General features: G+C 61.4%; 60 protein-coding genes, 1 other RNA gene and 1 pseudogene (1 of these 62 cut by a window edge). 25 read left to right on the forward strand and 37 right to left on the reverse strand.

Annotation, left to right across the window (positions count from 1 at the left end; genetic code table 11):
• The first annotated feature begins 60 nt into the window (after window positions 1-60).
• Window positions 61-375, forward strand: coding sequence for a type II toxin-antitoxin system RelE family toxin (locus BP737_RS08680; RefSeq protein WP_292410983.1), 315 nt, complete (start codon window positions 61-63; stop codon window positions 373-375).
• Here the strand turns inward: BP737_RS08680 and BP737_RS08685 are convergent.
• The gene (locus BP737_RS08685; RefSeq protein ID WP_292410984.1) at window positions 370-540 is read right to left on the reverse strand and encodes a hypothetical protein; all 171 of its coding nucleotides are present in this window, start codon (window positions 538-540) and stop codon (window positions 370-372) included. The two genes, BP737_RS08680 and BP737_RS08685, sit on opposite strands and share 6 nt — an antisense overlap.
• A 92-nt stretch (window positions 541-632) precedes the next feature.
• Window positions 633-857, reverse strand: a complete 225-nt coding sequence (locus BP737_RS08690) for a hypothetical protein (protein ID WP_292410985.1) — start codon at window positions 855-857, stop codon at window positions 633-635.
• Window positions 858-1,653: 796 nt separating this feature from the next.
• Between BP737_RS08690 and BP737_RS08695 the strand changes: the two genes are divergently transcribed.
• Window positions 1,654-2,502: a class I SAM-dependent methyltransferase gene (locus BP737_RS08695; RefSeq protein WP_292410986.1), complete on the forward strand. Its 849-nt coding sequence runs from the start codon at window positions 1,654-1,656 to the stop codon at window positions 2,500-2,502.
• A gap of 112 nt (window positions 2,503-2,614) precedes the next feature.
• Here the strand turns inward: BP737_RS08695 and BP737_RS08700 are convergent, their stop codons facing one another.
• Both BP737_RS08700 and BP737_RS08705 read right to left on the reverse strand, forming a co-directional pair.
• A complete protein-coding gene (locus BP737_RS08700; protein WP_292410987.1) occupies window positions 2,615-2,980 on the reverse strand; it encodes a DUF134 domain-containing protein in 366 nt (121 codons plus the stop codon).
• Window positions 2,981-3,044: 64 nt separating this feature from the next.
• Window positions 3,045-3,236, reverse strand: a complete 192-nt coding sequence (locus tag BP737_RS08705; protein ID WP_292410988.1) for a DUF5320 domain-containing protein — start codon at window positions 3,234-3,236, stop codon at window positions 3,045-3,047.
• Window positions 3,237-3,414: 178 nt separating this feature from the next.
• Between BP737_RS08705 and BP737_RS08710 the strand changes: the two genes are divergently transcribed.
• Window positions 3,415-3,618: a hypothetical protein gene (locus tag BP737_RS08710; RefSeq protein ID WP_292410989.1), complete on the forward strand. Its 204-nt coding sequence runs from the start codon at window positions 3,415-3,417 to the stop codon at window positions 3,616-3,618.
• A 34-nt stretch (window positions 3,619-3,652) separates the two neighbouring features.
• Here BP737_RS08710 and BP737_RS08715 read toward each other — a convergent pair whose 3' ends face one another.
• From BP737_RS08715 to BP737_RS08745, 7 genes are all read right to left on the reverse strand, one after another.
• A complete protein-coding gene (locus BP737_RS08715; protein ID WP_292410990.1) occupies window positions 3,653-4,150 on the reverse strand; it encodes a hypothetical protein in 498 nt (165 codons plus the stop codon).
• Window positions 4,107-5,114: a hypothetical protein gene (locus BP737_RS08720; RefSeq protein ID WP_292410991.1), complete on the reverse strand. Its 1,008-nt coding sequence runs from the start codon at window positions 5,112-5,114 to the stop codon at window positions 4,107-4,109. Before BP737_RS08720 ends, BP737_RS08715 begins: the two co-directional genes overlap by 44 nt.
• A 161-nt stretch (window positions 5,115-5,275) precedes the next feature.
• Window positions 5,276-6,481 (reverse strand): hypothetical protein, encoded by a 1,206-nt coding sequence (locus BP737_RS08725; RefSeq protein ID WP_292410992.1) that lies wholly within the window; start codon window positions 6,479-6,481, stop codon window positions 5,276-5,278.
• A 176-nt stretch (window positions 6,482-6,657) separates the two neighbouring features.
• Complete coding sequence (locus BP737_RS08730) at window positions 6,658-7,242, reverse strand: hypothetical protein (protein WP_342686123.1); 585 nt, start codon at window positions 7,240-7,242, stop codon at window positions 6,658-6,660.
• A gap of 3 nt (window positions 7,243-7,245) precedes the next feature.
• Window positions 7,246-8,208, reverse strand: a complete 963-nt coding sequence (locus BP737_RS08735; RefSeq protein WP_342686124.1) for a hypothetical protein — start codon at window positions 8,206-8,208, stop codon at window positions 7,246-7,248.
• 13 nt (window positions 8,209-8,221) lie between these two features.
• Window positions 8,222-13,447 carry a PKD domain-containing protein gene (locus BP737_RS08740; RefSeq protein ID WP_342686125.1) on the reverse strand — a complete coding sequence of 1,742 codons (5,226 nt, stop codon included), beginning with the start codon at window positions 13,445-13,447 and terminating at the stop codon, window positions 8,222-8,224.
• A 421-nt stretch (window positions 13,448-13,868) separates the two neighbouring features.
• Window positions 13,869-14,336, reverse strand: coding sequence for a zeta toxin family protein (locus BP737_RS08745; protein WP_292409563.1), 468 nt, complete (start codon window positions 14,334-14,336; stop codon window positions 13,869-13,871).
• Between the two features lie 525 nt (window positions 14,337-14,861).
• Here BP737_RS08745 and BP737_RS08750 point away from each other — a divergent pair.
• The 5 genes from BP737_RS08750 to BP737_RS08770 all read left to right on the forward strand — a co-directional run bounded on the left by BP737_RS08750 (window position 14,862) and on the right by BP737_RS08770 (window position 18,724).
• Window positions 14,862-15,887: an AI-2E family transporter gene (locus tag BP737_RS08750; RefSeq protein ID WP_292409434.1), complete on the forward strand. Its 1,026-nt coding sequence runs from the start codon at window positions 14,862-14,864 to the stop codon at window positions 15,885-15,887.
• Window positions 15,888-16,105: 218 nt separating this feature from the next.
• Window positions 16,106-16,666 (forward strand): hypothetical protein, encoded by a 561-nt coding sequence (locus BP737_RS08755; protein ID WP_292409436.1) that lies wholly within the window; start codon window positions 16,106-16,108, stop codon window positions 16,664-16,666.
• A gap of 47 nt (window positions 16,667-16,713) precedes the next feature.
• On the forward strand, window positions 16,714-17,328 hold the full coding sequence (locus BP737_RS08760) for a hypothetical protein (RefSeq protein WP_292409438.1): 615 nt from the start codon (window positions 16,714-16,716) through the stop codon (window positions 17,326-17,328).
• A gap of 42 nt (window positions 17,329-17,370) precedes the next feature.
• Window positions 17,371-17,742 (forward strand): STAS/SEC14 domain-containing protein, encoded by a 372-nt coding sequence (locus BP737_RS08765; protein WP_292409440.1) that lies wholly within the window; start codon window positions 17,371-17,373, stop codon window positions 17,740-17,742.
• A gap of 115 nt (window positions 17,743-17,857) precedes the next feature.
• Window positions 17,858-18,724, forward strand: a complete 867-nt coding sequence (locus BP737_RS08770; RefSeq protein WP_292409442.1) for a PHP domain-containing protein — start codon at window positions 17,858-17,860, stop codon at window positions 18,722-18,724.
• A gap of 6 nt (window positions 18,725-18,730) precedes the next feature.
• On the opposite strand, the gene cls is transcribed toward BP737_RS08770, so the two are convergent.
• A complete protein-coding gene (gene cls, locus BP737_RS08775; RefSeq protein ID WP_292409444.1) occupies window positions 18,731-20,164 on the reverse strand; it encodes a cardiolipin synthase in 1,434 nt (477 codons plus the stop codon).
• 78 nt (window positions 20,165-20,242) lie between these two features.
• On the reverse strand, window positions 20,243-20,782 hold the full coding sequence (locus BP737_RS08780) for a hypothetical protein (RefSeq protein ID WP_292409446.1): 540 nt from the start codon (window positions 20,780-20,782) through the stop codon (window positions 20,243-20,245).
• A 107-nt stretch (window positions 20,783-20,889) separates the two neighbouring features.
• On the opposite strand from BP737_RS08780, the gene BP737_RS08785 reads away from it, so the two are divergent.
• The 5 genes from BP737_RS08785 (at window position 20,890) to BP737_RS08805 (ending at window position 24,307) form a co-directional block, all read left to right on the forward strand.
• A complete protein-coding gene (locus BP737_RS08785; RefSeq protein ID WP_342686126.1) occupies window positions 20,890-21,441 on the forward strand; it encodes an HdeD family acid-resistance protein in 552 nt (183 codons plus the stop codon).
• A gap of 122 nt (window positions 21,442-21,563) precedes the next feature.
• Complete coding sequence (locus tag BP737_RS08790; protein ID WP_292409450.1) at window positions 21,564-21,959, forward strand: STAS/SEC14 domain-containing protein; 396 nt, start codon at window positions 21,564-21,566, stop codon at window positions 21,957-21,959.
• 34 nt (window positions 21,960-21,993) lie between these two features.
• Window positions 21,994-23,019 (forward strand): hypothetical protein, encoded by a 1,026-nt coding sequence (locus tag BP737_RS08795; RefSeq protein WP_292409452.1) that lies wholly within the window; start codon window positions 21,994-21,996, stop codon window positions 23,017-23,019.
• Window positions 23,020-23,031: 12 nt separating this feature from the next.
• Window positions 23,032-23,342: signal recognition particle sRNA (gene ffs / locus BP737_RS08800), an RNA gene on the forward strand.
• A gap of 11 nt (window positions 23,343-23,353) precedes the next feature.
• Entirely contained in the window at window positions 23,354-24,307 is a 954-nt protein-coding gene (locus BP737_RS08805; RefSeq protein WP_292409454.1) for a malate dehydrogenase, read from the forward strand.
• 30 nt (window positions 24,308-24,337) lie between these two features.
• On the opposite strand, the gene BP737_RS08810 is transcribed toward BP737_RS08805, so the two are convergent.
• Genes BP737_RS08810 through BP737_RS08820 form a run of 3 tightly spaced genes read right to left on the reverse strand, consistent with a single transcriptional unit; the run spans window position 24,338 to window position 25,409 of the window.
• Entirely contained in the window at window positions 24,338-24,592 is a 255-nt protein-coding gene (locus tag BP737_RS08810) for an elongation factor 1-beta (protein ID WP_292409456.1), read from the reverse strand.
• Between the two features lie 3 nt (window positions 24,593-24,595).
• The gene (locus BP737_RS08815; protein ID WP_292409458.1) at window positions 24,596-24,760 is read right to left on the reverse strand and encodes a zinc finger domain-containing protein; all 165 of its coding nucleotides are present in this window, start codon (window positions 24,758-24,760) and stop codon (window positions 24,596-24,598) included.
• Window positions 24,761-24,806: 46 nt separating this feature from the next.
• Entirely contained in the window at window positions 24,807-25,409 is a 603-nt protein-coding gene (locus BP737_RS08820; RefSeq protein WP_292409460.1) for a uridylate kinase, read from the reverse strand.
• 44 nt (window positions 25,410-25,453) lie between these two features.
• Here BP737_RS08820 and BP737_RS08825 point away from each other — a divergent pair, with 44 nt between their 5' ends.
• The gene (locus tag BP737_RS08825) at window positions 25,454-27,121 is read left to right on the forward strand and encodes a phospholipase D-like domain-containing protein (RefSeq protein ID WP_292409462.1); all 1,668 of its coding nucleotides are present in this window, start codon (window positions 25,454-25,456) and stop codon (window positions 27,119-27,121) included.
• Between the two features lie 6 nt (window positions 27,122-27,127).
• Here BP737_RS08825 and BP737_RS08830 read toward each other — a convergent pair whose 3' ends face one another.
• Both BP737_RS08830 and BP737_RS08835 read right to left on the reverse strand, forming a co-directional pair.
• Window positions 27,128-27,445 carry a transcriptional regulator gene (locus BP737_RS08830; protein ID WP_292409464.1) on the reverse strand — a complete coding sequence of 106 codons (318 nt, stop codon included), beginning with the start codon at window positions 27,443-27,445 and terminating at the stop codon, window positions 27,128-27,130.
• Window positions 27,442-27,675 (reverse strand): winged helix-turn-helix domain-containing protein, encoded by a 234-nt coding sequence (locus tag BP737_RS08835; protein ID WP_292409466.1) that lies wholly within the window; start codon window positions 27,673-27,675, stop codon window positions 27,442-27,444. Before BP737_RS08835 ends, BP737_RS08830 begins: the two co-directional genes overlap by 4 nt.
• Before the next feature lie 70 nt (window positions 27,676-27,745).
• Between BP737_RS08835 and BP737_RS08840 the strand changes: the two genes are divergently transcribed.
• Entirely contained in the window at window positions 27,746-28,111 is a 366-nt protein-coding gene (locus tag BP737_RS08840; RefSeq protein WP_292409468.1) for a hypothetical protein, read from the forward strand.
• Between the two features lies 1 nt (window position 28,112).
• On the opposite strand, the gene BP737_RS08845 is transcribed toward BP737_RS08840, so the two are convergent.
• From BP737_RS08845 to BP737_RS08855, 3 genes are all read right to left on the reverse strand, one after another.
• Window positions 28,113-28,328: a hypothetical protein gene (locus BP737_RS08845; RefSeq protein ID WP_292409470.1), complete on the reverse strand. Its 216-nt coding sequence runs from the start codon at window positions 28,326-28,328 to the stop codon at window positions 28,113-28,115.
• 198 nt (window positions 28,329-28,526) lie between these two features.
• Window positions 28,527-29,039 carry a ferredoxin-thioredoxin reductase catalytic domain-containing protein gene (locus tag BP737_RS08850; RefSeq protein WP_292409472.1) on the reverse strand — a complete coding sequence of 171 codons (513 nt, stop codon included), beginning with the start codon at window positions 29,037-29,039 and terminating at the stop codon, window positions 28,527-28,529.
• Window positions 29,032-29,307, reverse strand: coding sequence for a glutaredoxin family protein (locus BP737_RS08855; protein WP_292409565.1), 276 nt, complete (start codon window positions 29,305-29,307; stop codon window positions 29,032-29,034). Before BP737_RS08855 ends, BP737_RS08850 begins: the two co-directional genes overlap by 8 nt.
• Before the next feature lie 147 nt (window positions 29,308-29,454).
• Between BP737_RS08855 and BP737_RS08860 the strand changes: the two genes are divergently transcribed.
• Window positions 29,455-29,994, forward strand: a complete 540-nt coding sequence (locus BP737_RS08860) for a hypothetical protein (protein WP_292409474.1) — start codon at window positions 29,455-29,457, stop codon at window positions 29,992-29,994.
• Between the two features lie 55 nt (window positions 29,995-30,049).
• Window positions 30,050-31,069: a DUF3821 domain-containing protein gene (locus tag BP737_RS08865; protein WP_292409476.1), complete on the forward strand. Its 1,020-nt coding sequence runs from the start codon at window positions 30,050-30,052 to the stop codon at window positions 31,067-31,069.
• 55 nt (window positions 31,070-31,124) lie between these two features.
• Here BP737_RS08865 and BP737_RS08870 read toward each other — a convergent pair whose 3' ends face one another.
• From BP737_RS08870 to BP737_RS08890, 5 genes are all read right to left on the reverse strand, one after another.
• A complete protein-coding gene (locus tag BP737_RS08870; protein ID WP_342686127.1) occupies window positions 31,125-32,309 on the reverse strand; it encodes a DUF333 domain-containing protein in 1,185 nt (394 codons plus the stop codon).
• Between the two features lie 92 nt (window positions 32,310-32,401).
• Complete coding sequence (locus BP737_RS08875; protein ID WP_292409482.1) at window positions 32,402-34,270, reverse strand: DUF2207 domain-containing protein; 1,869 nt, start codon at window positions 34,268-34,270, stop codon at window positions 32,402-32,404.
• Between the two features lie 12 nt (window positions 34,271-34,282).
• Window positions 34,283-34,861, reverse strand: a complete 579-nt coding sequence (locus BP737_RS08880) for a LemA family protein (protein WP_292409567.1) — start codon at window positions 34,859-34,861, stop codon at window positions 34,283-34,285.
• A 38-nt stretch (window positions 34,862-34,899) separates the two neighbouring features.
• On the reverse strand, window positions 34,900-36,636 hold the full coding sequence (locus tag BP737_RS08885) for a PAS domain S-box protein (protein ID WP_292409484.1): 1,737 nt from the start codon (window positions 36,634-36,636) through the stop codon (window positions 34,900-34,902).
• Window positions 36,637-37,097: 461 nt separating this feature from the next.
• Window positions 37,098-37,985 carry a nucleoside 2-deoxyribosyltransferase gene (locus BP737_RS08890; protein WP_292409486.1) on the reverse strand — a complete coding sequence of 296 codons (888 nt, stop codon included), beginning with the start codon at window positions 37,983-37,985 and terminating at the stop codon, window positions 37,098-37,100.
• A 35-nt stretch (window positions 37,986-38,020) separates the two neighbouring features.
• Here BP737_RS08890 and BP737_RS08895 point away from each other — a divergent pair, with 35 nt between their 5' ends.
• On the forward strand, window positions 38,021-38,512 hold the full coding sequence (locus tag BP737_RS08895) for a DUF367 family protein (protein WP_292409488.1): 492 nt from the start codon (window positions 38,021-38,023) through the stop codon (window positions 38,510-38,512).
• A gap of 768 nt (window positions 38,513-39,280) precedes the next feature.
• Here the strand turns inward: BP737_RS08895 and BP737_RS08900 are convergent.
• Window positions 39,281-40,018 (reverse strand): SAM-dependent methyltransferase, encoded by a 738-nt coding sequence (locus BP737_RS08900; protein ID WP_292409490.1) that lies wholly within the window; start codon window positions 40,016-40,018, stop codon window positions 39,281-39,283.
• A gap of 156 nt (window positions 40,019-40,174) precedes the next feature.
• On the opposite strand from BP737_RS08900, the gene BP737_RS08905 reads away from it, so the two are divergent.
• The gene (locus BP737_RS08905) at window positions 40,175-40,855 is read left to right on the forward strand and encodes a hypothetical protein (protein ID WP_292409492.1); all 681 of its coding nucleotides are present in this window, start codon (window positions 40,175-40,177) and stop codon (window positions 40,853-40,855) included.
• Here the strand turns inward: BP737_RS08905 and BP737_RS08910 are convergent.
• The 5 genes from BP737_RS08910 to BP737_RS08930 all read right to left on the reverse strand — a co-directional run bounded on the left by BP737_RS08910 (window position 40,852) and on the right by BP737_RS08930 (window position 45,923).
• Window positions 40,852-41,454, reverse strand: coding sequence for a hypothetical protein (locus BP737_RS08910; RefSeq protein WP_292409569.1), 603 nt, complete (start codon window positions 41,452-41,454; stop codon window positions 40,852-40,854). The genes BP737_RS08905 and BP737_RS08910 overlap by 4 nt on opposite strands.
• Before the next feature lie 5 nt (window positions 41,455-41,459).
• Window positions 41,460-42,401: a hypothetical protein gene (locus BP737_RS08915; RefSeq protein ID WP_292409494.1), complete on the reverse strand. Its 942-nt coding sequence runs from the start codon at window positions 42,399-42,401 to the stop codon at window positions 41,460-41,462.
• Between the two features lie 109 nt (window positions 42,402-42,510).
• On the reverse strand, window positions 42,511-43,419 hold the full coding sequence (locus tag BP737_RS08920; RefSeq protein ID WP_292409496.1) for a sulfite exporter TauE/SafE family protein: 909 nt from the start codon (window positions 43,417-43,419) through the stop codon (window positions 42,511-42,513).
• A gap of 106 nt (window positions 43,420-43,525) precedes the next feature.
• Window positions 43,526-45,742, reverse strand: a complete 2,217-nt coding sequence (gene glgP, locus BP737_RS08925; RefSeq protein ID WP_292409498.1) for an alpha-glucan family phosphorylase — start codon at window positions 45,740-45,742, stop codon at window positions 43,526-43,528.
• 52 nt (window positions 45,743-45,794) lie between these two features.
• The gene (locus BP737_RS08930) at window positions 45,795-45,923 is read right to left on the reverse strand and encodes a 2TM domain-containing protein (RefSeq protein WP_292409499.1); all 129 of its coding nucleotides are present in this window, start codon (window positions 45,921-45,923) and stop codon (window positions 45,795-45,797) included.
• Between the two features lie 331 nt (window positions 45,924-46,254).
• On the opposite strand from BP737_RS08930, the gene BP737_RS08935 reads away from it, so the two are divergent.
• The 4 genes and pseudogenes from BP737_RS08935 (at window position 46,255) to BP737_RS14800 (ending at window position 50,125) form a co-directional block, all read left to right on the forward strand.
• Window positions 46,255-46,971 carry an ABC transporter ATP-binding protein gene (locus BP737_RS08935; RefSeq protein WP_292409571.1) on the forward strand — a complete coding sequence of 239 codons (717 nt, stop codon included), beginning with the start codon at window positions 46,255-46,257 and terminating at the stop codon, window positions 46,969-46,971.
• A complete protein-coding gene (locus tag BP737_RS08940) occupies window positions 46,964-48,367 on the forward strand; it encodes a hypothetical protein (protein WP_292409501.1) in 1,404 nt (467 codons plus the stop codon). The genes BP737_RS08935 and BP737_RS08940 overlap by 8 nt, the downstream gene beginning before the upstream one ends.
• A gap of 239 nt (window positions 48,368-48,606) precedes the next feature.
• Window positions 48,607-49,716, forward strand: a pseudogene (locus BP737_RS08945) (DUF4062 domain-containing protein); the annotation flags it as partial.
• 220 nt (window positions 49,717-49,936) lie between these two features.
• The gene (locus BP737_RS14800) at window positions 49,937-50,125 is read left to right on the forward strand and encodes a hypothetical protein (protein WP_394339239.1); all 189 of its coding nucleotides are present in this window, start codon (window positions 49,937-49,939) and stop codon (window positions 50,123-50,125) included.
• 43 nt (window positions 50,126-50,168) lie between these two features.
• On the opposite strand, the gene BP737_RS08950 is transcribed toward BP737_RS14800, so the two are convergent.
• The 3 genes from BP737_RS08950 to BP737_RS08960 form a co-directional block, all read right to left on the reverse strand.
• Window positions 50,169-50,678 carry a dual specificity protein phosphatase family protein gene (locus BP737_RS08950; protein WP_292409505.1) on the reverse strand — a complete coding sequence of 170 codons (510 nt, stop codon included), beginning with the start codon at window positions 50,676-50,678 and terminating at the stop codon, window positions 50,169-50,171.
• Window positions 50,675-51,613, reverse strand: coding sequence for an ROK family protein (locus tag BP737_RS08955; protein WP_292409507.1), 939 nt, complete (start codon window positions 51,611-51,613; stop codon window positions 50,675-50,677). Before BP737_RS08955 ends, BP737_RS08950 begins: the two co-directional genes overlap by 4 nt.
• Before the next feature lie 78 nt (window positions 51,614-51,691).
• On the reverse strand, window positions 51,692-51,922 hold the full coding sequence (locus tag BP737_RS08960) for a KTSC domain-containing protein (RefSeq protein ID WP_292409509.1): 231 nt from the start codon (window positions 51,920-51,922) through the stop codon (window positions 51,692-51,694).
• Between the two features lie 133 nt (window positions 51,923-52,055).
• On the opposite strand from BP737_RS08960, the gene BP737_RS08965 reads away from it, so the two are divergent.
• Entirely contained in the window at window positions 52,056-52,331 is a 276-nt protein-coding gene (locus BP737_RS08965) for a DUF5661 family protein (RefSeq protein WP_292409511.1), read from the forward strand.
• A gap of 24 nt (window positions 52,332-52,355) precedes the next feature.
• Here the strand turns inward: BP737_RS08965 and BP737_RS08970 are convergent, their stop codons facing one another.
• Entirely contained in the window at window positions 52,356-52,940 is a 585-nt protein-coding gene (locus BP737_RS08970) for a GNAT family N-acetyltransferase (protein ID WP_292409512.1), read from the reverse strand.
• Between the two features lie 235 nt (window positions 52,941-53,175).
• On the opposite strand from BP737_RS08970, the gene BP737_RS08975 reads away from it, so the two are divergent.
• Entirely contained in the window at window positions 53,176-54,201 is a 1,026-nt protein-coding gene (locus tag BP737_RS08975) for a type II glyceraldehyde-3-phosphate dehydrogenase (protein ID WP_292409515.1), read from the forward strand.
• Between the two features lie 622 nt (window positions 54,202-54,823).
• Here the strand turns inward: BP737_RS08975 and BP737_RS08980 are convergent.
• On the reverse strand, window positions 54,824-55,213 hold the 3' portion of the coding sequence (locus BP737_RS08980; RefSeq protein WP_292409516.1) for a Panacea domain-containing protein. It continues 111 nt past the right edge of the window; the window shows 390 of its 501 coding nt (coding positions 112-501); its start codon lies off the right edge, out of view — the gene reads right to left on this strand; it ends in the stop codon at window positions 54,824-54,826.

Here is a 55,213-nt window from a genome sequence, read left to right on the forward strand (position 1 = left end):
GCAGAGCAGGGTGTGATCGCCGCGCTGCGTGCACGGGGCGTCGAGGTCTGAGGGAGGCGCATGACGAAATACGAGGTCATAATCACAGAGAGCGCAAAGAAAGACCTTAAGGCAATTGAGCGTGTTGACAGCGAGTATGTCCAAAAAATCATCCAGAAAATAGAGTTTTGCCTGGGCGAATACCTCTTCGCCCCGATCAAACAATGCAATAAGAAGAAACTGAAAGGGAGGGTGAACACTCACCGGCTACATGTTCAGAGGAAATACACCGTGTTTTACAAGGTGATGGGGGCAAAAGATAACAGGTTTGCTCAGGTTCATCTGATAGTGGGTTTCGAGGCGGCACACCAGATGTACCCGCACATCGATTTATAGCCCAAATTCCTTTTTTATCTCGGCCAGAGTATATTTCCGACCCTTCCCCGCTCTCTCCATGTCTGCATCCAGTCTATCGATACTGGCCTGGATTTCAGCCTGAGTAAGGGTTTTTTTAGTCTTCGGGGTTGCCTTCTTCCGCTCGACTACCGTCTTCGTCGGCATACATGATGATGTCTGTATCTGGAAAGATATAGTTTTGGGCGAGGATCACGTTCACGCCGCGCGGTTGGGGTACGCTATGTTGGAGACGGGGGTTACGCCTCGCTAAGACTCTGAAATGCCTTGTAGAGGAGGTATATCCCGACCACCACCAGCCCGACCTTGATGATCGCGTCGAGGGGGTCATCGGCAGACTCCGGCTGTTCTTTTCGGATATACGACCGCAGCCGCATCTCTTCCTGAGGGGTCAGGTTTTGCCCGACCTGCGTTTTTCCAAGGAGGAGCTGCATATCGTGGAACTCGTTCGGAGTCAGTTTCATTTACGATCACCTTTGAGCATTTCAACAACGTGTATCGAACCCAATGATTGACATATCTCAATTATAGGGTTTAAATTTTTCATCTGCCCTTCAAGTTCGGTAAGTCGCCGCTCGATCGGTCTGACACACGTTGAATAGACAGTCGCACATCCGAGGATAAAACTTCCGATCCCGACGAACAATGTGACGATTAAAGAGAGATCTTCTGTCGCCATTAGTGAGGAGCTCGATTTTCAGAGATTTATGGGTATCCAAACCGTCTCGCGCCGGAACCACGTAGCAAGGGGCGCTATGCAGACTTGAAATGCAAACATGATATGCAAAACTAATTGAGTTAATACATCTTCACTTTCGCACCACGCGGTTGGGGGTTTAACAGCCTGGAGCGGTGAATATCCTACTGGGATTGCCTATGGTCCCTCGAACGTCAAAACGATGTGCGGACGTGGCCCCGGAACCCGATCATAGGCGCGACAGTGGTTTGGCACAGGAGAGCCATTGGCAGTACTCCAACGCGCGGGGGCACAGAGATGCACAGATAGACTACAACGATCCACTCGTCCGGGCGCTGTTGTCGCCAGCTATTATCGGACGGATAAAAGAAATCCTAAATGACCCTGCCTGATGGCCGGGTCTTACCATCTTACTCACGCATGTATTTTGAGTAATGAGTAATGAGTAAGAGTGAAGTTCAGAAAAAAGATGTATGGGGGTTGTTCGGTTCACACCCTCCACCCCCGCAAGATAAATGTCACATACTTAACGTTTATCCCATCGTTCGGGAAGATACTCTGTCATGATCGGAGAGAGGCGCAACTTAAAATACCGGATCAACTGGAACGAAGCACGGGAAGCGATCCTAGGTGAGAGGTTCAAAGGTCCGAAACTCCGTTTCGACCCCGACATAAAGACAAAAACCGCCTCAGATTTCTCAAAAAGAGTCAAGGAAGGCGAATACGAGTACGGGAGAAAAACCACCGAGATCTTCTCCGGCTTTCTCGATCGGTCCGCAGAGGTGCTTGAGATCGGGCCGGGGCCAGGGACGGTGACCGTCCCCCTCTCGAAACGGGTGAAAATGATCACCGCCGTCGACCTTTCGTTGAAAAATATCGCGCATCTCGAGGAGAACCTGCGCGAAGAGTCATGCGACAACGTCGACGTGATCCACAAAAACTGGCTGCGCACCGACGACGAAGCGTTGAGGGGCAGGTACGACCTTGTATTCTGCTCGCACTTCCTCTGGATGATCCCGGACCTTGAAGAGCATCTGGAGAAGATGGAGAATGCTTCCAAGAAGTACTGCGCGGTCGTGCAGCCTGCCGGGAGAGGCGATCTCGTCAAGGAAGTCTATTCGCAGATTACCGGCAGAGAGTATGCCGGTGAGTTCGAACCCGACGGCGATTATTTCGCCTACGTCATCCTCAGGGAATGGGGCAGGCTGCTGAACGTCACGCACTTCTCGTTCACCAATACAATGACTCTTGAGGAGAAAGTCCGTTCGACGGCGTCCTTCATCGGCCGGTTCGTCGAGGTCGACGAGGACGTGGCGAAACGCATCCGGGACCTGATCCTCCCGCACGCCGATGCAGACGGCACGTTCGTCGAGACAAACAACGTGGTGGTCATGTGGTGGGAGACGGCGTAACCCGGATCTCCTTCTTCGGAAAAAGCCCCTGAAAACAGTGTTCCGGCTCGACCAAAATCAGCGAAGCCGGTACGGGCTGTCAGATATCCGCACGCCGGGGAGGAGAGACCGGTCACGGGGAGGGGCCGCCCTCGTCATCCGGGCACCCCTCCTCCCCCCGGCGGCCGCACCCGACGATCCGGATCGTCTTCCCGTGCACCAGGGCGTCGGCGACCTTCCTCCGCGCCTCGTGGAGGTCGCGCCAGAGGGTCTTACGCGAGATGCCGAGGGCGAGAGCGGCCTCTTCCTGTTCGAGCCCCTGGAGATCGACGAGCCGCAACGCCTCCACCTCCTCGGGAAGGACGATGACGACCTCATCAGGCCTTCCGCAGAGCGGGCCGAAACAGCGAAACGCTCCCGGGTCTCCGATCATCCGGCGGACCCGGGGCCGGCCGCGTCCGCGGCGACCACATCCTCCGCCGGGCTCTCTCTCGTTCATGGTATCATCTCTGGAGAAGAGCTCCGTCCCACATGCAGATAGTGCCTTCGCTCCGGCACGGGGGTCATCCCCGACCGCGTGCCCGACCGCCGCAGAAACCGCAGCCGCATCCCCACGAGATGCCGCCGCGACCGGCGCCACGAAGCACCGGCGCGGAAGACTCGCCTTCCGCCGCCGGAGGGGGAACGCACCGGCCCCGGCGGCCGCCCGTCATGGGGCCGCGACCGGAGGGTCCGGTTCCGTCAAATCCTGGCATGGTGTATCACCTCCATTTTTACACATATGAGTATAAATATATTAAATTATCTAAAGTGGACGATCGGTCTCCGCCATGTCAAGGCGACGCCATAACGCTGGCCGTTTCACGTTTAAGGACTTAAAAACACTGAGAATATTTTTCAAGGGTCTTGCGGGGAGATAGGGGAGGTAGTGATGTGGATAAAATATCAATACCTGAATATATGGCCGATACTGGTGTGGGTAAGAAATTCCTGACATATGCCGCAACGTCGGAAAACAAAAATCGTTCAGGACCTCTGGCTGTCGGCGCAGAGTTTGTAATAAGCGTAGCTTCATTGCTGACGGCAGGGTATTCATACTCTTGCCCGGGCAGCAGAACGGATAAATTTGCACTCTAAATCCGCTACCACGCACTACGCGATGATCAATCAGTTAAATGTTAAGTATTCGCACAGGAAGTTTATTGGATAAGTTGGGAAAACTCTTTTCTCTTCTCCTGGGGAGAAAATAGGAGAAAACAGGGAAAACTCCCTTCTCTTCTCTGAGAGAACGAAGGAGACTACCGTCCAAGTCGGTGTAGCGGACGGCCATGCCGAGGTTGCCGTAGTCGTCCCATGCGAGTTTCGAAGCGATGCGCCAGTCCATCCACCCCGGCATTATCACCGCGTTGTTGTAGTTGCCTCTACAGCTGATCAGGTAGTGGCCCGGCAGGTACGACGCCCCGCCGTTGAACCAATGGGCGCTGTTGGACCGGAGCGGATTGGTGGTGAGACGGAACTCCCACCACCAACCGGTCAGATCCTCTGTCGTGGTGATCCCGCTCTGGGTCTGCTGATCCCGTGAGTCTTGGAACAGCCCCAGAGAAGGGGAGAACAGGAGATCGGACCTATTCGATCCCGCGCAGATCGACACGGCCGTCGATGCGGACACGATCCCCTTCCTGCAACTTTAATTTAAGGAAATACTCGCTATTGGTCTCGACCAGAACCTTGCCGAACCCGAAGTCAACGACGGCCATGTATCCCCGCTCGGCCTCTGCCGGATCGTCGGGGTCGATGAGCGCATCGACACGGCCGTTGATCTCGATCAGCGGCATTGCAGGTTCCGCGTACACCTCTTGATCGGTGACGTTCTGTCTCTCCAGACGGCCCAGCATGCTCAGAACGACGTTCCGAGTCTGCCCGATCATCCCGGGCGTGCAGAGCAGGTCGTCGTCGAGGACGGAGATCCTAGTACCGTTCGTGAATTCAACACGTACGACCTGCGTATACATCTTCCCCTCGTATTCAGCGTCCGGTCGTATGGCCACGACGCGGACAGGAACCTTGAGGCTCTCTCTCAGCGATCCGTCCGGGATGCGGGGCGTCTCGGGATACGCCGTCACGAGATAGCCGGAATCGGCAACGAGCAGGTGCAGCACCCTCCCGGAAACAGGTTCGCGATACCGGTAGATGTTCTTCCCACTCGCGACGCCATCCCGCGCGCCGGTCATAATAAGATCTTTAATCTTTTCCCGGTGCACATGATACAGACCGAACGCGGAATAAAATTGATCGCTCGCCGGGGTATCGACGTAGTTGGCCACGATGTGAGCCCAGCCGCTTCCCCCCCCGCCGTCCAGATCCCACGCACCGACGAAGTCCAGTCGGCTCGGTCCAACCCGGACGTAGTCCCCGACCCGGTAATCGGGAAAGGTGTCGCGTTCCTCGTGGCAGAGACCGACGACGATCGTACCCGGACCAACATCAACGTACAGACTTTTGTATTGTGCGTCGATATAGACGATCTCGCCAAAAAATGGAGGCTCTGACTCGACCCTTTTCACCGGCGAAGGAAGTTTTGCAACATGGGCGGCAAACGCCAGAATACCGACCGTCTTGATCGTGCCCACCATATCATCTTTACTCCGCAGATCAGGGTCGAACAGGTCAATTATCGTATCACCCTGCAGTTCGATAGAGACACTCTGGTCGAACACATGCCCGCTATACTTGTCCACTGAAACCGGAGTGTTTCTCAGGATCTTTGCTTTTATCCCACCTCGAAACATCTGCGTCACCTAGGTATATTGAACATATCCTTAACGTGGGCGGGAAAATCCGGATCTTCGAGAGATCGTGGATGCGCCGTAACGATATATCCGTTACTGCCAACCCCGACCTCCAGGAAGTGATCCGCGTCGACTCTCTTCCAGAACGTCATCGGATTATTTGTGTCCGCCAGCCCCGTCCTTGCGCCATCCATGATCAGGTTCCTTATAGTCTCTTCGCTCTCAAAGTCCTTCCCAAACGCCCCGGCGAATTGGTTTGTAGCGACCTCATCTTTATCCCAGCGGACGATGTGGTTATTCTCGATGTGTATCCACCCGCTTCCACCAACGTCATCTACTGACCCCAGGATCTTCCCGTCCGCCGCTTTCAGCGTACCATCCTCCAGCCAGATCATGGTTCCGTCCGCATGCTTGACCACCCTCTGTATCTCGGTCGGTGAGAGCCTCTTTGACCCATCGCGAACGAGATTGAGCACGTCATCGACAGTAACGCCATCCCCTGTCCTGAAGACCCTCGTCCCCAACCCCAGGAACGCCTCATCAAGCATGCCAATCTTGCCCGCATCGTTCAAACCGCTCCCCCAGATAGCTTTGGCGATAGGCACTCTGTATTCTGGCATCAGAGTAAAGAGACGGTGCGGATCGACGTACTTGGCAGCATTTTTGGCAAACGTCACACCGTCGCCGCCGCCGGGGACCAGCGCGGCGAGGCAGAGAAGCGCCATCGCCTTGTCTCCCCGGGCGATGTACACCCTGGCATCCCGGATGTCGCCGAAGACGAGGATGTCGCTCAGTGACGAGCCGATCAGGTAGTAGACGTTGTCGTGGTTCTCCTCGGCATAGGCACCCAGAGTGAACCCGAGGACCAGTTCGGCCGCTGCGCGCCCGGCGCTGTAGTCGTGCGTGCCGGCATCGGTCGGTTCGCCGTCTTTTCCATCGACCCACCCGTCACCGTCGGTATCGGGGTTGGTGGGGTCGGTCCCGTTCTCAAGTTCATAGGAGTCGGTCAGGCCGTCACGATCCGAGTCGCGCGCCAGAGGGTCGGTACCGTATTCCGTAAGTTCGAGTACGTCACTGACCCCATCCCCGTCTCCATCGACGCTGTTCGGGTCGCTCACGAGGATGAAGCAGATCTTCCCGTCGACCCAGACCATCTGCCCGGCCTCTTCGCCGTTGGTGTCGCTGGTGATGCCCGCATCATGGTTCCACATCCCGATCTTGCCGCCGGCATGCGTGATCTGGAGAACATTGCCTCTTACCGATTTCCAAAGGAGATAGCGACACCACCACCGTGGATACCGCCAAAAACAAGCACGCCACTGAGGGGGGCGTCGCTCCTAGGCCAAGAAAGGCTCCCGGGTCCGGGAAACACAGTCGGGATTGGCAATCAATCCCGTACGTGATTCTTTACGTATTCCTTCGCCGTATCAAGTACTTTCTTGAACTCAAGGACGCCGGGCGCTTCCGGCCCGGTTCCACAGACGAAGGTTCTTGAGGCGATATCAGCATAAAACCGTTCGCCGACATCCAGGATCGCATTGACGAGGTCGATCGTATCGACAGGGGTTCCGGTGGGATAGTTGGGATATTTCTTATTCATCTCCTCATACGTGGTGCGAACGTTCTCACGCAGATCGTAATCATACCGATACGCCGGACCGACATTTCTATAATGGAAATACCGGACATGGGTCCGTCCATCTCTGTGAATAAATTCAAATGCGGAAGGCTCGTCGTAGAGCTCGCTGAGATGTTGGGCATGCAACAGCATTTTCCGACTGGCCCAGAGCCAGTCGGCTAAAAGGGAGTAGATGAAGTCTCCGCGGAATCCCTCGTCACGTTTCGGCGCATCGAACCGCGTGACGACAATACCGTCGACAACGATGCGAACTCCTCCCTGAATATCATCAGGGCTCTGACGGGAAAGGGGAATATTCTCGTAAATCATGAAGTCAATGCGGACGTCAGACATTGGTCACACCTCCCATATCTCTGGTTCCCAGTATTCTACAACATTAGGCCCCTCTTTCGGGTACGATGATTTGAACTCCCCATTAGGTTTCGTAACAGTTCGCATTTCATCAATACCGTATGCATTGGGATGGTGGATGTACACCCACTCACGGCGGCCCCGCATTTTGGTACCATACCGCATGCTTTCGTCGACGAGTTGACCGAGCTCCTCCAGGGTCATGGCGTTCGGCGTGACGATTCCCGGCCTCACCTCATGCCCAAGCGGGAAGAAGGTCACTCTCATCCCCGGCTCCCCACGCTCGGTCCCGAGGACGTGCTTGTTGATGAGCTCCTCCGGGAGATCTACACCCCGGGGGCGTGACCGAACTATCTGATGGTTGACCACGTGATTCTGCACGTACTCCTTTGCCGTGTCGAGTGTTTCTTTGAACTCCGGGACACCGGGCGCTTCCGGCCCGGTTCCACAGACGAAGGTTCTTGAGGCGATATCGGCGTAAAACCGTTCACCGACGTCCAGGATCGCATTGACGAGGTCGACTGTATCGGCAGGGGTTCCGGTGGGGTAGTTGGGATACTTTTTATTCCATTCCTCCTCTGTGGGAGAAACGATGTCATGCAGATCGTCATCAAATCGATAGTTTCTAGGATCCTGGGACGACAGGTGGAAGAACCGGACATACGTCCGTCCATCATCCCGGGGAATAAATTCAAATGCGGAAGGTTCGTCAAGGAAGTCGCTGTGGTGCGGAACGTGGGACAGCATTTTCGGGATGGTGTCGAGCCAGCTGGATAAAAGGGAGTAGATGAAGTCTCCCCGGAACCCCTCATCGCGCTCCGGTGCCTCGGACCGCGTAACGACAATACCGTCGATAACGATACGAATCCCCCCCTCAATGTCATCAGCGCACCCACGGGTAAGGGAGCTATCCTTGTAAATTATGAAGTCAATATGAACTTCAGACATCGATCACACCTCTTTACATCCGCGGTTCCCTATAATCTCTAACATTAGGCCCCTTTGTCGGGTACGATGATTTGAACTCCCCGGTGGTTTTCGTAATAGTTTTCATTTCCTCAATACCGTATGCATTGGGCTGATAAATGTATACCCAGTCGCCACGGTCCAGTTTTTGGATACCGTACCGGATGCTGTCGTCGATGAGTTGATCGAGCTGTTCCCTTGTCATGGCGTTCGGCGTGACTAGCCCGGGCCTCACCTCATACCCAAGTGGGAAGAAGGTAACCTGTGTTCCCGGCCGCCCATGCTCCGTCCCGAGGACATGTTTGTTGATATAATGATTAACCTGTGAATCAGGATAAAGCACCAGCCTATCGCCCCACCTCTTACCGGATTGGATCAGGCGCAGGTCTCCATTCTTTTTGCTTTCAGAAATGATCCCTATGAGGTCGTCCGCCTGGACACCGGCGCCGGTAAGCCTTGTTCCTGAACCGGCATAGATCTCGTCGAGTGCCGCGATCTTTTCAATTTCCGTCGGACAGTTCTTCCGGATAGCTTCGACGGCAACCTCTCTGCACTCTTTTTTAAGGGCCAGTTCCGGGAATTCGGTGAACTGCCGGGCAAGTTTTCCAATATACTTCCCACCGTCACCGCCACCGGGGACCAGCCCGATGAGGCAGACAAGCGCCATCTGCTTGTCTCCCTGGGAGATGTACACCCCGGCGTCCCGGATGTCGCCGAAGACGAGGATGCCGCTCAGAACCGAACCAAACATATAGTAGACGTTGTCGTGGTTCTCCTCGGCGTAAGCGCCATAGACGGCTCCCAGCACAAGTTCTCGTCCGGCACCAAAAACGCCGTACTCGTGGGTACCGGCATCGAGCGGTTCACCCTCCTTCCCGTCGACCCACCCATCGCCGTCGGAATCGGCGTTGAACGGATCGGTTCCGATCTCAAATTCGTAATCGTCGGTCAGACCGTCGCCGTCGGTGTCCCGGGAGAGCGGGTCGGTACCGTACACGTAACATTCGAGGTAATCGGAGATCCCATCCCCGTCCCCGTCGACGCTGTTCGGATCGCTCCTGATGATGAAGAAGATCTTCCCGTCCGCAGTGACGATCATCTCGCCCGCCTCTTCGCCGTCGGAGATACCGTCACCGTCGGTATCGGGGTTGTTCGGATCGGTGGTATGTACGTTCCCAAGACAATCCCACCAGCCGAATTTCTCGAGCCAGTCGGGGATGCCGTCACCGTCGGAATCGTAATCCGAGTAGACCATCAGGGTGTAGGTCACATCGCCGTAGACGTAGTAGGGGTTGGAGTAACGGTCCCACATCGTGATCGGGCCGCCCTCGTGCTTAAGCAGCAGGGTCTGATAGGCGACCATCGGCAGGTGACTGACCGGGGTCTGGTACCCGGAATGACTGACGACCATGCCGCCGGTGGAGCCGTAGCCGTCGCCGTAGTTCTCCCATGCGGGTATCGCACCGGTGCGCCAGAGGCTGGGGACTATATACACGTTGTTGTTGTAGAGACCGACACATTGGATCACGTAGTAGCCCGCCGGGAACGACGCCCCGTCGTCGAACGACTGGTAGCCTGGGTCCTGGAGCTCGGCAGTGGTGAGGTGGACCACCCATTCCTGGCCCACCAGATCCAGCGTCGAGATGATATCATCAAGATCCATGTGGACGAGGGTGCCATCCCAGAGGACCAGCTCGTCAGCCTGGGGGTAGAAGAACAGCCCCTCCCAGATATCGGCGTCGAAGACCGCAACGGTGGCGGGGACGGAGAGGGTCGCCGAGACGGTATGGGCAACCGGATCGACGGTCGTCGCCACCGGCTCGTAGGTGCCGATCGCCGGGTTGAAGATCATGACCGAGATGTTGGTCGAGGCGTTCGCCAGCGCAGGGTCGTACGGCAGGGTCACCAGCGCCGGAGCCACGGTCTCGTTCAACTGTGGATCGGCGAACTGCAGATCGGTGACGGGGCCGACGCGCGCAGGCGTGCCGGTGTAGAGCGGCGAATCGAAGTTGTAGATCATGAGCGAGCGGGCCAGATCGCCGGCCCCGGTCACGGCGACCGTCACGCCGAGCGCGGGGTCTTCTGCGATCGAGGTGTAGACCTCTAAGCCGTCGAGGATGCCGTCCCCGTTGGTATCGGGATTGTTCGGATCGGTCCCGAGGCGGAGCTCGGAGTCGTCCAGTAACCCGTCGTCGTCGGAATCCGCAAGAAGCGGGTTGGTACCGGCCGTGATCTCGACGCTGTCGGAAAGCCCGTCGTTGTCGTTGTCGGTGAAGAGCGGATCGGTCCCGTAGAGCTGTTCCTGCAGGTTGGTGAGGCCGTCGCCGTCGAGATCTTCATCCGGGTCGGGGATACCGTTATCGTCGGTGTCGATCAGGGTGGGATCGGTCAGTAATCCGAGATAGAGGAGTTCAAAGGCGTCGGTGAGACCATCGCCATCGGTATCGGGGTTGAACGGATCGCAGCCGATCCGGTACTTCACGAAGACCGGGAGGTAGCCGTCGAGGAACTCACGGCCGTCGATGGTCCCGTCTCCGGCCAGGTCGTCGGGATACTGCGAGCAGCCGGAGTCGGGGTCGAGCGGATCGAACCCGATCGCCAGTTCAAAGGCGGCGGGCAGCAGGTCGCCGTCGAGAAGGATGGTCTCTGCGTGCGAGAGGCCGCTGGTGTCGGTGGCCGTAACGACGATGGTGTTTGCATCGGAGAGGTACACCGTCGTCGAAAAGGTGCCGTTCTGTACCGGAATAATCGAGACCGCGCCGTTGTGGTTCAATGTGACGTTTGCGATAGCGGGATCGTTGACGAGACCCGCCACCGTGATCTCCTCGTTGGAGACAGTGTCGTCGAGCGGCGATGTGATCGTGAGGAGGTTCAGAGCCGGGTGCACCGCGAAGTTAACCTCAAAGGATTCGTTGATACCATTCCCTCCCGCTACCGTGACGGTGGCGGTGTACGTTCCCTCGTCGAGGCCGTGGTTCGGCGTGACGGCGAAGGTGGCGTTACCGCCCACGCCGATGCTGCTGATCGTGGGTGCGGAAACCGTGAAATTGGCGTTGGAGAGCGTCACGTTCAGCAACCCGGTCGGCTGAACGCCGATGTTGTTCACGGTGACGGTACGGTTCGCAACAGAGGTGTAGCCAACCGTCTGGCTGGTAAAGGCGTAGATGCCGCTCTCGCTGACAGTGATACCGTAGGTCGGTGCGGCGGTCACCGTGAAGCGGACATCAAATGATTTGCCGATACCGTTACCACCCAATACCATGACGGTGGCGATGTAGGTTCCCTCACTAAGGCCGGCGACCGGCGTGACGGTGAAGGAAGTGTTTTCACCCATGCCGATGCTGCTGATCGTGGGTACGGAAACCGTGAAATTGGCGTTGGAGAGCGTCACGTTCAGCAGGCCGGTCGGCTGATTGCCGGTGTTGCTCACGGTGACGGCATGAGACGTAATGGAGCCGTATCCAGCCGTCTGGTTGGTGAAGGCATAGGTACCGGTCTCGCTGAGATCGATGCCGTAGATCGGTGCGGCGGTCACCGTGAAGCAGACGTCAAATGATTTGCTGATGCCGTTACCGCCCGATACCATGACGGTGGCGGTGTGGGTTCCCTCATTGAGGCCGACGATCGGTGTGATGGTGAAGGTGGCGTTTTCACCCACGGTGATGTTGTCGATCGAAGTTGGGGAAACCGTGAAATTGGCGTTGGAGAGCGATACGTTCAGCAACCCGGTCGGCTGATTGCCGGTGTTGTTCACGAGGATAGTAAGATCCTCGACAGGGTCGTAGCCAACCGTCTGCGTGGGGAAGGCGTGGGTGCCGCTCACGCTGAGATGGATGCTGTAGGCGGTGACCGGCTCAGGCTCGGTGACGGTGATGTAATCGGTCTTGACCTCACTGTCCGATCCTTCTATATTGGCGACCGTCAGGTTCACGGTGTAGGCACCTTGCGCTGTGTAGGTGTGGTTCGGGTTCTGCTCGACGGAGTCGACGACACCATCGTTGTCGAAGTCCCATGCCCACGACGTGACCATGCCCGTGGAAGTATCGGTGAACGGGACGTTGAGCGGTGCTTCTCCGCTGGTGACGTTGGCCGTGAAGTTTGCAACCGGCGGTTCGGTGCCTCCGAACGACTCGGTTACGGTGATGTAATCGGTCTTGACTTCACTGTCCGATCCTTCTATATTGGCGACTGTCAGGTTCACGGTGTAGTTGCCTGCCGTAGTGTAGGAGTGGATCGGGTTCTGCTCGACGGAATCGACGACGCCGTCGTTGTCGAAGTCCCACGACCAGGAGGCCGAGTTGCCGGTTGAGGTGTCGGTGAACTGAACGGCAAGAGGGGCGTCACCGATCGTAGGGGAGGCGGTGAAGTTGGCGAAGAGTCCCTCGATCGGCGGGTCGCCGCCAGACACATACTCGATCCTGACGTATCCTGGCGCACCGGCACCGCCGTAGAGGCCGGGGGCAGGATCTCCAGATTGCCATCCGTCCGGTAACCACGAGCTGGCCCACGCCATGGCGTTGAGCGTTCCCATTCGACCGCCGCCACCAGCTCCGTAGCCAAGACCGCCAAACCCATAAAACTGCGATAGATCGGAAGGATCGCCTATCCCCCAGAGGATATCCTCTTTTGGGAGCCCCCCGCGTTCCGCGATCTGGACATCCCCGAACCCGGCTTCCCCGGGTTGGCCCAATATCGAGGGCATCCACTCAGTGTTCCATGAATTGCTCCAATCGTTAAAGAGCTGAGGTTGACCTCCAGCAGCGGATATCGACCCGAACGATGATGACCCTCCGGCGCCCCCTTCCGTCGCGTAGATCCAGGCCCCATAATCTCCATAACCCCCATAATCGACATCGTCAACGATAGACCCGAACCCGGGAGTACCTCCGGCACCAACCGTAATGGAGTATTGGTTACCCGGGACCACGGGGATCGTGGTTACTATGATCTGACCTGCAAGTCCGCCGGGCCCGCCGTACCCGTCCAGACTTGGGTCCCAGGGACTTGATCCGCCACCGCCACTACCCCCACCGACCACAGTAACGCTCACGTTCGTTACGCCTACCGGGACGGTCCAGGTATGATTACCCGGGGTGGTAAACTCGACGGTGGTTACGTATTCGGTCGTTGCGTTTGCACCCACGACAGGGAAAAGTGCTGACGTAACCAGCAGTACTGCCATGAGGAGAGAGGAGAATTTTTCAATCCGGGATGTGCTCATATGCTGCCTCCATCGCGAACCGGAGGCAAAAAGCGTCGAAAGCTATCCTTAAGTAGGGGGCTACCAACGTACTTCTGCCTTCGGGTATTGTGGGGTTCCCGCTACTATGGATGGTTGAGGGGAGCCCCACACTTGTTCTCTGCTCGCCCCATGGTGGGACGCTCAGGGTTGCTCATACATTGTCAACAACTATTGGGTTACAACAAATTTAGTTGTGCAACGAATTGAAATAAATAACTTACGAAATAGATGTCACCGGAAAAACTCTCTCCCGCCGAACGGAAGACTGTACTCTGCGCGATCTATGTCTTGTGGGCCGTTTTGGGACGGAAAGAGGTCCTCCGGGCTAAAATAGCAGGAAACTCTGGGCCTGGGATCGAGTCGGATGTCGGACGGCAGGTTGCGCGAAGGCAGAAGAGACTCAGATTTTCAGTGTAAGCAGGTCCCGCAGTTTAGCTTCCGGCCAGTGGTCGTTCGGAAATACCTCCGAGTACTCGCCATCCTTCTCGAAAATTGGCGACGGTTTAGTAGTGGGTTCAGTAGTGGAATTGTCGTATACCCGAATTTTGTCACAGACATCAATCACCTGAGGAAGCAACGCCAGCGCACGGTGATAGCGTTCCCGGATCTTGCCCTCCGGCACGTCATGCCCGCCAGCGGCGACGCGTCCTCGAACCCGTGCGACGTTGATGTTCTCGTCACAGGTCAGGACGTAGATGCACTGCACCTCGTAGCCGCACTCTTTTGCCTTCTGCAACAGCAGTAGATTCCGATCGGTGGATAAAACCGTTTCAAACGAAAAATCTTCGCGACGATCCAGCAATTCGTTTCTCAGCGCATCCGCCAACTGCGCCGCTTCAAGGTCGGTCAGATCCCTCTCACGTTTCAGGTAGTCGGCGTTAACGTAGGTTTCGGTAGGCGAGTATGTTCAGATCAGTGCTACTGCTTTTGGAACTGTATTTATTAGAATGGGGTTATTTCCAGTGGAACTCTCTATAGCCCTCCAGCCACGAGGGAACCCCCCTTTAAGACCCCTCCAGCAGACCATTAACCATACCAAAGTATGGCCATAAGAGAAAAAGAGAAAGGAGAAAAAAATGGTGAAAGAACGAAAATCCACTCAAAACCGCATCACAAGGCACATTACCCTGAGTCCTGAGACTGACGAATTTCTGAGAAACAGAGTCACAAATGCGTCTAGATTTATCTAAGGGATGATAGAAAGCGCTTAAAATGGTATTCTAGCCACAATAATGACCTTTTCACCAATTCAACCCAAAAACAATGGGCTCGTTGAGATTCGAACTCAGGACCTCCGCCATGTCAAGGCGACGCCATAACCGCCGGGACCACAGGGCCACGGTCTCAGAACCCTCCGGAAACCTCTTTCCTCTGGAAGTACCATACTATCCCTGTGAATCTCGCCGGGAACCTCTCCCCTCCTGCCCGCATCGCGATCATCGGGGCCGCGATCGTCATCGTGCTCGCGGGAGTCCGGGCAGCAACACCGATCTTCGGCCCGCTCCTCGTCGCCGTCTTCTTCGCCATGATCACCGCGCCCGTCATGGTCTGGCTGACCCGTCGGGGAGTACCCCCGGTCCTCGCCGCCGGGACGGTGGTCGCGGGGCTCATCGGGCTATTCGTCGGAGTGATCATCTTTCTCGGCGCAGCCCTCGCCGGGTTTATCCGCTCCCTGCCGCAGTACCGGGAGAGCCTCGAAGCACAGGCGGCCGTACTCGCCGACTACGGCATCGACTTCGCCGGCATCAGGATATGGGACTACGTCGACCAGGGGTTCCTGATCCAGCAGGCGGCCGGGATTGCCCGGCAGATCGGGGGCACCGCCGTCGACGCCTTCCTCATCTTCGTCGGGATCGGGTTCCTCCTCATCGAGGCGCCCCGGCTTGCGGCGGCCCTCGCGCGGTACCTGGGGCCGGATAGTTCCCCCTACCGGCACCTCTCGCAGTCGGGCCGGCTTCTCATCAATTACGTGGTGGTCAGAACGAAGGTGAACCTGGTCACCGGCGTCGGGACCGGGCTCTTTCTCACCCTCCTCGGGGTCGACTTCGCGGTGCTCTGGGGCTTTATCGCCTTCGTCCTGAGTTACGTCCCTTACATCGGCCTCGTTGCAGCCGCCATCCCGCCCACCCTCCTCGCTCTCATTGAATTCGGGCCGGCGGGGGCCGTGGCCGTCATCGTCGCCGTCGCCCTCATCGACGCCGCCGCCGAAAACCTCGTCCTCCCTCGCATGGCCGGGCGGGAACTCAACCTCTCGCCGTTCGTCGTCCTCTTCTCCGTCGTCTTCTGGGGATTCATCCTCGGGGCGGTCGGGGTCTTCCTCGCCATCCCGCTGACGATCGCGGTGAAACTCTTCCTCGAGAGCTGGGAAGAGACCCGGTGGATCGGCGAACTGATGGGCTCCGGGGACCGGCGGGAGTAACGGCCGGGCAATCGGCCCCGACATTACATCAGCCGTATTTTCGGCGAATACCAATAGCAGAAAGGCATCCGTGAACCTCCGGATCGTCCCTCACCCACGACAGAGAGAGTATGTCCCGGGAGAATTTCGGAAGAATAATCCCCGGTAAACGCGGATATAACAGGATACAGGTTCTCATTTTCCCAGTTCGAGGCTAAAGGGCCCGGGAGTGGTGGAAGATGCGGAAAGTCAGGGTTACGAGGACCGGGCGGGACGGGGCAATCGAGGTCGGGTTCTTCTTCAAATCGATCGACCAGCTCCTCGACCCGGAAGACCCCTCGCCGCTCCCCGAACGGGAACTCACGGAGTTCGCCGAGGAGTACATCGCCAGTTATCTCGACGGCTACAGCATCAAGGAGATCGTCGGCATCACCATCGGCCTCCCCCAGGAATCGCTCACCCCGGATATCGTCGCGCTCCTCCCGGAGACGATCAGGCAGCACTTCTCGTTCCGTATAGCCGACCTCGACGACGACAGAAGGGTCTCCCTCCGGGAGGGCAGGATCAGTCTCGTCCTCGCCGCATTCAACGCAGGCGTTGCCATCCTCTTCGTCGTTGTCTTCGCCGGGTATCTCGACGGTCCCGTCGCCATCCTGCTCACCGGGATGATCACCATCTTAAACTGGGTGACGGCCTGGGACACCTACGAGTACTTCATCTACAACTACCGGCGCGAGATACGAAAACACCGGATCTACCAGAAACTCGCGGGTATCGATATCCAGGTCGAAGGGTGGTGACGCCGGCGGCGTAAGACGTTTACGAGACGGCGCCCCATAACCTTTGTATGAAGAGACCCGCCGGACTCTACCTCGCCTGCCTCTTCCAGGCCCTCATCGCGGCAAACGTCCTTATCGCTCTCTCGCTTCGGGACTACTCGCAGGTCTTCGGCGGCGTCATCGCGTTCGGCCTGACGCTGGTCCCCTCCGCCATCACCCGCCGGTGGAGCATCACGCTCCCCTGGGAAGTCAGCCTCCTTATCGCCCTCTCGCTCTACCTCCACATCGCCGGCGGAGTTCTCGGATACTACGATATCTACTACCCCTACTACGACAAGATCGCCCACCTCGTCTCCGGGATAACCGTCTCGGTGCTCGCCTTCGTCGCCGTCCTGCTGCTCGACCGGTTCAGCCGGCTGAACCTCTCCCGGTGGATGATCGTCGGGTTCATCATCATGGCCGCGATGGCGATGGAGGGGTTCTGGGAGATCTACGAATGGGTCTTCGACACCTTCCTCGGGACAAATCTCCAGCACGGCCTCGACGACACCATGCTCGACATGATCTTCGTCCTCGTCGGGTCGATCGGCGTTGCGCTCGCCGGGAACCGCTACCTCTCGGAGTTCTCGAAGGAAGAGATCGCCGGAAAGATGGTGGCCCCCGGTGGGCCCGGGCCGGGGTGACGGCCGGAACCTTTTTCCGACTCGCCCCGAAGAGGGGGCGCCATGCTTGAGGAGATGGAGACAGGTGCGGGAAACGTCGTCGGGTTCCGGTTCGACGGCGAAATGACGGCCAGAGACTACAACGGGACGCTCATCCCGGCGCTGAAAGAAGCGGGAGCGCACCCGACTCTCCGGATGCTCTTTTACATCGTGAACTTCCACGGCTGGAGGCCGCACGGGCACTGGGAGACCCTCCAGGACCGGCCGGAGATGGAGAGGGTCGACCGGATCGCGCTCGTCGGCGAAGAGAGATCGGAAGAATGGCTGAACCGCCTGCCGGGGCTCTTTGTGGACCTCACCGGGACCGATGTACGGCACTTCCCCGCCGACCACCTGGATGCCGCGCTCGACTGGGTACGGGAGCCGACAGAGTAAAAAGAGGCCCAAAATGAAGCCGGGTAACCCAATAGGTGCCGGAGAGGCTATCTCTCCAACGGACAGGCAACCCTTTTTCACCCCGGACGACCAACCGCTGATCAGACAACGACCCATGCACTATTATAAAGATATCATATTCCAGAAACCCCTCCCGAAGGAGATCCGCCGTCTCGGGCTGCTCCCGGCGGACCTTCACTTCCACACCCGGCACTCCGATTCGGCGACCCGCGTACGGGACGCACTGAAACTCGCGGCCCGGCAGGGGATCGGGCTCGCGATAACCGACCACAACCAGGCAAGCGGCGTCGTTGAAGCCAGGGGCCAGAAGATCAACGTCCCCCTTGTCCCGGGGATCGAGGTCAGCGCCAACGACGGCCCGCACATCCTCCTCTACTTCTACTCGGTCTCCGACCTTCTGGACTTCTACCGGCGCCACATCGAGAAGAACCGAAGGAACGGCCCGTTCACCGCGATACGCCTCAGCACCCCGGAGATCCTCGAACGCCGGGAAGACTACTCCTGCATCGCCGCCGAGGCGCACCCCTGCGGCTATGCCTTCCTGAACCGGGGGGTCGAGCGGTGCGTCGCCGGTGCATGTATCGGCGAAGAGGTCTTCTCCCGCCTCGACGCCCTCGAGGTCATCTGCGGCGGAATGGCCCGGTCCCATAACCTGAAGGCGGCCGGGCTCGCCGTCGCTCACGGTCTCGGGCGGACGGGCGGAACCGACGGCCACCTCCTCCACGAACTCGGCGGGGTCGTCACCTGCGCCGAGGCCGATACCGTGGAAGAACTTCTGGATGCCGTCCGGATGAAAAACACCGTCGTCATCGGCCGCGAACGGCCGCTTGTCGAGAAGGCGGTGATGGGGACTGCGGTCCTCCCGCACCACCTCCCCTACGCCATTCCCATCCTCCAGGCCCGCTGGGAGCAGAGCCTCCCCCGGATCAGGAAGTTCGTCCGGTCCCGGCTGAACGGGTGAGGAGCCTTACCCGAGCGGCGAAAAGAGCCGGGAGACCGACTCCTTCATCCGGACCAGACGGGACCGCGCCCGGTAGCGTTCCGGCGTGATCTCGGTGGAGACGGCAAGGTCCTCCTCGAAGACCCGCACAAGTTCGGCCCCGACGGCCGCATCGTAGAAGAAGGCGTTCGCCTCGAAGTTCAGCCGAAAACTCCGGATGTCCCAGTTCGCGCTCCCAACCGAACCCGCCTTCCCGTCGACGACAATCGTCTTTGCATGGAGAAACCCGTCGTCGTAGGTGTAGGCCCGCACCCCGGCATCCAGGAGCTCGCCGATGAAGGAGAGGGTCGCCCAGTAGACGAACGGGTGGTCGGGTTTGCAGGGAATCATGATCCGCACATCGACGCCGGAGAGCGCCGCGAGCCGCAGGGCGTCGGTGACGCTCCCATCCGGAATGAAGTAGGGCGTCTGGATGTAGACCGACTCCCGGGCGGAGTTGATCAGTTTGATGTAGCCCTCTTTTATCGGGTTCCACCGGGTATCCGGACCGCCCGAGACAATCTGGACGGGCGTCGTGCCGGGGGCGCCCGGGTCGGGAAAGTAGCGGCCATCGAGGACCAGGTTCTCGCCGGTGGTATAGTTCCAGTCGAGAAAGAACCGGAACTGGAGCATCTGGGCGCCCGATCCGGAGATCCGGATGGCGGTGTCGCGCCAGCGGCCGAGCGGCCCCTTCCCGAGGTAGGTGTCTCCGATATTGAACCCCCCGATGAACCCCATGACCCCGTCGATGACGGCGATCTTTCTGTGGTTGCGGTAGTTGACCCGATAGAAGGAGGGGAAGAAGACCCCGATCTTCCCGCCGGCGTCCGTCAGTTCGGAGAACGCCTTCCGCGACCCGCCCCCGGCCCGGGTCCCCATCGCGTCGAAGAGGAGGCGGACTTCGACGCCCGCTCGTGCCTTTTCGGCAAGGGCGTGGACGACCGCCCGACCGAGTTCATCGTTGTTGACGACGAAGTACTCCAGGTGGATATGATGGCGGGCCTCCCGGATCGCGGCAAAGAGCGCGCCGAACTTATCCTCACCCCGGGTGTAGATATCGACCCGGTTCTTCTCGGTCAGGAACGCCCGGTTGTTCCGGAGGAGGAGAATGATCGTCTCGCGAAACGCCGTCGCCTCGGGGGTGGTAAACCGGTAGCGGGGATCGGCAAACTCCCGATGCTGCTCCTCGAAGACCTCACGCAGAAAGCGGCGATCTTCCCGTTCCTTGACGACGAACATCTTCTGCCGGGCGTAGTTCTGCCCGAAGAGCAGGTAGAGGAAGAACCCGACCGGCGGCAGGAGGAAGAGGACCATCAGCCAGGCCATCGCCGCCGTCGGGTTCCTTCGCTCGAAGAAGACGATGGTGACGGCGAATATAACGTTGAGGATCAGGATAACGGCGATCGAGATTTCCAGTTCCATTCAGCCTGCCTCCCCGATGGAATCGGATATGACATTCTATCTCTCGGCGAAGTATATCCATCTGCCGGGCGGCGATTGTCAGACGAACACGGATACGAACCCGAGCGCGATGAATATGAGAAAGGTGGCGACGCCGATCCACCCGATGGTGATGAAGACGAAGGAGAGACGCCGGTCCCACTGGAGGACCCACCCGATCACGACGCTCGAGTACAGCCCGAAAGGCGGGACCACCGGGAGGATGAGGAGCGTCACCGCACCGTACCTTGCAAGGAGCGGCACTCCTTTCATCTTCTCTTCCGTGCGCTTCAGCAGGTTTCCGACCCGCGCCGACTGGAAGGCGAACGCGTCGCAGACGAAGTAGAGGGCAAGCACGGCGCCGACCTCGACCAGCGTCATGATCGTGAGGATCGCGGCGGGATGAATCCCCATTCCCACGCCGACGAAAGCGGCGTTCGCCTGGAGGATGACGGTGGACGCGATCAGGCCGAGCACCTGCGCCGTCGGGATGCCGAGCGTCAGACCGAAGATCAGGGGAAGGAGCGTGGTGAAGATGAAACCGGTTGCCACTGCTTTTGCGGCATAACGAAACCAGGTGAATACCACGGAGAGGAACATTGCACCCCGCCTTCCCGTGCCGCAGGGAGAGTTAGAGCGTATATATCTATCCTGCCCCTGTCGGACCGGGCATGTTTATATACCAAATCCGATGCTTTGATGCAGTTATGGCAACCACAACATCCGGCATCGGTATAGGCGGATTCGGTACGCCGGTTCCCCTGCCCCGGTGGCTCGTTCTGATCCAGGGCATCGTCGCCCTCGCCCTGGGCATCCTGCTCCTGGCGTATCCCGTCGGAATCCTCCTCGTTCTTACCGTGCTCCTCGGGATCTACTGGATGATCAATGGAATATTCGTCCTGGCAAGCCTTTATTCGGATAGATCGGACCAGGGGTGGAAGACAGTCGTCGGTGTTCTCGGCATTATCGCCGGCATCCTGGTCCTTGCCTATCCGCTCTACAGCACCTATCTCCTTCCGACGATTCTCGCCATCATCATCGGCGTGGAAGGGCTGATCATCGGAGCCGTCCATCTGGTACGAGGGTTCTCCGGCGCCGGCACGGGAGCGGGAGTTCTCGGCATCGTGAGCATCATCTTCGGGATCATTCTGATCGCAAACCCGTTCATCGCCGCTCTCGCTCTGGTAACGGTCCTTGCGGTCCTCGCCATCATCGGAGGAGCCCTGACAATCATCATTGCACTCCGGAGGCCTGCCTGACGAACCATTTCCACAAGGGTAAACGGAATCTCCGGCCGGTAGCCGGGGAAGCGAGGGTGCAGATACCCACTGCAGGAAGAGGGCCGTAGCCTTTTTCTCTTCAGGAACCGATAGGGGCTCCCATGCTTGATCGGATGAGGGAAAGTTCAGGACCTGTGGTCGGTTTCAGGTTCGACGGAAAACTGAGCGAGATCGAGTACGAAACCATTCTGGTCCCGGAACTCGAACGAGCGATGAACAACGATCGCCAGAACATCCGGGTTCTCTTAAAGATCGAGAGTTTCCGCAGCTGGAGGCCGGGGGAGGGCTGGGAGGCCTTCAGGCAGTGGCCCGGGATAGCGAGGGTCGACCGGATCGCAGTCGTCGGGGGAGAGCGGTGGCGGGAATGGATGAACCGTCTGCCGGGGCTCTTTGTCGGCTTCCCGGGAGTCGACGTCCGCTACTTCCCCGAAAGCCGTCTCCGGGACGCCTGGGGCTGGCTGCGGGAAGGACTTGCGGTCCTTCCGCAGGTTGCCTGAAACGTCTATATACCGCGGGCCCCAACCCATCGGTATGCACTGTCCCGTCTGCGGGCACGACTGCGTCACGGATGCCCGTGCGCTCCTCACGGAACTTCCCGGGCGTTTCGCCCCCTGTCCCGACTGCACGGGGCTTGTCTACGACAAACAGAGCCCTCCGCCCGATATCGATGCGGCGGAACCCTGCCCCTCCTGCGGGAAACGGTTCATCGACGAGGTCTTTGCCGATATCTACCGGGTGATGGTCGGCGAGGGGGACCTCTCCGGGGCCGAACCTCTCGCCGCCGCCGGGACGCCGCTCATCCACCCCGGCCATTCCCTGCAAAGGGCCCCCTACCTCCCGCCCCGGTCGCTCGTCCTCCTCTCCCGGTCGGTCGGGGACCGGGCGGCCGTCCGCCTTGTCGCCGAGGTCCCGGAAGTCCGGGGAGTCGTCCGGACGGGTGCCGGGACGCCGGGGATCAGCGATACCGACGCTGCACCCATGACGTACACCCTGCTTGCGGGCTGCGACGTCCGGGCCGACGTCTTCTCCACCCGGAGAGGACCGGTCGTCGTCTACAAACAGCAGTCGGCCCTGCACGTCGAGTTCCCCCGGGGCCGGAACGAAAAGATCCTCGCCCTCGAGCGGGAGATCGGGCGATGCCGGCCCCGGACTTTCGTCGACGCCTGCTCGGGCGCCGGCACCCTCGGGATCGCCGCCGCCCGGGCGGGCGTCCCCCACGTAATCTGCAACGACGCCTGGTACGCCGCCGCCTGCTGGACCGCCTGCAACCTTCAGGTGAACCGGGAGTCACTCGGCATCGAGGAAGTGACGATACACCGGTCCTATGACGACCTCCGGAGCCGCCCGGTTGCGCAGGACCCGCTCCTGGTCGCCACCGCCGCCGGGAGAGAAGAGGTCCACGTTTATCAGGGGGACCTCCGGCTGCTCCCGGCCGTCCTCCCGCCCGAGATCGACCTTTCCGCCCTCGACCTCTTCGAGAAGGCGGACACCGGGAAGGTCGGCCGGATCACCCGGGCCTGGCAGGCCCGGGTGGGCGGAGTTATTTTTATCCCGTAGACCATAGTACATATGGGGACTAGCCCGGGTGGCTCGGCGTCACCTGTTACCCGAAACCGTCGTTGTGCGGGGGGCGAAGTCCGGAGAAGGCCGCAGCGGCTTGCAGAATCCGTTGCATTCCGACAAAGAAGCCTCGTCCCATGAGGTCGGCGGAAAGGTATCAATGCCCCGGAGGGGGCGGCGACCTTTTGCCGCGGGTACCGGTTCAGGCCCGGAAGGGAGCAGACTCACCGTGGACGTTCGGCGCCCATGGGGTTGCGGGGTGGAGGAGGAATGCAGCGGTGAATGCCTGCGCGCACGGTCGACCGAGGACGCGTCCCCAACGGCGATCTCCATGGCAAAAGTAACGATTCTTGGGGCTACAGGGAACGTCGGTACGTTTGCAGCCCACACCATATCCGAGATCCCGTACGTCAGCGATATGCTGCTCGTCGGGAGACCCGGCCGTGAGCATTATCTTGCAGGCTGCTGCCGCGACCTATCCGATTCGTTTGCTGCGCGAGGCACCGATGTCCGGCTCTCCTACAGCACCGATCTTCTCGACGCGGAAGGCTCGGACGTCATCATCTGCACGGCAGGCGTGCCCCGCCGGGCCGATCAGAACAGGAACGACCTGGCCTTTGAGAATGCACAGATCACCGCAAAGACCGCCGAGACCATCGGCCAATGCGCGCCCGATACGCTTCTCTTTGTCGTCACGAACCCCGTCGACGTCATGACCGCCGTCGCCCTGAAGTATTCGGGGCTCAAGCCGCGGCAGGTCTTCGGCCTCGGGACGCACCTCGACTCGATGCGCTTAAAGTCTTTGATTGCCCGCTACTTCCGGGTCCACGTCAGCGAGGTGCATACCCGCATCATCGGCGAACACGGGGACAGCATGGTCCCGCTCTGGTCGGCGACGACGATCGGCGGCATCCGGATCAGCAACCTGCCAACCTTCTCTGGCCTGCCAGCGCAGGAGATGATCGACACGGTCAAAACGAGCGGCGAGGCGATCATCAGGGATAAGGGCGCTACCGTCTACGGACCGGGTGAAGCGATTGCAACCCTCGTGCGGACGATCCTCGGGAACGAAAACCGGATCCTCACCGTCTCAAGGTACATCAAACGCGAGATCCACGGGATCGGCGACGTCTGCATCGGCGTGCCCGCCCGCATCAACCGCGACGGCGTCTTCCCGATTCCACTCAGTCTGGAAGAGGACGAGATCGCGGGGTTCGCGGAATCGGTCGAGAAGATCCGAAAGATCACCGCCGAAGTGATGGAGCGGCTCGAAGAAGCCCGCTAAGTCGGGAAAAGTAGGTAACCGAGATCCACTTTATATGAGAGTGGACTCGACAATTTCGGCGCTTTCGACACCCTCAAGGTTCCGGAGCGCGGTTTCGATCTCATCAGGAGCCCCGGCCCTGTCGGGGACGACGACGGCGGCTTTCAGCGCCACGAGACCAAAGCCAATCGGCTCTTCTCTGATATCGTCGACCGGGACGGCCGCCCTGATCGCCGCTTTGAGTGCTTCACGGTCGACATCGGGAGACTCGGGCATTATCTTCACGATGATGGCTACGTTTCCCATCGGTCACGGCCCCTGGAACCCGCACTTGGGACATGTATAGGGTATGCTCTGCTCCCTGCACCGGTAGCACCTGTTGATCTCGTGCGCGCACACCGGGCACGAGAACCAGGTAGAGCCTGCCTCAGCCAGAGGGGCGTTGCAGGAGGTACATCGATCTCTCGCTGTCATCGTTAATTTCCTCGAACGTTATCCTATCATATCGCCTCCGGAGCAGTTAAAATCTCGGATCGACGAGAGTCCCGATGACCTCCTCATCCCGGAGGGCGCCGCGGACCCGGTCGTCGTGCCTGCCGTTCACGATCCGGGCCCGGAGACCGTGCTCGAAGACGAACCCGATGAACGTGGGGTCGACCTCCTCGGGAACGAAGGAGGGGTCGGTGACCCGCGAAAGGAGCCGGCGGTGGTGATGGACGCCGTCGACCGATTTGAGGAGAAGAAGGTCGGCCGAGAGTTCGTTCGCGACCCAGGCGGCAATGGTGTCGGAAGTGACGTTCCAGGAATGAGGAAGGGGGTCGGCCCGCCGGAGGGCGCAGTAGGGGAGGAGGACCGTCACCTCGGACGGGCGGACGAGAACGGGGGCCGCCGGGACGCCGTGCGAGGCGATATACCACGCAAACTGCTCCATGCCGGAAATCGCCATCCAGTGGGCGGCGGTATCGGAGACAGCGAGGCGCCGGACGAGCTCGGCGAACTTCCCGCCGCCGGGCACGATCAGCACCGGACGGCCGACCTCCCGGAAGATCTCGAGCAGGGGGGCGACCCGGTCGAAGAGGCTGCCGCCCACCTTGACGACCAGCGGGGGTTCAAGCGGTGTCATATCGTTCTGGTATTATACCGGGGGATACATAATAACTCTCGCGTATGCGCCGGATCGCCGCGACCGTCCTGCTCCTCTGCCTCCTTGCCGGAACAGCCGGCGGTATCCAGATCGTCGAGTTCTGTCCGGACCCCTACCTTCCCGGCGACCTCGACGAGTACCTGGTGATCGAGGGAGAAGGGACGCTCGACGGGTTCGTCCTCTCGGACGGCGAGGGCGGCTACCGGTTCCCTCCGGGGACACGGGTCGACGGGCGGCTGGTGGTCGCGCGGAGCGGCCCGGCCTTCGAGCAGACACACGGCTACCCGCCCGACTTTGAGAGCGAAGAGCGGACGCCGGCCGTGCCGGACGTGATCCCGAACGGAAACCTCCTTATGGCGAACCGGGCCGACGAACTTCTCCTCTACCGGGGGACCGACCTCGTCCAGCAGGTCGCCTGGCCTGACGACGTCCGCCCCGGGGAGGGGCAGGTCCACTACCTCGCGGATGGCGTCTGGGACCCGCGCCCGCTCGCCATCGGTCAGTCCCGCCTCTCATCCGCGACCTTCGACGACGTCGCGGTGACCGCATTCGCCGCCCCGGACTGCTCGCGCGAAGTCTTTCTGGCGGCCGTAGCGGGCGCGGAACGCGAGATCCTCGCCAACGTCTACGAGTTCACCGACCCGGACCTTGCGGAGACGCTCATCCGTGCCCGCGAACGGGGCGTGGCCGTGACCGTCCTCCTCGAGGGCGGGCCGGTGGGGGGCATCCCGCCGGAGGAGCGGGCGGTCGCTGGCACTCTCAACCGGAGCGGCGTTGTGGTCCTTTCGATGACGACGACCGATGCAGCCCACGCGAAGTACCGCTACGATCACGCGAAGTATCTCGTCATTGACGCCGGGACGGTCCTTCTCGGGAGCGAGAACTTCAAGCCCGGCGGCTATCCGGCGCCGGGACTGCAGGGCAACCGCGGGTGGGGGGTCTCTCTTGAAGACCCCGAACTCGCGGCTTACTTCCGGGAGGTCTTTCTCCTCGACGCGGCGGGCGGGGATATCGTCCCGGCAGAGGGCACGGCGGCCGATCCCGGCAGATCCTGGGCGCCCGCCTACACGGTGGAGTTCGCCCCCTGCCGCGCGGAGGGGGCGCGGGTCACGCCGGTGCTCTCTCCCGACACAAGCGCGCTCGTCACGCACCTGATCGAGGGCGCAGAGGAGAGTATCGCAATCGAGCAGGCCTACATCACAAACGAGACCGCCTACGACCTGAACCCCTATCTCGCAGCCGCGATCAACGCCTCCCGCCGGGGGGTCGCGGTGAAGGTGCTCCTCGATTCAGCCTGGTTCAACACCGAAGGCGACGCGGACAACGACGAGATGGTCGGGGTCGTCAACCGGATCGCCGCGGCCGAAGGACTCCCGCTCGAGGCGCGGCTCGCCGATATCGAGGCGAACAACCTCGCGAAGATCCATAACAAGGGCGTCATCGTCGACGGGCGTGCGGTCCTCGTCAGCAGCATCAACTGGAACGCCAATTCGCCGGCGTTCAACCGCGAAGCAGGCGTGATCGTCGAGCACCCGGAGATCGCCGCGTATTATACCCAGATTTTTCTGGACGACTGGAACGCCTCGAAAGCGGACGACGCTCCCGGGCCGGACCGGCGCAAAATAGTTGCGGCGGCATGTATCCTCATCGGGCTTCTCGCGCTCTATCTCTACCGGCGGGAGCGCGCGTGAGCGGCCTCACCGGCGTTCCGGGAAGCCGGCGGAGCGGCAGACGTCGCAGATGGTGATCGTCCCTTCGCCCGAGGCGACGGCCGAGACCCAGCGCTCGATCACCAGATCGAGGTCGTCGGGGAACTCCTGCCGGCTGAATCCCCGCTTCCGGCTCAGGTACTGGGAGATCGCAGCCCTGCTGATTCCGAGGCGCTTGGACGCCTCACTCTGGCTGATTCCCCGGTCGTTCACCAGCCGGTAGACCATCTCGGCGCGCATCCGGGGAAGGAGCATACGCGCAAGGTTGTCGCAGTGCATGATGTCGCAGGGAGGGGGCTCGGTCATTGTGCGGACACCATCTCGGAGTCTTTGTACTCGTAGAGGATCTGCCGGGCGTCCCGAAAGTTGAACTTCTCCACGATCATATCGTTGTCCTTGAGCCTCTTTAAGGCATAGCGGACGGTGCGGGGGGCCAGGCTGCTGAGACGGACGAGTTCCTTGTGGGTCAGGGCACCCCCGTCCTCAAGCAGCAGGAGGATCTTCCGGGAGGACGGAGGAAGGTTCACATCATCCATACAGGCATGTTAACGCTGTTAACATATCAAACTGACGGATGTTATCATCCCGTGAGCCTATAGAATACCTATGCTGGAACGGCAGGAGAAAACAGCCCTCGTCGCGCTCGTATGCGTCGTCGGGATCGTGCTTGCGGCGCACCTCCTCTTCGGCGCCGTCGGTCGGCCGCTGGTCGCGACCCCATACTCCGACGATGTCCCGGACGGGGCCCTGGTCCTTCTTGAGGGGAGGATCGAGGAGGTCAGAGAGACCGCAACCGGGGGGCACCTGGTCCTCACCGTCAACGGCACCGCCGTCTTCCTGCCGCAGGACGCGGCTGCCGCGCTCGAACTCCGCGAGAACGAGAGCGTAACGCTCTATGGGGTCGTGCAGACCTACCGCGGGAAGCGGGAGGTGGTGGTCTCCTCCGCCGCGGACATCCGGGTGCTCGGATAGGTCACTTCTTCTTTGTGTAGAAGATATCGGCACCGTCGCCGTCTCCGAAATAGGGCCGCCCCCGCCGGGGCTTCGCGGGGATCTCTTTCGTCTTCGTGGTGTCCGGTTCGGACTCCCGGCGGGTGGGCGCCGGGGTCTCGTCGGGCCGCTTCTTTCGTCCCCCCTCCACACCGGTTCCTGAGAGGAGGTCTCCGTCGTTGATCCGCACGCTCGGCATACAGGACAGTTATCATCCGACCCGATATATGATACCTTGGATCGGTCCGGGAGCCTTCCGGAGAGAATATTCGGAAAAACACGCCCGCAAAGAGCCGGGAGGATTCATCTATTACAGGATAGATCGTAACACAGCGAACGGTGAGGGGCAGGATCGGCCGGTCCCCTCACGGACGCCGGCGGTTTTCCCGGAGAAGGCTTACAGGAACCGCTCAAAACGGTCGCGGGGCACCCGGCAGATCGGGCAGGCCTCGGGCGGCTCGTTCCGCGCGCAGAGGTAGCCGCAGACCCGACACCGCCAGACCGGGTACTTCAGGGTTCCCGGGGTCGGAACGGCCGCAGTGCGCGCTTCCTTTCGCCGCCGGCGTTCTGCCGGCGGCGGGCGCCGCTCCGGGACGGAAGCGGCGGCGCGCGTCCCGGCCACCACGTCGGGCGCGACATAGAGGGCGCAGTAGCAAGCACCGTAGTCGGCGAGATCGGGGTCACGGTAGTCACAGGGGCAGACGATGTCGAGGTCGTCCTCCCGGTTCCCGGAGGCGAGCCGGCAGGGGCAGGCTATATACCCGTAGCGTCCCCGGTTGGCGAGCAGACCCCGGGCGAGGCTACGGGTGAACTCACGGTCGGGGTTGACATGGTAACCGCCGGTCTTCGCATCGCGCTCGAGGTCCCGTATGAAGCGGTCGACTTCCTCGTCGCTCACCGTCTCAGGCACCGACGGCCTCCCGAATCTCCTTCTCCATGAACCCCGCGATCACCTTTTTGTCGTCGATGACGATCGTCGGAAACGAGAGGTGCGGGTTCCAGCGTTCAACCTCATCGACCACACGGTCCCGTTCCTCCCCCGTGAGCAGATCCACGTAGATATACGAGAACCCGACGCCGAGGTTGGTGAGGAGTTCTTTTGTTCGGGCACACCAGCCGCAGGTGCTCAGGGCGTAGAGGATCACCTTGCCGCGGTCAACTCCAGGAACATGCTGCATTTCCGTCATGGTTGTTCTAGTATCGGAGGCAGAGGGTAAGTAATTTACCCACCGGGACGGGAGCAGACTCGCCGCAAGGAGGAGATGATCCGGCGGGTCGGATTCGGTTATCTTCTTATTCCATGAGGAAGGAAGGTGGACCATACCATGAACGCTGGAATACCCGTCGGCGCCGTGATCACGCTTGTGCTCGGGGTATGGCTCTGCTGCATTGCCGCCGCACAGGGGACGACCATCGACGAGGTCGGGAGCGTTGTCGCCGGGGAGATGGTCACCATCAGCGGGACGACAAACCTCGCCCCCGGCAACCGTCTGATCATCACGGTGACACCGGTCGGGTTTGAACCGACGAACAAGTCCGCATCGGGAAGGACGAGCGGCACGTCGGGGACGGCCGTCGTAGAGGAGGGAAGCACCACCACAAACACCTGGTCGTTTGAGGCAGACACAACCGGGTTTGAGCCCGGCGAATATGTCGCGACCGTGGAATGGGTCGAGGGCGACGCCACCGCAAGCACCACCTTTGCCGTCACCGGGGCCGCCCCGACCACCCCGGCGGTCACCGCCGTCACACCGTCGACAACGGCGCCGACGCAAAGCCCCACCCCGACCGCGGCCGGACCCACGGTGCCGCTCGCAGCGGCGCTTGCGATAGGGCTGACCGGACATGTGCTGAAGAGAAGATAGGTGCCGGGACGCCGCCACGCCAACCTATATCAACAGAATCAGCACACGGGATGTCATGGCACCTGAATGGATCCGCAGGCGAGGTCTCCCGGTCCTCCTCGCCATCTGTCTTCTTGCTCTCTGTGCGGGGCCGGCCGGGGCGCGCGGGCCGGGGATCAACGACATCCAGCCCTACGATACGATCTTCGTCTACGAAGAGGGGCTCAACCTCACGGGGCTCCGCAACGCGACCACGGATAACCCCGTCACGGAGCTTCGGAGGTATCAGGACGACAACCCCGACCGGGGGGTCACGAAGGTCATCCCGGTCGCCGACGATACCGACTTTGAGGTCCAGGACTTCTCCGTGAACGGAGAGTACGGGACCTATTACGCCTTCAACCCCGCCGACGGCACGACGGCGCTCGTCATGGTCCGCGAGCCCGAGGTCTTTCTCGACGTGGTGCTCGCGGACCCCTACCACAACGAGCCCCTTACCGGGCTTTCGGTATCCCCGAACACCCGGATAGCGTTCAGGGTAGCCTCCCCCGATGTCGGGTCCTTCTACCAGGCGGGCGGCGTCTACCCGGCGATGGTCGATATCGTGATAACCCATCCGGGCGGCGCGGAGAGCACCGTCATCGACGGGATCAACCTTGCCGGATTGAACGTCAGTTCGGCCCGGTTCTACACCGACGACCCCGGCAGGCCCGGCGCGATCGCGCTCTCCGGCCTCCGTGAGCAGGGAACCTACACCGCCCGGGCCGTCTGGAGGACGCCGGAGGGTTTCGACGCTTACGCTCCCGACTCCGAGCCGGTGACGTTCACGGTCGGGAACCGTGTCGGGGTCGATACCGGGACGCCGACGTCCCTCCCCACGACCGCACCGGCGGCAACCGCGACGCCCGCACCGACGACCGCGGTCCCGACGACTCTCCCCACGACCGTACCGGCAGCGACGGAGACCGCCACGCCGGCGGTGACCGCAACCCCAACAACGCTGCCCAGCCCCTCGCCGACCGGAGCCCCGCTCCCGGTCGCCCTGGCCGCGGCCGCGCTCGGTCTCGCCACGATCCTCATCGGCAGGCGCCGGTAAGCGAGGTCGGCAGAACCGGGGGGGCGGCCGGACCCGCCGTCTCCCGATAAAAGAGTTAATGCGTCTGCCGGTAGTAGTCCCAGGCGTCGACTTCGGTACCGTTCTCAAAGATACAGACGCCGTATTCACTGCCGTCGGGGTTCTGCCGTATCTCGTAGGCGTAACCCTGCTCCTTACACCAGACCGCGGCCGGGTTGGCGATGCCAACGACGCTTTCGCCGCACCGCGCGCAGGCCCACGGGACGGCGATGATCTCGACCGGCGTCCCCCACTGCTGGACGGTCATGACGTCGCGGGAGACCTCACCGGCGAAAGTGAGGCGCATTCCGTCGACGCGGTAGCGCTCCTCAAGCCCGAGCGGGAGGTAGTGCATCCCGTCATCGGCGATGATACCGTAGAAACCGCCCTCGAGGTCGATGTAGGCGACCGTCCCGGTCTCCGCGACGTAGGTCGCGTTTCCTGCCGTATCGATGGCGATGACCTCGACCGGAACGCCCCACTGCTGGATGGTCGCGGTATCCTCCAACACCCCGGCAACGAACGTCACGTTCGTGCCGTCGACCCGCCAGGTCTCGTCGAGACCGAGCGGGAGGTAGTGCCTGCCGTCGTCGGTGACAAGCCCGTAAAACCCGCCCTCGAGATCGATATAAGTGACCGTGGCGTTCCCGGAGACGAGCAGAACGCCGTCGATCCGCTCGATCGACCGGATCTCGACCGGGGTCCCCCACATCTGGATTCCGGCGCCGTCATCCGCAGGGTCGGCGCTGAACGCTACCCGGAGACCGTCGGTCCGGTACTCCTCCGGGAGGTTCGCGGGGAGGTACTGCATCCCGTCGTCGGCGACGATACCGTAGAACCCACCCTCAAGGTCAACGTAGGTGATTGTCCCGTTGGCCGCGACAGTGCGGCGGGTGGTATCGCCCTTCTCGATCTCGATGATCTCAACCGGCGTTCCCCACTGCTGGATAGTTGCCGTATCGTTCAGGGGATCAACAACGAATGCTACCCGGAGACCGTCGGTCCGGTACTCCTCCGGGAGGTTCGTGGGGAGGTAGCGCGCCCCGTCGTCGGCGACGATACCGTAGAAACCGCCCTCAAGGTCAACGTAGGTGATTGTCCCGTTCCCGGAGATGCGGTCGGCCGGGCGGTCCTCCCCCCCGGCGGCCATGCACCCGCAGACGACAACCGCACCGAGGAGCGTGAGGACGACGGCCAGATAACTGGGGTATGAATCCATCATAGGCATCAACATGGATACATTCCCTCGCCGGAGGTAAGTAAATTCCCTTAACTACGAACGGATTCGAAGTTATCCCGGAAAAAAGATAGGGGCTACCGTCCCCCGGCGCCGCCGCCGCCAAAACCGCCACCGCCGCCGAAGGACCCGCCGCCACCGCCGAACCCTCCGGAACCGCCGCTCGACGGCGGAGAGTAGAGGACAATAGGGGCAAAGATCACCGGCATGTTCGAGTAGAGCGGCATCCCGACGTCCGGGAGGCTGATGTTTAAGTTCTTCATCGCCTGCTCAACTTTATCGCCAAGGCCGAGCGCGGTCCCGTAGACCAGCCACTCTCCCCACATCGAGAGGTCGGCAGGGGAATACTGCCGGATCAGCGCCAGGTCCGAGAGGAAGTAGGCGAACGCGTCCCACTCAAGTTTCTCTTTGTAACGGTCGCCTTTCCAGAAACCGAAGAGCGTCGAGGGGAAGAGGGCCGCGATCCCGACCTGGACCGCGACGATGAACGAGAGGACACCGGCAGGGATCAGGAGGTAGGCCGCACCCGGCGCAAAGATGAACGCGAGGATCGCAAGCCCGCAGGGGATGGCGCCGAGGAAGATGAGCGGGAGGATCAGCGTCCGGCCGTCCTTCACATACTGCCGGGAGAGCGTGGTGTCCACGTCCCGGGAGAGGGCGGTGAGCGACTGCTGGTACTGCATGATCCGGTGCTGGTAGCCGGGGCTCCGCCGGGCGGTCTCGGCGAACTTGGCCAGTTCGGCGGTGTCCACGACGTGGTCGTCGGCGATGTTCCCAAGGAAGGTGAGCACCCGCCGCTCGTAGGGGTCCGTGGACTCCCCCGAGACGATCCGAACCGTGACCCCCTCTCCTTCCGATTTTTCCGTCACCACGATCTTACCCTGCCGGTGGAGGTCGAGGACCGTCGCGTAGAACCCGTTGTCGTCGAACTCGAGGGGGTCGCCTTTGAAGAGGAGGTTCACCTGCCAGGGTTTGAGTGTGGTATTCGGCGTGAAACTCAGATACTCGGGCACCGTAAACGGTTTCTCTCTGCCGTAGCGGAGGTAGACGCCAAGGAGGATGAACGGCATCGCAAGGACAAGGACTGCCGCAAGGCCGTAGAGGACGCTGGCCGCCCCGTAGAGGATCGGCGGCCAGCGGTTGGCGTCGGCCGCCTGCTGCCGCACGTCCGGGACAAACGTCGGGAAACCGTCGATTCTCTCCATGAACCCGCGGTCGAGGATCAACTCGACGTTCAGCGCGTCGTCCTGCGTGGCGCTCCCCGTGATGACGACGGCTTCCGCCGTCCGTTCGACATCGAGGGCCGAGGGATCCGCGGAGACTTCTTCGACCATCCGTTCGATGTTCAGGGTCGGCGGATGCGTGTAGACCTCCTCGATATCCCCGCCGAACGGCAGGGTGATCCGGAGGTCCCGGAAGGGAACATGCTCGTCCACGAGTTTCAGGTTCAGGTGCGCCCATTGGTCGTCGTACTCGACCGGCGGCCGGACCCGGTAGCGGTACTCAACCGTGTAGGTGCCCGGGTCGAAGTAGTCGGGGTTGTAGAGGCCCACTTCGTTTGCAAACGCAAGGCTCTGGATTCCCGCGAGATCGGAGGAACTCGCGGTCCCGGCGGCCGTCCGCACCTCGCCCCCCGCGTTCTTGACGTAGCCGATGGTCCCGGGCGGGGCGGTCATCCCGATAAACTCGATGTGCGGCTGGTCAATGGGGGCAAAAGTGAGCGGCGCATCCCAGTAGCGAAAGAGCATCCGGTACTCCCCGGCCGACCGGACAAGGTAGGTATAACGCTCGACCAGGGTCCCGTTTTCGTAAAAGACGGCATCGTAGTGCTGAACCTCCAGGTCCTCCCGGAATAGTTCGGGGAGCGCCGCCGCTCCGGCGACCGCCAGCACCCCGACAAGCAGGGTGATGGCGACAAGGATGAGGATCTGCTGCCGCTCAGTCATGCGCATGGTTCATCAGAACGCTATCGTCGGAACCCGCTCGATCTCTTCACCGAACTCGAGGTAATCCAGCTTCGTAAAACCCAGAGCGCCGGCGATAAGGTTCGAGGGGATCGTATCGGTCATGGTGTTGTACTGCTGGGCGATGTTGTTGTAGGTGTAGCGGTGCCGGGCGATCTCGTCTTCGACCCCCTTCACCGCGCCCATCAACTCCTGCACCGTCTTGGAGGTCTTGAGGTCGGGGTAGTTCTCCGCGACGGCGAGGAGCCGGCCGAGGACCGACCGGGACTCGCGCTCAAGTTCGTTCAGGTCGCCCGCCCCGGCGCTGCCGATGCGGGCCCGCATCGCGGTCACGCCGGTCAGGGTCTCCTTCTCAAAGGTCGCGTAGCTCTTCACCGCGCCGAGGAGCTGCTCGATCATATCCAGCCGCTTCTTCATCGCGACCTTCACCTGCCCGACCGTCGCTTCGGCGGAGTTTTTGAGCGACAGGAACCGGTTATAGATGCCTATGACGACTGCCACAATGCCGATGATAACCAGCACCACGACAGCGATAAGGACGAGAGAGATGATGTCCACCAAGGTTGTCACCAGTAAAATATGTGCCTTGCGGAATATTTAAGGGATAACTCTCAAGACCCCGGGAGTGAGGTACGCACGGGGCCGACCGGCCCTTCCGCGGTCCGGTCCGATTGCTCCTGGACCACCTCGCCGGAACTCACCATCGCCACGACCTTCCCGTCCGCGTCCCGGAGAAGGGCGTTGCGCCAGCGGATCGGCCGTTCCCGGCCATCCCGGGTGATGACCGGACTCTCCTCGATGGGGGGAGGTTCAATCCCGCCGTCCACGAGAAGGGCAAAGTTCTGAGCGAGACGGTCGCGAAGGTGCTCCGGAACGACCGTTGCAAACCAGTTCTTTCCGGCGAGGTCTTTCTCGGCATACCCCAGGATCTCACCTCCCCGCCGGTTGACAAGGTCGATGGTGCCGTCCGCCTCGATCACCGCGATCATCACGCCGGCCGCGTCCAGGTAGCCCTGCGCCCGGTCGCGCTCAGCGACCAGGAGAGCTTCGGCGGTGGTGCGGTCGGTGATGTCCTCGGCGATCCCGAGCATGTACTTCAGCACGCCCCGGGAGTTGAAGACCGGGACCTTCTTCATGGAGAGGCTCGTTCCTGTCGGGAGGCGGACCTTCTTCTCGGGGGCGGTCGACCGTTCCAGCATCTCCCGGTCGCCGTCGGCGAAGAAGGCCGCCATCTCCTGCGGGAAGAGGTCCGTCGCCCGTTTCCCCACAATCTCCTCCTGCGTCATCCCGAGGAAGACTTCGGCGGCCCGGTTCGAGAAGACAAACGTGTTCCCCTCCACCTCCCGGACGAAGACCATGCTCGGGATGTTGTTGACCACCGAGTAGAGGAACGACTTCCACTGGGCCACCCGTTTTGCAGCGCGCAGCCGTTCGGTGACGTCACGGCAGACCACCCGGTAGCCGGTGAAGTCGCCGATCAGATCATAGATCGGCGTCCCGCTCACTTCGAGGATGACGGCGCTTCCGTTCTTGTGAAGCATCGTCCACTCAAAGAGGACGCGCGGTTTCGGGTCGGCGAAGAGCCCGGCAAACTGTTCCCGGACCCGCTCGGCCTTCTCCGGGGCCATGAAATCGCAGGGTGTCTTTTGAAGCATCTCTTCGGGCGCATAACCAAGGATATCCCGGCTTTTTGGGCTGACGTAGGTGAACGTGCAGGTCTCGTCGACGTTCAGGATCAGGTCGTTGATGTTCTCGACAAGGCTCCGGAAGAGCATCTCGCTCTCGCGCAGGGCCTCCTCCGCCCGCCGTCCCTCGGTGATGTCCTCAAGGATGATGGTGACCCCCGGCGCCCCGTCGTTAAAGACCGTGGGAAGAAACTTGATCCGGAAGAAGAGTTCCTCGTCCTGCCGCAGGAACCTGAGCTCTTCCGTGACCTCGCGGCCGTTCAGGGCGTCGGTGATCCGGCTCCGTATCAGCGGGTGGTCAAACGCAGCGAGCGGCGACGCCTCGATGCTTTTTTCGAGGATATCATCCCGGTTCTTTCCCGCAAACGTGCAGACGGCATCGTTTGCCTGGACGATCCGGCGGTCGCGGTCGAGAACCAGCACGAGATCGGAAGAAAAATTGAGCATGGCGGCGATGGGAACCCGTTGCGAGAGGTAAAAAACCTTGGCCTTGCCATAGGTCTCCATCTCCACCTGGCCCGACACGAGGAGAACATCGAGATACCGGGAGACGGTGTTCCGGTTGATTCCTACGGCGGCAGCAAGATCAGAGACCGACATGCCCCGCGGGTGCTCTTTTAACGCGTTGAGCAGGAGAGAGAGTGCGTCGGTAGTGGGGTCCATGTGCAAACAGAATTTCGCGCAAGGGGATATAGGGTTTTGCAGTGACGCAATGCTTTTATGCCGCACACAATGCTACGCCTCAATGCAAGGCAATGAGAGAAAAGTATATAATTGATATTATCCAACACATGATCCCCAGAGTCTGGAGGAACTCTCCGACAGACCGGGCCACACGGGCACAGGTGGTCCGGGCCGGCACAAGAACGGCTGGGATCGGTGAACGGAACATTCACCACGCTGATTGCACCAACGTCACGGTGCACCGGGGAAACCCGGTGCATGCAAGTATCCAGACACACCTCTCTAAACGCAACCGGCACGGTGTCCGGCGGCCCGGGCGGAAGGCACAACCGCCCGGGATAACCCCGTCGGAACGCCGCCATGGTTATCACACACCCAACAATACACCTCATTCCTCTTTTTTTTTGAAGAACTGCTCCGGAAGAGAGCGGCATCCGCCGTCAGGGCGACGCCGCGAGAAGCGACCCGAGCACCCGGGGGAGGTCCTCCTTTGCGGTGACGACCGTGGCCGACTCCTCGAGCATCAGGTTGACCCGCTCGTAACGCCCGGCGACCCGGAAGTCGGTTCTGAGAGCGACGACCCGTTTTCCCAGGGCATACGCGTAGCCCATCTCCCATGAAGTCCCGGAATCGGCGTCCGCGCCGTCGATGACCGCGACGACGACGTCGGCGCCCCGGAGGGCCGGGAGGTGCCGGGCAAAGATAGCCCGGCGCTCCTCCCGACACCGGGTATGACTCGTGTCCCCCACCTCCTGGGGGAGGTAGACCTCAAAGAGATGCGCTTCGAGGAGGGCGCGAAGGGCGAGGTTGTAGGCCTGTTCCGCCTCCGAAAAGAGCGGGGCGGCGAGATAGACCCGGTAGCGGGCGAACTCCTTCACGTCGACAGCCGGGATGTCCGGAAACCGGGCGAGGAACGCCCCGCGCCCGGGCTGTTTTTCGGACGAATAATAGGTCGTCGTCACCCCGCAGGCGGGCGAGGAGTCCACCCCGATGATCGCGAGCGGCGGCTCACCGCGATCCCGGATCGCAGCACGGACCTCCGCCTCGAGCCGGTCGAGGAGCGCTGCAAATGCGGGGGTTGCGAGACGGCGTCGGTCCCCGTGGGACCGACCCGGTCGGGCCATAGGTCCGACCAGGTCCTGAAACGAGCCCGGCGACCGGTCGGGACCGAGGTAGATCGTCTCCGGGCAGGGGAGCGGGACCATCTCGATCGAGAAGCGCCGGCAGCGCTCGACGGTCCGACGGAAGTCGCGGAGGTCCTCATCGGTCGTTATCCCGCGGGCGCGGCATGCGGGGTTCTGGATACAGGGAGCGATGAGCACGTACATTGATAGTACCTGGGCGGCGTACAATAACAAGACAGATGATACCGCTCTACGCCTACCGGGACAACACCTGCGATCCCCGGAAGTGCACGGCGAAGAAACTCGCGCAGCGCGGGCTTGCGAGGATCGTCACCGCCGTTGCAAAGATCCCCCGCTCGACCCTCCTCCTCGACCCGACGGCGGAGAGAGCGGTCTCCCCCGCCGACCGGCACCTCTCCTCGATAACGGCGCTCGACTGTTCCTGGGAGGTGCTCGACACCGGGGCCGTCGCCTCCTGGCGCAACCGCCGGGCGCTCCCGTTCCTCGTAGCCGCAAACCCGGTGAACTTCGGCCGGCCGTTCCGGCTGACATCGGTGGAGGCGATGGCCGCAACGCTCTACATCCTCGGGGAGAAGGAGCAGGCACGCGACATCCTTGCTCCGTTCGGGTGGGGGCTGCGGTTCCTGGAGGTGAATGCCGACCCTCTCGCGGAGTACGCGCAGGCAAAGGACAGCGCCGAGGTCGTCGCCATCCAGGCGCTGTATATGTAATCGAAGACCGCCGTCGGCGGCACGTTGTCGGAATGGAAAAAGAGAAGCGCAACGACACCAGAAGGGGTGCAGGGGGGTGAATGCCCACCCGACCACCCGAACGCGGCAAACACCGCACGCGACGAATGAGTGCGAGCACCTCCCATCGGGATGTGCCCTAACTCCTGCGTCTACAGTTCTCTCATGTCACCGGGGTAATAGTTCCCCAAGTAATTAGATGCTGTATGCGATATTTATACGATTCTATTTAATATCGCAGATCAACGCCCAGTTTTGCCCCGATTTTCCGAAAGACTTTTGAAGAATCCACTGTTTTCCCGAGTACCTGCAACATCCGAACTCCTGATAAGGAAAAAACCGATAAATCGAAGGCAAAGATACGAAACGATTCATTCCCGGCGTCAGACAGGCGACGTCCGGGGGGAAGGGCGCAGGGTCGTACCCGAGCAGGACATACACCCCGTGCATCGGAGGGGGCCAAAAGACCGGCGATGGCGCTCGATATCGCCGCCGCAGAGGCCGGAGGTGGGTATGTGTACGTCACCTCTACAACCCGGATACCTGGCCTGACGGGCTCAAACTCTGTTTACCTCGCTCCGGGGTATACACCGGGGCGTAATCGGAAATCTTCCCTTTTTCGGGCTGAAAAAGAACCTCTGTCGACGATAGAGACCGTCCGCACGCGAGCGAAGGACGCGAAACCTGCGTGATCGTCTCCCCCTTCGCGGCTTCGCGTGAGTCAACAATTGCAGGAGGAGTGATACGGTCTCACCAGAACCCCGGCACCAGGACATACATCGCCCAGCCCATATGCTCCCGGCCGTAGCCGAAGTACTCGTCCTGGAGGCGGTGGAGGTAGTCGATCATGAAGTCGCGCTCAGGATGGTCGGGGTGGTCGCCGAGCCAGGAGAGGACCGACCGCCAGATCCCCGACTCATAGCGGTCCCAGTCGTCCCGACTCGCCCGAATGACGGCGGCGACGTCGAGCCCGGCCTCCCGCACGGTACCGAGGGTCTCATACTCCGTCAGGACGTCGGGCCACTCCCTGGCGAACTCAGGCGGGGCGCGGTCGGACCTCCAGCAGCGGTCGCCGATGACGATACGCCCCTCGTCCGAGACCATCCCGAGGAGGGCGTCGAGCGTCGCCGCAAACCCGCCCCGGATGTGGGACGCTCCGATCGCCGCCGCGCAGTCGAACGGCTCGTCGGGGACGTACTCCCGGGCGTCCATGCATCGGACGGCAATCCGGTCCCCGAGCCCCGACGCCCGAAACGCCTCCTCCGCCCGCCGGCAGGCATCCTCACGCACCTCGATCCCGACCCCGGATATCCCGTACTCTCTTCCCCAGAGGGCGAGAATCGTGCCGTTCCCGCACCCGACCTCCACGACGCGGGACCCTTTCCGGAGCCCCGACGCCCGCCCGGCGGCGAGCACCTTCTCCGGTGTGGTGGGGTTCATGATCGCAAGCGATCCCTGAGATATCCTGACAAGTTCGCTATCTTCCATTGATCGGTGGTCCTCCCGAACGCTTGATCCGTCGTACATGGGTGTTTCCTGCCCATAAAACCGTGTACCCCCTCCCGAAAATACACTTTTTTTTTGCCGCCGTCGGGGCGGAGCGGATAGGTAATTACTAATAGGGCCCCTCAGAAAGAGAGTATCATGCAACGGCGCCATATCCTGCTCCTGATCCTTCTCGCGGCCGCCGTCATCGCCGGAGGCTGCATGGCCCCTGAAGATACCGGTGAGATACAGCCGCCGGTCTCCCCCACCACCCCGTCGCCGACAGAGGCGCCGGCGGTGGGATCGGGCCAGCCGGCCCCCACCCCGGCCGGGCCCGTCCGGGGGGAGAAGACGCCGCAGAGCGTGGAGTTTGTCGACCCGCGGGTCTACCACATCCCGACCCCGACGCCCGCGATCACAATGACGAAACTGCCGGACGACCTCCGGGTCTCCGGAAAGATGGTGGAGTACGCAACAGCAACCGTCGACTACCCTCCCCGCGTTCTCGCCACCGGGACCTACCACATCCCTTACCCCTACTGGGACCTGAACGTGAGCGTAACGCCGATGAACGAATACCCCTGGCTCGGGATCGAGGTCCGGGACCCGGAGGACCCGAACCGGGTTGTCAAGAAGATCCAGTACTCCCGATCCGATATCCTGTATCCCGACAACAGTTCGCGCTCAACAGGAAATAGTTCCACGACAGTCGATTTTTCGGAAAGAGAGGAGACATTCACCATCCGGGAAGGGTATGACGACTTCTACTTTGTTATTCGCTCGGAATCGCTGAAGTCGCTCACCCTCACCATCAGGGTCCCTGAGAAATATCTCGTCTAGGTGGAAGGGAGCCCCTCCCCCTCTTCTGCGACCCGGAGTTCCCGGCTGTAATCCTCTATCGCGGCAACATAATCCTTCCATGCCTGATCCGCCGCGGCAAGGTTTCTCGTTGCCGAGGAATATGCCTGGATATCGTAGGCGACTGCAGCCGAAGACCAGAGCGAGAACGCTCGGTTCAGGTTGTCAAGCGCCCGGAGATAGGCCGCCTGCGCTCCGGCATACGTTTCCGGGACCGCGTCGGCCCCGATGACCTGCCGGTGGTATGCCGTAACGGCCATGCCGTAGTCGGCGACGGCCGCAAACTCCCGCGCATAAGCATCGGCTTCAGCAATCGATGGGCTGTCCGGAGAAGAGTGCAGGTAGACCGAGGTCCTCTCGTAGACACGGGAGAGGTCGGCCTCCGACGCCGCCACGTGGCCGCCGAACGCGGCAACCTGCCGGGATTCCATGTAGTCGTGGAGAAGCAGCCCGCCGACGAAGACAACCGCTATCACGGCAACCGCCACGCCGCCGGCGATGAGCGCCTTCCTCCGGCCGATGGCGACGTTCGGGAGTTTGAAACTCTTCAGGTCCGGGAGATCGGGGATGTTGAAGTCCATATCCGTCACGCTCCTCCCGCCGGCAGGCGGACCGGGAAAATGCGGTACTCAACCGGTGCGAGGGTGTAGCGCAGGGGTACGACCTTCGGAGTCTCCGACTTTACGCTCTGGATCAAGCCGCCCTGAACGTTTCCGATAGGGAACGGCTTTACCCACGTCGAGTTCTCCGAGGAGACCACGGTGTAATTCGTCCCCTCGACGTAGTAGTAGTGCTCTCCCTCGTACTCAAAGTGTTTCGGCGTGTACCTCGCGTAATAGGGGTTGAATCCATCCATCCTGATGCCGAGGGCCATGTGGTCCGAGTATTCAAGCAGTACCGTATCGTAGCCGAGAGCATCGAGGAGCCCCGCCATCAGGATAGCCGCATCCTCGCAGTCCCCCTTCCCGTCGACGAGCATCTCGGTGGGGTATTTGGGGTACTCGACGCCGCTCCTCAAGTGCGGGGGGAGGACCACGTTGAAGTAGGAGTCCGTGCTGTTGTCGAGGGCATAGGGAATCTGCTGAACGAAAAAGACGACGTTCATCAGCCGGAAGTACCCCTCCTCGGGGTTGCCCGCGGCGGGTGCGATCCGACTGGCCAGGTCCTCCAGGATCGGCCGGTCGGCGTCCGCGAGGGCGTATCGCCCCCAGGCAACGTGGTCGGTGAGCCGCGGCGTCTCCCGGTGCTCAAGGAAGAGCGCTTCCGGGACCCGGACCTCCGTCGTCTGGACACCGCCGTCGATCGCCGTCCAGCGGAAATTCCGGGTATAGACCGGACCATCATCCGGGAAGGGCGTTGCCGTCGGTACCGGAGCGGGGGGGACGTATACGGGCGGTGCCGGTCCCGAAACCGGTCCTGCGGAACCGAGACCGATCGGCTCCCCGAGGAGGGCGGGTTTCACTACGAGCGCAACGGCCAGGATCACGATCCCGCCCGCGAGAACCGGGATAACATCTTTCCACTCCATCTCCGGGGTTCCACCACGTCTAGATATTAAGTATGGGCGACTTCCCGATAAATACGTTGATATACGGCCGTAGGCAGGCCGGGGGGCGAACGGGATCACCGGACCTTTCTCACGGCGCTCCGATGCCGAAGAACGCGGCGATGAACCGGAGTGCAGCGTAGAAGAAGTAGAGACCGAAGACCAGTTTCAGGGTCGCCGGCTGAAACCGTCCGATCGTCGCGGCCCCCACCCGGGCGCCGGCAATCGACCCGGCCGCGAGGATCAGCCCCGCCCCGAAGGCGACGTAGCCCTCCAGGAGCTTGACCCCGCCGCCCACGACCGCCATCGGGATCATGGACGCGAGCGACGTCCCCACCGTGACGTAGACCGGCGCCCCGAAGAGGTAGAGCAGCCCCGGAACAATGGCGTAGCCGCCGCCGAGGCCGGTGATCCCGGTCAGGACGCCGACCCCGGCCCCGAAGAGGAGATGGCCGGGACGCGTGCCCCCGATGCGTTCCGGCTCCGGACGGGTGCCGGGCCAGAGCCCCTCGCGGATCATCCCGAGAGACGGAACGAGGAAGACCAGCCCCAGGATGAGAGCGAGGAGGCCTGTGTAATCGACGAGGAAGGAGAAGAGCCAGGACCCGATGAGGACGCCGACAAGGCCGCCGAGAGCGATCCGCGCCGCCACCCGGCGGTCGAGACTTCCCCGCACAAGGTGGCCGGCGGCGCCGGAGATCGTGGTGAAGATGACCACGAAGAGCCCGGTCCCGATAGCGACGGGCTCCGAAAAGCCGAGGGAGAAGTACATGACCGGGAGCAGGATTGTCGACCCTCCGACCCCGACAAGGCCGCCGAAGACTCCGGCAACGAAGCCGACCACAAAGAGGAGAAGGGCCGATGCCGGCGTTGCCGGCGGGGCGACGGTGAGGCCCGCCCCGAGCATCACCGCGATCACGGCAACGAGCAGCGCTATCCGGACGGTCAGAACCCCGGCGGGCGGATCACGGTCCCGACGAGAGGAGGAGGGGGTTGACATCTCATGAACACCCAGCCCGTGACCGGAAAGGGTGTCGGGACGAGCCTGAACCGCAGTCAGGAAACCGTATCGAACCGGATGCCATATACCGTTAGGTAGCCCCCCGTTACCTTTGAACCTGCCGGAACTGGTCGAACCCGGGAGGAGGGCAGGACTCATCAAGCCCGGCCGTCCGCTTCCCGGGCTCGACCGCATACGTGCAGACCGAGGGGTAGTACCGGGTGACATACTCCTTGAGCATCCGGAGAGCACAGTACTGCGGGGCGATGCTCTTTATCGACTCCTTCATCAGCCGGACCCACTTGTGCGGGACGTTGTTCATCGTCCTCGAGTAGTAGAGCGGTGCGATCTCGTTCTCGATCAGGTCGTAGAGCGTATTTGCATCCGCCCGGTTGTCCTCTGCGTGGCCCTCGAAACCCCAGCCGTTCCTGCCGTTGTAGCCCTCGACCCACCAGCCGTCGAGGATCGAGAGGTTCAGCACCCCGTTCATCCCCGCCTTCATGCCGCTCGTGCCGCTCGCCTCCATGAGCGGGACGGGGGTGTTCATCCAGACGTCGACGCCGTGGACCAGGTAGTGCGCAACCTGTTCGTCGTAATCCTCGACAAACGCGATCCGGCCCCCGAACCGCGGGTCCTGAGAATACTGATAGATCCTCTGCAGGATACGCTTGCCCTGATCATCGGCCGGGTGGGCCTTCCCGGCGAAGATGAACTGCACCGGCCTCCAGCGGTTGTTCACGATCCGGTCGAGCCGGTCGATGTCCTCGAAGATGAGGTCCGCCCGCTTGTAGCCCGCGAACCGGCGGGCGAACCCGATCGTCAGCGCCGAGGTATCCAGCATGAGCCCCTCGGCCGCGAGATTCGCGGGCTCATCCCGGTGTCCCGCCCATTTGATGCGTTTTCGCTCCCGGATCCGGGAAAAGAGTTTCATCTTCAGCCACTGGTGCTCGCGCCAGAGTTCATCGTCCGGAACCTCGTCGACCACCTCCCAGATGACCGGGTTGTCGTAGTCCTCCCGCCAGTTCGGGTAGACCGCATCCATGTACCGGTCTAAAAGCGTCTCGATCCGGTGGTTCAGCCACGTGGGCATGTGGACGCCGTTCGTGATGGCGTCAATCGGCACCTCCCCCGGCGGAAGGTCGGGCCAGAGGGGCTGCCACATCTCCCTGGCGATCTCGCCGTGCCTTTTTGAGACGCCGTTGTGAAAACGGCTCATCCGGAGCGCAAAGGCGGTCATGTTGAACCCGGCGCCCGGATTATGCGGGTCCTCCCCGAGCGCCATGAACTCGTCCCAGGAAAGACCGAGCGACGGGCAGTAACTGCGGAAGTACTTCGCTATCAGATCCCCGGGGAAGACGTCGTGGGCGGCGGCGACGGGGGTGTGGGTGGTGAAGACCGAAGTGCCCCGGACCTGTTCACGCGCCTCCTCAAACGGCATCCCGGCAACGAGGCGCTCCCGGAGCCGTTCCAGGAGAGCGAACGCCGAGTGCCCCTCGTTTAAGTGCATCGCCGCGTAATCGATACCGAGGGTGTGGAGGACCTTCCGGCCGCCGATACCGAGCACCACCTCCTGCCGGATACGGTATTCAAGTTCCTTTAAGTAAAGGCGGTGAGAGATGCTCCGGTTCTCGGGGAGGTTCTCATCGATATGGGTGTCGAGGAGGAAGAGGGGGACCGTTCCCACCTGCACCTTCCAGACGGCAACGTAGATGGGAGGCTCGATCAGGGGGACCTGCACCACAAGTTGCCGGCCGTCGTCGCCTGTCACCCGGAGAACCGGTGCGGCGTCGCGGTCCAGCACCTCGGCGACGTTCTTCTGCCACCCGTTCGCTTCCATGTGCTGGTGAAGGTAACCTTCGGCGTACATGAACCCGACGGCAACCATCGGCACGCCGAGATCGCTCGCTGCTTTGACGTGGTCGCCCGCGAGGACTCCGAGCCCGCCCGCGTAGAACGGGAGCGAGTGGTGCAGCCCGAACTCGCTTGAGAAATAGGCGATCGTCAGTGGTCTTTGCCCGGGGTATTGCTGTGCGAACCAGCTTGTCTTCGGTTCCATGTCCTGCCGGAACCGGTACATAATGACGTCGTAGCGGCGAAGAAACTCCGGGTTTGCCGCCGCCCGCTCGAAGTAGCGCGGCGGTGTATCCAGGAGCATCCTGACCGGGTTGTGGCGGCTCATCTTCCACTCCGCCCGGTTCAGCAGTTTGAAGAGGACGGTCGCCGAGGAGTGCCAGCTCCACCAGAGGTTGTACGCGAGGTCGACGAGTCCGAAGATCCGTTCCGGGACATGGGCAAATCGGTCGTAAGGTATTTCCGTCTTCATCCGCCCGGCATTGCCCGTCGCACCTGATAAGTGCTTCTGTCGGGGCGCCGGATCACCGCCGCTCTTCGCGCTCCATGATCTCCCGGATCTTCCTCTCTTCCCACCTTCTGCCGAAGATCCGGCCCTCAACATAGACGCCGAACCAGTGGAGCGCCACGCCAATCCCCCAGAAAAAAGTCACCCAGTGAACTACCCCCCACCCTTACGGATTAGAGTACGAGGTGTTCATAGAATCCCCGGATCTCCTCGACCCGTCTCCTCGCACGGACATACCGTTCCTGTTCGTCCATGGGCCCCGGTTGCGAACCCGGACTCTTATACCTACCTGTGCCGCCGATGGTTCGCATCGGCGGGGTGAATGAGCCCCCGAAGGAAGAACGGAGCGTGATGATACGATGATCCCTACAGATCCTTCCCGGAGGGGTCGGAGAAGAATAGAAAGACATTATACATGCCTGTTGCCGATCTTCCTTCACCAGAAAGACGGTGGAGCGTGAACCCGGGTGCGACGGATGATCGAGGCGGAGAGCCTCACGAAGAACTACGGCAGCGTCACCGCGGTGAACAGGGTATCCCTTTCCGTCGCGGAAGGGGAACTCTTCGGCCTGCTCGGGCCGAACGGCTCGGGCAAGACGACGATGATCCGGATGCTGACCGGGCAGGTCCGGCCGACCGCCGGGACGGCACGGGTGATGGGACTCGATGCGGCAGAAGACCCCATCGGGGTCCGGCGACTTGTCGGGATCATCCCCGAGCAGGAAACGCCGCCGAGTTTCCTCACCGCCGAAGAGTACCTCCATTTCGTCGCCGGCATCCGGAACCTCGACCGCGTCCGCGAGCGGTGCGACCGCTGGTTTGACCTGCTGGAGTTCCGGGACAAAAAGGACGTCCTCTGCAAAGACCTCTCGCGGGGCACCCGGCAGAAACTGATGTTCTCCCAGGCCTTCCTCCACGAGCCCCGGCTCGCCATCATCGATGAACCGCTCATCAACCTGGACCCCATCGTGCAGCGGACGGTCAAGGACTTCCTGCAGGAATACGTCCGGGACGGCGGGACCGTCTTCCTCTCCACCCACATCCTTGAGATCGCCGAGGAGATCTGCGACCGGATCGGGGTCATCCACAACGGGCGGCTCCTCTACGCCGGCTTCGTCGAAGACCTTGTCCGGTCCGGCCATAGCCTTGAGCCCTTCTTCCTTGACCTGGTGCGGGGCGATACCGGTGCCTGACCTCTTTTTTGCGATGATGAAGGAAGAGTGGCGGATGCACTCGACCGTCTTCGGGAGCCGCGGGTTTGCGCTCTTTCCGGCGGTGGTCGCCGCCTTTGCCTTCTTCGGGTCGCTCACTCTCCCGCTCTTCTCGGATGCGCTCCCGTACAGCGCGGTCGCCCTTCTTGCGCATCTCTTCTTTCTGCTCGCGGGGTTGATGGTGGGATCGTTCGGTCTTGCGGGGCGCGAGTTCATGAACCGCCGGTTCGGGCAGATAAGCCTCGTTGCCTACGCCTCCCGGAGCCTCCCCGTCTCGGAGCGGCGGATTTTTGCCGCGTTTCTTGCGAAGGACACCGTCTACTACATCCTGCTCTACGTCCTCCCCTTTGCGGCGGGGTTTGCCGCGGCAACGCCCTTCATCTCCCTCAACCCGGCCCTGGGCCTTCTCGCGCTCGTCTCTCTCATGCTCGCTTTTCTCCTCGGACTCGCCGCGGCCTGTTTCCTCTCGACCCTCTATGCACACTCCGTCCGGCTCTTTGCCGGAGCGGTTGCGGTAATTGCAGCGGTTGCGGCACTCGCGCTCCGGACGGCGCACTCCGGCATCGCCGGTCTTCCCCCGTACGCCTTCTTCATCGACCCGGGCCCGGAACCGCTTGCGCTCGCCCTCCTCCTCATCCTGGTCCCGGCCGCCGTATCGGTGCTCTTTGTCACCGTCGATTACCCGGATCGGAAAAAGCGGTTCAGAAACAGCCTCGACCCCCTCATCGGGAGGCTCCGCGCCCTCGGGAGCGCACACTTCATCGCCAAGGACGCCCTCGACCTGCTGCGGAGCGAGGGCGGCGCCGGAAAGGTGATCTTCTCGTTCCTCCTCCCCCTCGCCCTCGTCTGGGTCTGTCTCCGGGTCCTGATCCGGTTCATCCCGGGCATCGACCCCCTCGTGGTCTTTGCGGTCCTTCTCGGGGTGCTCTCGGCCACCATCTATAACTGGCTGACCGAGTTCGACTCTTTCTCGTCCTACGCCTTCCTGCCGGTGAAGGTCTCGGAGGTGATCGACGGAAAACTGAAGAGTTACGCCCTTCTCGGCATCCTCCCGGTCGCGGTGCTCGTGCTTGCGGCGGCGACCGCCGGCGAAGCGGGGGCGTTCCTCCCGGCCTTCGTCGCGTTTATCTCGGTCTCGGCCTACACCCTCTCGGTGACGGTCTATCTCACCGGGCTTCACCCGAACGTCATGCTCTACCACGCCGGAGTCTTCCTCTGCTACCTGCTCGCGATAAGCCCGGCGCTCCTCCTCCTGATCTTTGCGTCGATCCTCGACCCGGCTTACGCGTTTTTGAGCCTCTTCCTCATCCCGCCGGCGGCGCTCCTCATCGCCCGCGGGCGGACGAGGTGGCAGGCGTGGGAGATGCCGGGATACTGACACATTCGCCCCGCGCACGGCGCGGCTTCAAGACCTGTGCGGGAGATACCGAAATATACACTACAGAGGCGGCACAACAAACACGCTGAACCCATTATCTTGCTTTTGGCGGGTATTTCTCAGGAAGATATGCAGAAAGTGATCAGCGACATAAGGATGGAAGAAGCAGCAATCAAAAAGATCCGAACTCTCCGGCTCATCCGGGGGCAGTTGCGATTGAACTCCGCGGAGACGGGAGCATGACCCCCGTTCGCATCTTCATCAGCAGCGTGCAGAAGGAGTTTGTCGACGAGCGGGCGGCCCTCCGTGACTACCTGCGAGGCGACGCACTGATGCGGCGATTCGTCGAGGTCTTCCTTTTCGAAGACGTCCCGGCCGCCGACCGCCGCATAGATGACCTGTATCTGGACGAAGTTCGACGCTGCGACCTCTATGTCGGGCTGTTCGGAAACGACTACGGCGTCGAGAACGCCGAGGGGCTCTCTCCGACCGAGCGGGAGTTTGACCTCGCCACTGCCGAAGGAAAGCACCGGCTCATCTACGTCAAGGGCTCGGACGACGAGGCCCGCCACCCGAAGATGTGTTCCCTCGTTAGAAGGGCGCAGGCGAGCCTGATCCGAAAGCGGTTCAACACCTCCGCCGAACTTGTCGCAGGACTGTATACGGCGCTGGTCGGATATCTGGAGGAGAAGCAGTTGATCCGCTCCGGTCCCTTCGACGCGGCTCCGTGCACGAAGGCGAAGATAGAGGATCTGGATCCGGAGCGTATAGCGCGGTTCATTCGTACGGCCAGAAAGACCCGACAGTTCCCCCTCGTCGATGGCGCTTCTCCCCAGGAACTGCTGGAGCATCTGAACCTGCTCGACGACGGGCAACTAACGAACGCGGCTGTCCTCCTCTTCGGCAAACAGCCGCAACGATTCCTGATCTCTTCCGAGCTCAAGTGCGCCCACTTCCACGGTACCGAGGTGGCCAAACCGATCCCATCCTATCAGGTCTACAAAGGCACGGTCTTCGATCTCGTGAACGCGGCGGTGGATTTCGTCCTCAGCAAGATCGCCCTCGCGGTGGGTACACGCGAGGCCGGCCCGCAGGCGCCGGTACAATACGAGATCCCGAAAGAGGCGGTGGCGGAAGCAATTGTAAACGCCGTCGCCCACCGCGATTACACCAGCAACGGCAGCGTGCAGGTGATGCTCTTTTCGGACCGCCTGGAGGTCTGGAACCCGGGCGAGCTCCCACCGTCCCTGACCCTCGAAAAACTCCGGCAGGCCCATGGGTCGGTACCGGGCAACCCGCTCCTCGCAGAGCCCATGTATCTCGCCGGATACATCGAGCGGATGGGTACGGGAACGCGGGACATGATCCGACACTGCATCGAGGCAGGTCTGCCGGAGCCGGATTTTGCCGGGAGCGTGCGGGTTCCAGACGATCATTCGCCGGGCTCCGGCTCCCGGGCGGGGGTCGCAGCCAGAGTCACAGCCGGAGTCACAGCCGGAGTCACAGCCAGAGTCGCTAGAAACGAGAATCCTTCTCCTCCTGGAGGGCGACCCGAGGTCAAAAGCGGAGTTGTCCCGGGAACTCGGGCAGAAGAGGGTCTCAGGGCAGCTCAACAAGGTCGTCCGTCAGCTCCTGGCCGACCGTATGATCCGGTACACCATCCCCGAAAAACCGGGCAGCCGGAACCAGAAGTACCTTCTGACCGATAAAGGCCGGGTAGCGCTCCCGAAATCCGGTTCGAGAGAGGATACACCGTGAGCGCGGGAACGCCCGGGATACATGCGAAAGGGGCATTCTGCGGTCACGCGGCCATCCGCTTCTTCGCATATTCGTCCCAGTGGGCCTCAAGGAACCCCCGGATACCCCGGCCGGGTTTGTACGGCGGATAGATCCGGCGGTAAGCCTCCTCGGCGCCGGCAAGGCTCTCCGTCGGCAGGACGTCGGTGTAGGCCGCGAGGTAGAGGAGCCCGATCGCCGCCGACCGGGAGACCCCGAAGCCGCAATGGACCAGCACCTGGCGGCCCTCCGAGAGGCACCGGTCGATGAAGACGAGAGCGGCGTCTATCGCCTCCTTCGGAACGTCGGCGGGGTCCCTTGAGTCGATCAGGTTGAGCATCAGCCGGTTCCCCCGGCGGGCGACCAGGTGCTCGGGGTGGTCCGGCGGCACCGTGCCGAGGGGGGAGTAGGTGACCGCCAGGCAGTGGTAGGGGCTCCGGCAGGCGTGCACCACGCACCAGGACTCGTGGGCTTCCACCGCGACCTCATAGTCTTCCTGTGTTCCGATGTACAGGTTCGGATAGATCTCGATCATGCGCTTCGTCCTCCCGTCTCAAGCACGTAGGCCGCAGCACCGAGGAGCGGCGCCCGCCCGCCGAGTTCGGAGACGGCAATCCGGGGAAGGGGAAGGTAACGGTCGATGCGGGGCTCCATAAAGCGGATCACGGTATCTCCGTAGTAGCGGGCGAGCGGCCCGTCGATCACGATCACGTCGGGGTTGTAGGCGACGATGACGGCCGAGACGCCCCGCGCGTTCACCTCCCCGAGCGCCTCCATGAAGGCGAGGGCGACGGGGTCCCCCGCCCGGGCCGCCTCGAAGATCGCCCGGGTCGAACCGGCGTCAAAGGCGACCGGCCCGACGCCGGCCCGCTCCCGCCACGCCGCGAAGAACCGCGGAATGTTCTTTGCAGAGGCGTAGCCCTCCCAGTGGCCCCGGTAGCCGCACCCGCAGACGAGGTTGTAGCGGGTATCAACGGGGATGTGCCCGACTTCGCCGGCATTGCCGTCCGCTCCGAGGAGGAGACGGCCGTTCACCACCGCGCCACCGCCGATCCCGGTGGAGAGGGTGATATAGACGGCGTTGTCGGAGCCGCGGGCGGCGCCCGACCACCGTTCGCCGAGGACACCTGCCCGGGCGTCGTTGACCAGAGAGACCGGCAACCCGAACCGTTTCCCAAGGGGTTCGGTGACCTCCACGACCGGAAAGGCCATGTTCGGCGAGTTGACGACCCGCCCGCGGCCGAGGTCCAGGGGGCCGGCCGATGCGACGCCGATAGCCGTTGCCTCCCGCCCCCGCGGCGATGCAAGGAGAGCCTCCACCCGGGCGGCGATCGCGGCGGTGATCGCCGTCCCGGACGGCCCGAGAGTCGGCGTCGGGACGGCGGTATGGGCGAGTACGGTCGCATCGGAGGTCACCAGGGCGGCACGGAGGTTGGTCCCGCCGAGGTCAACGGCAATTACGGTCGTCATATCATGGTCTCTCCCGGAGTGAGTCTACTCCTCACGAAATTACGCAAACGAGCGGCATAAACCTACCCATATCCCGCGTCAAACGCCCTCTCCCACCGCCAGACAGGGATACTTCTCCCGGGGGTACCTGCCCTGGACCGATTCGCGGACGAACTGCTCCCTCGACGCGGCGGAAAGGAGACTTTCGTAGACATCCTTTGGAACGCCGACATAGCGGTAGGCGTTGGCGTTTCCGCAGACGATGAGGAGCGCCCTCGTTGTGGGGTCGTAGCCGACGGACTGTATCCCCACGGCTGAGTGTTGAGGCATACCGGAGGGTAGTGGCCGATGGTAGTGATAGCGGTTGCGGCCGCCGGGGGGCCCGCACCCGCCACCCCGGGGTACACTCCCACCCGTCAACCTCATAACGTTCGAACGCTATTCTCCATTTGAGGATACCTGCATGGCACGAAGAGATGTAACCACCAGAGAGGCAAAGGCGATGGGCGAGCAGATCGGGATCGCCTGGAAGGAATTCGACGTCGAACAGTTCCGGCGCGGCATGATCGTCGAACTCGAACACGGCCTCCGCGATCCGGCAACAAACGTCACCGACGACGACCTCCTCCTGACGGCAAAGATCGCGCTTGCCCACCTCAACGAGTTCCCGGACTACTACGACCGGCTTGAGAAGATGGAAGACGAGGCGGAGGCCTACTGGGCGAAGGAGAAGGCTTAAGGTTTGTGAGCGGCAATTCGGCGGCTATACGGGCTTTTCCTGCAACGGCGAGGGAGCGGACGCCCCGGGACGGGAGACCGGCTCCCGGACGATCCCCCAGAGGTCCACATCCTCATAAACACTCCATTTCCGGACATGCTCCCGGAAACAGCCTTCGTGAACCATCCCGCATTTCTCCATGACCCGGCCGGACGCCGGGTTCCGGGAGAAGTGCATGGCGTAGATCCGGTGCAGTCCGAGAACGCAAAACCCGTAATCGATCACCGCACGGACCGCCTCGGTAGCATACCCCCGGCTCCAGCAGGGTTGCGCGACCCAGAACCCGAGCTCGCCGCGGGCGTGATCAGCGTCGATCCGCAGGCGAACGCCGCCGATGAGGGTCCCCTTCCCGGCAAGCGTAACGGCGAAGGCTGCGGCGTCGCCGCGCTCGATGCCCCCGCAGATGGAGGTGATCCAGACCTCCGCGAGGCCGTCCGGGTAGGGGTAGGGGAGGAGGGTCGTTGCAGCAACAGCGTAGTCGCCGCACAGCCGTTGAACCGCGTGAGCGTCCGCGAGGGTAAACGACCGCAGGAGCAGACGGTCGGTGGCAAGGGTGGGTTGCGTTCCCATGAATACTCCCATGGCACCGACCGGTAATAATCCTGCCGCGACGCCGTCCGGCCCCTCTCCCGGGCGCCCGTACAAAAATCTTCCCGATTCTATCGGGAGTCTTCTTTCCCGGCATTATCGCGCGTTCGATGCAGACGGAGAGTTAGGCAATCTGGTTTTTGAGAAGGGTGTATATTATCGATTGTATTCGCCAACCAGCAACCTTTATTAATTTTTGGTCTGTATTCCATCATGCATGATAAAAGTCGCGATCAACGGATACGGCACCATCGGTAAACGGGTAGCCGATGCGGTCGCCGCACAGCCCGATATGGAGATCATAGGGGTCTCAAAGACAAGCGTCTCCGCCGAAGCATACATTGCAAAAGAGCGCGGGTACCCCCTCTACATCGCAGACCTCGGGAGAAAGCCGGCGTTCGAGAAGGCCGGGCTTGAGGTCGCCGGCGACGTGGAGACGATGCTCAAAGCCGCCGACATCATCGTGGACGCCACACCCGGTGGCGTCGGGGAGAAGAACAGGCCAGTCTACGAAAAACTCGGGAAGAAGGCGATCTTCCAGGGCGGCGAGGAGCACGAGGTCGCCGGATTCTCTTTCAACGCCCACGCGAACTACAAAGAGGCTATGGGCAGGCAGTTCGCCCGGGTCGTCTCGTGCAACACCACCGGGCTCGTCCGGCTCATCACCGCCATGGATCGGGCCTTCGGCGTCGAACGGGTCCGGGCGGTGATGATCCGGCGGGCGGCGGACCCCGACGACATCCAGCGGGGGCCGGTTGACGCCATCGTCCTCAACCCGGTCACCATCCCGAGCCACCACGGCCCCGATGTCCAGACCATCCTCCCGAGCGTAAACATCGTCACCCTCGCGATGATCGTCCCGACGACGTTGATGCACATGCACTCTGTCCAGATCGACCTGAAGCGCGAGACCACGCGGGAAGAGGCGCTGAAGGTCCTTGAAAACCACAGCCGCATCGGGATCGTCCGCAAGGCCACCGGCATCAAGAGCAACGCCCAGCTCCGGGAGTACACCCAGGACCTCGGCCGGCCGAGGACGGACCTCTGGGAGAACGGGGTCTTTGAGGAGTCGGTCGCGGTCCTCAACGGCAGGGAGTTCTACTGCTTCCAGGCCATCCACCAGGAGGCCGACGTCGTCCCCGAGAACGTCGACTGCATCCGCGCCATGATGGGGACCGTGAAGGACCCGGAAGAGTCCATCAGGACGACCAACAAAGCGCTCGGTCTCGTCGCCATCGGGTGAACGGAGGGCAGAGGGAGGAAGGCACGCACCCCCACCAAAACAATTTTTCCCGGGGGAGCGCGGCGCCCCTCACGCACCGGGCGGTTTGAGTCTCCCCCGGCCGATCCGGACCGATCCGGGAAGCGAGGGCATCATCCGGGATTCTCCGGCGCCGAGACTTTTCGGTCGAGATCCTCAAGGCACACCAGAACCTGATCCCCGGTGACGATGTTCTGGACATCACTCTAGGAGAGGTCCGGGTTTCCCATGAGATTGAGAGTTACTCTCTCAAATCCCGCTTTCGTTGGAAGTATACATGTATCCTCTCTACATTATGGTTTTCTTGTTGGCTTTTGTGATAGATCTCTATAAACGTAACAACGTTGCATGCAGGATCGATGGCATATATAACTCTTAGACCGCTCCGAGCGCCGCCTTTGAGACATCGGCATCGAAATTGCTTTACTTTATATACTGGATCATCTCCTGCTTCTTGCCCTAAGGGGATGCGATACGTTTCGGGTAATAGATGAGGATATTTCGCAACAAACGCCTTTTGAAAGACTTCCCAATCACTGTCAAGAGTCTTATATTTTTTCTTCAGTTTTTTAAAATCCCGCCAAAATTCCCCCAAAAAGCGATATTAGGGGGAGACAGGTTGTTCATATTCTCTCACTGAAGTTTGCGGGTCTCTGTAGAACACAAGTTCGTAGTCAATTTCTCCGTTAGGTTCGGTGGCCATCCACGGGAGATCGATGTGAGACAACGCGCTCACTTGCGCCGCCGTCATATTGGAATATTTTGCGAGGGTATTTTCTATATGCTGTAGCTCTTCGGCGCTTAATAAACTTATGTCAGGCTCCTCATTCGAAACATATCTTTTTTGATCGTAGCCGTGATATTTTGCCATAAATTGAGTTATTTTTCCTTCAGTCTCCAGTTCTGTTAAAATTGCGTCAAAATGACTTGGAGCGGGACCATGCTCAAGCCTGAAATAACGTTCGCCGGTTAACTTCCGCTCATATAACTCATA

The sequence above is a fragment of the Methanoculleus sp. UBA291 genome (assembly GCF_002499755.1).
In the GTDB taxonomy this organism is placed as follows: domain Archaea; phylum Halobacteriota; class Methanomicrobia; order Methanomicrobiales; family Methanoculleaceae; genus Methanoculleus; species Methanoculleus palmolei.

Excerpts from the sequence above, each read along its gene's own strand:
- BP737_RS08680 (WP_292410983.1), top strand. The coding sequence starts at position 61 with ATGACGAAATACGAGGTCATAATCACAGAGAGCGCAAAGAAAGACCTT.
- BP737_RS08685 (WP_292410984.1), bottom strand. The coding sequence starts at position 540 with ATGCCGACGAAGACGGTAGTCGAGCGGAAGAAGGCAACCCCGAAGACT.
- BP737_RS08690 (WP_292410985.1), bottom strand. The coding sequence starts at position 857 with ATGAAACTGACTCCGAACGAGTTCCACGATATGCAGCTCCTCCTTGGA.
- BP737_RS08695 (WP_292410986.1), top strand. The coding sequence starts at position 1,654 with ATGATCGGAGAGAGGCGCAACTTAAAATACCGGATCAACTGGAACGAA.
- BP737_RS08700 (WP_292410987.1), bottom strand. The coding sequence starts at position 2,980 with ATGAACGAGAGAGAGCCCGGCGGAGGATGTGGTCGCCGCGGACGCGGC.
- BP737_RS08705 (WP_292410988.1), bottom strand. The coding sequence starts at position 3,236 with ATGCCAGGATTTGACGGAACCGGACCCTCCGGTCGCGGCCCCATGACG.
- BP737_RS08720 (WP_292410991.1), bottom strand. The coding sequence starts at position 5,114 with ATGGTGGGCACGATCAAGACGGTCGGTATTCTGGCGTTTGCCGCCCAT.
- BP737_RS08725 (WP_292410992.1), bottom strand. The coding sequence starts at position 6,481 with ATGTGGAACCATGATGCGGGCATCACCAGCGACACCAACGGCGAAGAG.
- BP737_RS08730 (WP_342686123.1), bottom strand. The coding sequence starts at position 7,242 with ATGTCTGACGTCCGCATTGACTTCATGATTTACGAGAATATTCCCCTT.
- BP737_RS08735 (WP_342686124.1), bottom strand. The coding sequence starts at position 8,208 with ATGTCTGAAGTTCATATTGACTTCATAATTTACAAGGATAGCTCCCTT.
- BP737_RS08740 (WP_342686125.1), bottom strand. The coding sequence starts at position 13,447 with ATGAGCACATCCCGGATTGAAAAATTCTCCTCTCTCCTCATGGCAGTA.
- BP737_RS08755 (WP_292409436.1), top strand. The coding sequence starts at position 16,106 with ATGCGGAAAGTCAGGGTTACGAGGACCGGGCGGGACGGGGCAATCGAG.
- BP737_RS08760 (WP_292409438.1), top strand. The coding sequence starts at position 16,714 with ATGAAGAGACCCGCCGGACTCTACCTCGCCTGCCTCTTCCAGGCCCTC.
- BP737_RS08765 (WP_292409440.1), top strand. The coding sequence starts at position 17,371 with ATGCTTGAGGAGATGGAGACAGGTGCGGGAAACGTCGTCGGGTTCCGG.
- BP737_RS08770 (WP_292409442.1), top strand. The coding sequence starts at position 17,858 with ATGCACTATTATAAAGATATCATATTCCAGAAACCCCTCCCGAAGGAG.
- cls (WP_292409444.1), bottom strand. The coding sequence starts at position 20,164 with ATGGAACTGGAAATCTCGATCGCCGTTATCCTGATCCTCAACGTTATA.
- BP737_RS08780 (WP_292409446.1), bottom strand. The coding sequence starts at position 20,782 with ATGTTCCTCTCCGTGGTATTCACCTGGTTTCGTTATGCCGCAAAAGCA.
- BP737_RS08785 (WP_342686126.1), top strand. The coding sequence starts at position 20,890 with ATGGCAACCACAACATCCGGCATCGGTATAGGCGGATTCGGTACGCCG.
- BP737_RS08790 (WP_292409450.1), top strand. The coding sequence starts at position 21,564 with ATGCTTGATCGGATGAGGGAAAGTTCAGGACCTGTGGTCGGTTTCAGG.
- BP737_RS08795 (WP_292409452.1), top strand. The coding sequence starts at position 21,994 with ATGCACTGTCCCGTCTGCGGGCACGACTGCGTCACGGATGCCCGTGCG.
- BP737_RS08805 (WP_292409454.1), top strand. The coding sequence starts at position 23,354 with ATGGCAAAAGTAACGATTCTTGGGGCTACAGGGAACGTCGGTACGTTT.
- BP737_RS08810 (WP_292409456.1), bottom strand. The coding sequence starts at position 24,592 with ATGGGAAACGTAGCCATCATCGTGAAGATAATGCCCGAGTCTCCCGAT.
- BP737_RS08815 (WP_292409458.1), bottom strand. The coding sequence starts at position 24,760 with ATGACAGCGAGAGATCGATGTACCTCCTGCAACGCCCCTCTGGCTGAG.
- BP737_RS08820 (WP_292409460.1), bottom strand. The coding sequence starts at position 25,409 with ATGACACCGCTTGAACCCCCGCTGGTCGTCAAGGTGGGCGGCAGCCTC.
- BP737_RS08825 (WP_292409462.1), top strand. The coding sequence starts at position 25,454 with ATGCGCCGGATCGCCGCGACCGTCCTGCTCCTCTGCCTCCTTGCCGGA.
- BP737_RS08830 (WP_292409464.1), bottom strand. The coding sequence starts at position 27,445 with ATGACCGAGCCCCCTCCCTGCGACATCATGCACTGCGACAACCTTGCG.
- BP737_RS08835 (WP_292409466.1), bottom strand. The coding sequence starts at position 27,675 with ATGGATGATGTGAACCTTCCTCCGTCCTCCCGGAAGATCCTCCTGCTG.
- BP737_RS08840 (WP_292409468.1), top strand. The coding sequence starts at position 27,746 with ATGCTGGAACGGCAGGAGAAAACAGCCCTCGTCGCGCTCGTATGCGTC.
- BP737_RS08845 (WP_292409470.1), bottom strand. The coding sequence starts at position 28,328 with ATGCCGAGCGTGCGGATCAACGACGGAGACCTCCTCTCAGGAACCGGT.
- BP737_RS08855 (WP_292409565.1), bottom strand. The coding sequence starts at position 29,307 with ATGCAGCATGTTCCTGGAGTTGACCGCGGCAAGGTGATCCTCTACGCC.
- BP737_RS08860 (WP_292409474.1), top strand. The coding sequence starts at position 29,455 with ATGAACGCTGGAATACCCGTCGGCGCCGTGATCACGCTTGTGCTCGGG.
- BP737_RS08865 (WP_292409476.1), top strand. The coding sequence starts at position 30,050 with ATGGCACCTGAATGGATCCGCAGGCGAGGTCTCCCGGTCCTCCTCGCC.
- BP737_RS08870 (WP_342686127.1), bottom strand. The coding sequence starts at position 32,309 with ATGATGGATTCATACCCCAGTTATCTGGCCGTCGTCCTCACGCTCCTC.
- BP737_RS08875 (WP_292409482.1), bottom strand. The coding sequence starts at position 34,270 with ATGACTGAGCGGCAGCAGATCCTCATCCTTGTCGCCATCACCCTGCTT.
- BP737_RS08885 (WP_292409484.1), bottom strand. The coding sequence starts at position 36,636 with ATGGACCCCACTACCGACGCACTCTCTCTCCTGCTCAACGCGTTAAAA.
- BP737_RS08890 (WP_292409486.1), bottom strand. The coding sequence starts at position 37,985 with ATGTACGTGCTCATCGCTCCCTGTATCCAGAACCCCGCATGCCGCGCC.
- BP737_RS08895 (WP_292409488.1), top strand. The coding sequence starts at position 38,021 with ATGATACCGCTCTACGCCTACCGGGACAACACCTGCGATCCCCGGAAG.
- BP737_RS08900 (WP_292409490.1), bottom strand. The coding sequence starts at position 40,018 with ATGGAAGATAGCGAACTTGTCAGGATATCTCAGGGATCGCTTGCGATC.
- BP737_RS08905 (WP_292409492.1), top strand. The coding sequence starts at position 40,175 with ATGCAACGGCGCCATATCCTGCTCCTGATCCTTCTCGCGGCCGCCGTC.
- BP737_RS08910 (WP_292409569.1), bottom strand. The coding sequence starts at position 41,454 with ATGGACTTCAACATCCCCGATCTCCCGGACCTGAAGAGTTTCAAACTC.
- BP737_RS08915 (WP_292409494.1), bottom strand. The coding sequence starts at position 42,401 with ATGGAGTGGAAAGATGTTATCCCGGTTCTCGCGGGCGGGATCGTGATC.
- BP737_RS08920 (WP_292409496.1), bottom strand. The coding sequence starts at position 43,419 with ATGTCAACCCCCTCCTCCTCTCGTCGGGACCGTGATCCGCCCGCCGGG.
- glgP (WP_292409498.1), bottom strand. The coding sequence starts at position 45,742 with ATGAAGACGGAAATACCTTACGACCGATTTGCCCATGTCCCGGAACGG.
- BP737_RS08935 (WP_292409571.1), top strand. The coding sequence starts at position 46,255 with ATGATCGAGGCGGAGAGCCTCACGAAGAACTACGGCAGCGTCACCGCG.
- BP737_RS08950 (WP_292409505.1), bottom strand. The coding sequence starts at position 50,678 with ATGATCGAGATCTATCCGAACCTGTACATCGGAACACAGGAAGACTAT.
- BP737_RS08955 (WP_292409507.1), bottom strand. The coding sequence starts at position 51,613 with ATGACGACCGTAATTGCCGTTGACCTCGGCGGGACCAACCTCCGTGCC.
- BP737_RS08960 (WP_292409509.1), bottom strand. The coding sequence starts at position 51,922 with ATGCCTCAACACTCAGCCGTGGGGATACAGTCCGTCGGCTACGACCCC.
- BP737_RS08965 (WP_292409511.1), top strand. The coding sequence starts at position 52,056 with ATGGCACGAAGAGATGTAACCACCAGAGAGGCAAAGGCGATGGGCGAG.
- BP737_RS08970 (WP_292409512.1), bottom strand. The coding sequence starts at position 52,940 with ATGGGAACGCAACCCACCCTTGCCACCGACCGTCTGCTCCTGCGGTCG.
- BP737_RS08975 (WP_292409515.1), top strand. The coding sequence starts at position 53,176 with ATGATAAAAGTCGCGATCAACGGATACGGCACCATCGGTAAACGGGTA.